Source organism: Citrobacter sp. Cf087, from assembly GCF_030334285.1.
GTDB lineage: Bacteria > Pseudomonadota > Gammaproteobacteria > Enterobacterales > Enterobacteriaceae > Citrobacter > Citrobacter freundii.
The window spans coordinates 56,846-114,516 of record NZ_JAOWED010000017.1 but is presented as its reverse complement, the minus strand read 5'-3'; the positions used below and the strand labels follow the sequence as shown (position 1 = coordinate 114,516).

Genomic DNA, 57,671 nt, shown 5'->3' with positions numbered 1-57,671 from the left:
AGTACACATCTTCGGCCTTACCGTTAACCCATTTAAATATTAATCGGTACTGCTTGTTTACTCTGATTGAAGAATATTCCTGTAATTTTCCGGTTAACTCTTCATATCTGTTACCGGGTGGCGAGCGCAAATCCCGATGCGAAACAGCCGCATTAATGATATCCAGCTTTCTGGCTAATGCAGTATGAATATCCGCTGGTATTTTTCTGTGCGATGTCGCCCGCTCAAAAAAATCTTCAAGCCATGTATCCCGAAAGCTCCTGATATTTAATGATTTAGACATTCCATTGCCGGCTCCTTTTCCATAAGCATAGAGAGATTGCAATGCCTACATGCACTGTGCTCAAGTGCATGTATTGACATAAAATGGCGAGATGTTGAGCTGACAGCGAAATCCCTTACAGGGGATAAAATATTCTTACATTTAGATAGTTACAGTTAACGATCGTAATCTTCTTCCATTCTGCGTTCTTCGTCTTCTAACTGACGCCGTTCTTGATCAAGCTGGCGCTGACGGTCATCCAGTTGGCGACGTCGATCTTCAAACTGGCGGCGGCGATTGTCATATTGCCTGCGCCGGTCGTCACTCACCTGGCGCTGCCAGCTTTCATCACGGGAATCATCATAATCCCGCCCGTTGTCCGGTTTGTATGCGTCGTTTATCGCCTGCTGAATATTACCAATGGCGTCATCGATAATATCCGCCTGCGCCGATACGGTGGTCAGCATCAGCAAACTAAAAAGAAGGAATGTCGCGGAGCGTTGCATAAAACCAGCCTCATCAAGAAACTCGCCCCACGGTAACCAAAGCGTATTTGCGCGGGTAGCGGAGGAATCTCAATTACGCGAATGCCGCAGCGCCTGCGCCAGTTCTCCCCGGGTAAAAGGCTTACGCAATAGTGCCACATCCGGCAGCGCCGGGTTATGCGCCGGGCGTAAATCCTGACCGCTCATCAGCAGGATGGACAACTGCGGATAATGTGCCTGGGCATGGTTAACCACATCCACGCCGCTTAAACCACCTGGCAGCATTAAGTCGCTGATAAAAATATCAATCTCGGATGAAGCCGCCAGCATATGCATCGCCTGTTCGCCGTTGGCGGCCTCTAACGTCAGGTAGCCCAGCAGGTGTAATTGCTCGCACAACGTCTGGCGTACATCGTCCTCATCCTCGAGCACCAACACCAGTTTTTCATCGTTGGTCGTTGTGTGTTGCGCTACCGCTTCCACTTGAGCCTGCACCGGAACAACGGCGCGAGGCAGTTGCAGCCGGACAGTCGTTCCCTGCCCGGGGGCGCTTTCAATCTCCACCCGGCCACCGGACTGGCGCACAAAACCGTAAACCATCGACAGCCCCAGCCCACTGCCGCTGCCGGTCTGTTTGGTGGTGAAAAAGGGCTCGAAGACCTGCGCTTTCACTGCCTGCGACATCCCACTTCCCTGGTCGGCTACCTCCAGCATCACCATGTCCTGCTTACGCCCATCGCTGCGCGTAACCCGTTGATTCCAGGTACGGATTTTTATCGTGCCCGCCTGCCCGTCCATGGCGTCACGGGCGTTCATCACCAGATTGATAATGGCGTTTTCCAGTTGGCTGACGTCAATCCAGGCGGGCCAGGCAGGCGACTGGGCTTCAATCTCCAGCGTCAACGTGGCCGGAAGAGAGTGGCGCATCAGTTCGCCCAGGTTTTCCAGCAGCGTTTTCAGCTCCACCGCATGAGGGTGCAATGACTGTTTGCGCGAAAAGGCCAGCAGCCGTTGGGTAAGCAGCGCCCCGCGCTCGGCGGCTTTTAGCGCCCGATTGACCCGTGGCGCATCGGGCGACTCCGGATTCACCAAATCCAGACTGCCAATAATCACTGCCAGCAGGTTATTGAAATCATGCGCTAATCCACCCGTCAGTTGCCCCACCGCCTTCAGCTTTTGGCTGTGCAACAGCGCTTCTTCCAGCCCCTGACGCTCGGTGCGATCGATTTCCATCTGGCTGGTTTTTTCTTTTAGCAGTCGGGTAGTGTGCTCCAGCGATGCCGTATTGCGGGCAAAGACGCTAAAGGCGCGAGCCAGCTCGCCCAGCTCATCGCGCCGCTGCAGGGCCGGGACACTGACGTCTGATTCACCGTGCGCCAGCCGGGTCATCGCCCGCGAAATGGCCGTTAGGTTGGAGCCGAGATTACGGTAGATATACCACCCGGCAAAACCGGTGATCACCACCGCCAGCAGCGCAAACACTAAAATAAACAACGCGCCGGATTGCAGTTCCTGATGGCTTTGCGCCACCCGTTGCTCTGAGATCAGCGCCACCTGCGAGGCATACTGGTTGATATCGCTGTTGAGGATCGCCACCAACGCTTTGATGTGGAACATATACCAATTGATGGCCAAATCGCTTTGCTCCAGCGCGGAAGAGAGCGGCTCCAGCTTATGCAGTTCCTGGTTGAAGTCGTTGAGGATACCGCTAATCAGCGGATTGGCATGCTGCAAGGGAAGAGCGGGCATCACCGCATCCAGTTGTTTCACCACCGAACGCGGCGTGGGCGTGTCGATGGCGGCAACAATTAAGCGGTCCATCTGCCCCAGCAGCACATCTTCCTGCGCGCCGGTGAGCTTTTGCAGATGACGTAAATAGCTTTGATTCTGATACAGCGAACTGAGCAGCGCGTTACGTTCCAGGTGCCGCCGCTGACCGCGCTGCAACATACCTTCCACGCTGCTTTGTAACTCCTGGCTGCGCTGGATAATTCGCTCGACCAGCACCGGCTCCTGCTGTGCCAGCGGCGCGGTAGCCAGTTGTTCCAGCGACTGCTTCAGCGCCCTTTGCGTCTCCTGCAGCCGCTCCGCTTCCCCTTTGTATTCCAGCGCCCCGACTACCTGCGACAGCCGCACCGCCGCTGTCGCGACGTTCGCCGTATCCCGTGCCAGGTTCATGCTGCCGGTCATGTCGTCAACGGTTTGCTGCTGCACCTGCTCCTGGATCTGGCTTGCGTGCTGAAACCCCAGCACCGCCACGCCGCTCACCATCAGCGTGACCGCCACCACCAGCAGATTGAAGAACAGCAATCGTCCACGCGCACTGGCGAAAAAGTGACGTCCCGGTTGCGGCATATCACGCTCCGTGAAGAAAAATCGCAATATGACAAATATGAACGGCTTCTGACATTTTGCATTTACATTCCTGTGATGGACTGCTGATATCGGCCACCCCACAGGAGATCCGCCATGAGCAGGACACCGGTTCTGGAGATGCGCAACATTGCTAAAGCGTTTGGCAAATTTTACGCGCTGAAAGGGGTCGATTTAACGGTCTGGCCGGGCGAGATTCATGCCCTGATGGGCGAGAACGGTGCGGGGAAAAGTACCCTGATGAAGATCCTCGCGGGCGCCTATACCGCCACCAGCGGTGAAATCCTGATTGACGGTCAGCCGTTTCACATTCGCGGTCCCAAAGATGCACTCAGCGCGGGCATCACGCTGATTTACCAGGAGATGCAGCTCGCGCCGAACCTGACGGTGGCAGAAAATATCTTTCTTGGCAGCGAGCTGTCGCGCGGCGGTCTGGTCCAGCGTAAAGAGATGGTCATGCAGTCACAGAAAGTCATCGATCGACTCGGCGCCCAGTTTAAGGCCAGCGACCGTGTGATGACGTTGACCATCGCCGAACAGCAGCAGGTTGAAATTGCCCGTGCCCTGCACCGTAACAGCCGCATTCTGGTGATGGATGAACCCACCGCCGCCCTCTCCTCACGTGAAACCCACCGCCTGTTTGAACTGATCATGCGCCTGCGCGATGAGGGGATGGCGATTATCTACATCAGCCACCGCATGGCGGAAGTGTACGAACTCTCCGATCGCGTCAGCGTCCTGCGCGACGGGCAATATGTTGGCAGCCTGACCCGCGACAAGCTCAACGCCTCGGAGCTGGTGCGCATGATGGTGGGCCGTCCGTTGAGCGATCTGTTCAACAAAGAGCGCGATATTCCCTTAGGTAAAGCACGCCTCAACGTCCATCACCTTACCGACGGCCATAAAGTCCAGCCGTGCAGCTTGCTGGTGCGTTCCGGGGAGATCGTCGGCCTGGCCGGGTTAGTTGGCGCCGGGCGTTCTGAACTGGCGCAGCTGATTTTTGGCGTGCGCAAAGCCATCGGCGGCATGATTGAAGTGGACGGTGAACCGGTGGTGATCCACTCCCCGCGCGAAGCAATTGACCACGGCATTGGCTTTCTGACGGAAAACCGCAAAGAGCAGGGATTATTTTTAGAGCTGGCAGCGGCAGAAAACATCACCATGGCAACGCTGGAACGTGACGCGAACTGGGGCATGCTCGATCGCAAAAAGGCGCAGGCGATTTCTGATGACGCCATCAAATTGCTCAATATTCGCGTCCCGCATGCCCAGGTCCGCGCAGGCGGCTTGTCCGGCGGCAACCAGCAAAAGCTGCTGATTTCGCGCTGGGTGGCGATCGGGCCACGCATTTTGATCCTCGATGAACCCACGCGCGGTGTGGACGTCGGCGCCAAAAGCGAGATCTACCGGATCATGAACGATATGGCGCGCAAAGGCGTGGCGATCCTAATGATCTCCAGCGAACTACCGGAAGTGGTCGGGATGAGCGACCGCGTGTACGTCATGCGCGAAGGCAGCATTGCCGGCGAGCTGAACGGACAAAGTATTACCCAGGAAAATATTATGACGCTGGCAACCGGCGTGAACGACTCCCATCATCAGGCGGTACCCCATGAATAATCCAACCACTCCCCAGCAGGTGGCGAAATCCGCCTCCGCAAAAAAAATGCTGATGAGCGATCTGATGCAAACGGTCGGTATCTTACCGATTCTCATCCTGATAGTGGCGGTGTTTGGCTTCATCGCGCCTAACTTTTTTACCGAAAGCAACCTGCTGAATATTACCCGCCAGGCGTCGATCAACATCGTGCTGGCCGCTGGCATGACCTTCATTATTTTAACCGGCGGCATCGATCTTTCGGTTGGTTCGATTCTCGGCACCACCGCAGTGGCAGCCATGGTGGTTTCGCTGATCCCGGAATTTGCCATGCTGTCGATTCCGGCAGCACTGATGCTCGGTCTGGTGCTGGGGCTGTTTAATGGCGCGCTGGTCGCTTTTGCCGGCCTGCCGCCGTTTATCGTCACGCTTGGAACCTATACGGCGCTGCGCGGCGCGGCCTATCTGCTGGCGGACGGCACGACGGTGATTAACTCCAACATCAGCTTTGAGTGGATCGGCAACAACTATCTCGGTCCGGTTCCGTGGCTGGTGGTCATTGCGCTGGCGGTGGTGGTGGTGTGCTGGTTCATTCTTAGGCGCACAACGCTCGGCGTTCATATCTATGCGGTTGGCGGCAATATGCAGGCCGCGCGCTTAACCGGGATCAAAGTGTGGCTGGTGCTGCTGTTCGTCTACGGCATGAGCGGTTTGCTCTCAGGTCTTGGCGGGGTGATGAGCGCCTCGCGGCTGTACAGCGCCAACGGCAACTTAGGTATGGGTTACGAACTGGACGCCATCGCGGCGGTGATCCTCGGCGGCACCAGCTTTGTTGGCGGGATCGGCACCATCACCGGCACGCTGGTGGGGGCGTTGATCATTGCCACGCTCAATAACGGCATGACGCTGATGGGCGTCTCCTATTTCTGGCAATTGGTGATCAAAGGGGCGGTGATCATCATAGCGGTGCTGATCGACAAATACCGTACCCGACACCATCAAAGTGCATAGACAAGCTTACTGGCCTACTCATTCGTAGGCCTGATAAGCGCAGCGCCATCAGGCGTATAACAACAATACCCTACGTGAGGAAACGAGTATGCGTTTGAAGCCATTAGTGACCGCGCTCTGTGCTGGCGCCCTGCTTGCTGCAGCTCCATTTGTGCAGGCAAAAGAACTGAAATCCATCGGCGTTACGGTGGGCGATCTGGCCAACCCGTTCTTCGTGCAGATCACCAAAGGCGCGGAGCTGGAAGCACGCAAACTGGCAGGTGATAGCGTTAAAGTAACGCTGGTTTCCAGCGGCTACGATCTGGGGCAACAGGTGTCGCAAATCGACAACTTTATTGCCGCCAAAGTCGACATGATTATCCTTAACGCCGCCGACTCCAAAGGCATCGGCCCGGCGGTTAAACGCGCGAAAGACGCCGGGATCGTGGTGGTTGCCGTTGACGTAGCGGCGGAAGGCGCAGACGCGACCATTACTTCCGATAACACTCAGGCAGGTGAAATGGCCTGTAAATACATTACCGACCGTCTGAAAGGGAAAGGCAACGTCGTGATCATCAACGGGCCGCCGGTTTCCGCCGTCCAGAACCGCGTGGAAGGCTGCCAGACGGAGTTTAAACGCCACCCGGACATCAAGGTGCTGTCGCATAACCAAAACGCCAAAGGCAGTCGCGAAGGCGGGCTGGAGATCATGACCGCGTTGCTGGCGGCGAATCCGAAGATCGACGGCGTATTCGCCATTAACGATCCCACAGCGATCGGCGCCGATCTGGCGGCAAAACAGGCGCAGCGTAGCGAATTCTTTATTGTCGGCGTAGATGGATCCCCAGACGGTGAAGAAGCGCTGAAGCGCGAAAACTCACTATTTGTGGCGACTCCGGCACAAGATCCGCAGGTGATGGCTGCCAAAGCGGTTGAAATCGGCTATGACATATTGCAGGGGAAACCCGCCCCGAAAGAACCCGTGCTGATCCCAGTGACGATGATCGATAAAAACAACGTCGGCAGTTATAAGGGTTGGACGGTTAAATAGCCCGCCACAACAACGCCGGTTGGCGGCAAAGATGCCTTATCCGGTCTACAAGATCGCTATGAATTTGTAGGCCGGATAAGCGCGGCGCCATCCGGCATTATATTAAGGAGGATTCTGCCGATGAAACGCTCCGCAATAAACGAGATCCTTGGGCACACGCGCCAGTTTTTCTCTCAGCACGACGTGCATCTCCCCCCTTTTGCCAGCTTCCCCCCGACCCAATGGCGCAAGCTTGATGCCAGTGCCTGGAGCGAAGTGTTCGACCTTAAGCTCGGTTGGGATGTCACCGCGTTTGGCGGCAATAATTTCGCCGCGCAAGGATTAACGCTGTTCACCCTGCGTAATGGTTCGCCGAAAGGCATGCCTTACGAGAAATGCTACGCCGAGAAAATCATGCATGTTCGCGATGCACAGGTCACGCCGATGCATTTTCACTGGCGCAAACGCGAAGACATTATCAATCGCGGCGGCGGCAATCTCATTGTAGAACTGTGGAATGCAGGGATCCGCGAGCAAACGGAAGACAGCGACGTTAGCGTGGTGATTGACGGCTGTCGGCAAACCCATGCCGCAGGCAGTCAACTGCGCCTGACGCCGGGTGAAAGCATCTGCCTGCCGCCGGGCCTGTATCACAGCTTCTGGGCGGAAGAAGGTTTTGGCGACGTGCTGGTTGGCGAGGTCTCTTCTGTTAATGACGACGACCACGACAACCATTTTCTGCAACCGATTTCCCGCTACAACGACATTGAAGAAGACGAACCGGCGATGCTGGTGCTGTGTAACGAATATCGCCTGTTCCGCTAACCAAGGAGCACATTATGCCGTTGATCTCACTCGCTGATGGCCTTGCCCATGCCCGCGAGCACCGCTATGCCTTAGGGGCGTTTAACGTTCTGGATTCACATTTCCTGCGCGCGTTGTTTGCCGCGGCAAAGCAGGAACGTTCGCCGTTTATTATCAACATTGCCGAGGTGCATTTTAAATATATCTCGCTAGATTCTCTGGTCGAAGCGGTCAAATTCGAAGCCGCGCGGCATGACATTCCGGTAGTGCTGAATCTTGACCACGGCCTGCACTTTGAGTCGGTGGTGCGAGCGTTACGCTTAGGTTTCAGCTCAGTGATGTTCGATGGCTCCACGCTGGAGTACGAAGAAAATATCCGTCAGACCCGCGAAGTGGTGAAGATGTGCCACGCCGTCGGCGTGTCGGTGGAAGCTGAGTTGGGCGCAGTCGGTGGCGATGAAGGCGGTGCGCTGTACGGTCATGCCGACGAATCACTGTTTACCGACCCAATGCTGGCGCGTGATTTCGTTGACAGAACCGGGATTGACGCGCTGGCGGTCGCCATTGGCAACGCCCACGGCAAATATAAAGGCGAACCGCTGCTCGACTTCCCGCGTCTGGACACCATTCGCCAGCAGGCGGCAATCCCGCTGGTACTGCACGGTGGCTCCGGCATCAGCGACGACGATTTCAAGCGCGCAATTGAACTCGGCATTCACAAAATCAACTTCTATACCGGCATGTCGCAGGCGGCGCTGTCGGCAGTGGAGACGCGGATGGCGAATCGTCAGCCCTTATACGACGAATTCGCTGAACTGCTGCTCGGCATTGAGGAAGCCATTACCGATACCGTTTCAGAACAGATGCGCATTTTTGGCAGCGCGGGACGGGTCTGATGGAACGCAAAGGCGTTATCGCCGCAGGCAACATGCTGGTCGATCATGTGCATCAAATTGTGCAGTGGCCGGAACGCGGCTGGTTGGCGGAAATCACCCGTAGCGAACGCGCCACGGGCGGTGCGCCGCTTAATGTGCTGCTAACGCTGGCAAAAATGCACACTGGGCTGCCGTTGCAGGCGGTGGGGTTAATCGGTCAGGACAGCGATGGCGACTACATCATGGCGATGCTGGAGCAGTATCACGTTAATCGCCAACACGTGCAGCGCACGACATTCGCGCCCACGTCAATGTCGCAGGTGATGACCGATCCCAGCGGTCAGCGCACCTTTTTCCACTCGCCGGGCGCCAACAGACTGCTGGATTTGCCCGCTTTTGAGCAACTGGATACCTCGATGAAAATCTTCCATCTGGGATATCTGCTGCTGCTCGACAGTCTGGACATGCCGGATGAGGAGTACGGGACGCGTAGCGCAAGGCTGCTGGCACAAATGCGCGACAACGGCTTTGAAACGTCGTTGGATCTGGTCTCACGCAAGGGCGACCCGCGCTACCAACCACTGGTGATGCCAGCCTTGCGCCATCTCGACTATCTGGTAATTAACGAGCTGGAAGCCGGAGAATTTAGCGGGCTGGAGATCCGCCAGCCCAACGGCGAGCTGCATATCCCGCATATCGCTACCGCCGCGCGCGAATTATTGGATGCAGGGGTACGCCAGCGGGTGGTTATTCACTGTCCGGAAGGTGCCTGGGGTGAAGCGCCGGATCTGCCGGGCGTCTGGATCCCGTCGCAGTACCTGGCGCAGGAAGAGATCGTTGGCAGCGTCGGGGCGGGTGATGCGTTTTGCGCCGGATTCTTGTATGGCTGTCATGAGCGCTGGTCGCTGACGGACAGCGTCAGGTTGGCACACGCCTGTGCGCGGGCAAGCTTGCTGTGCGCCAATGCGATAGACGGCGCGAAGACGCTGGCAGAGTTAAAAGCAGAAATGGTTGACGCCTGATGCGCTGCGCTTATCAGGCCTACGGGATCGTTGTCGCTTTTGTCGGCCGGATAAGACGTTTACGCCGCATCCGGCAAGTGCACACGATCACGCCGCCTTATCGTGATGCTGCACGTCGGCGGCGAATACATAGCCCAACCCGCGCAGGGTTTTGATCAACATCGGTTGATGCGGGTTAATCTCTATTTTTCGCCGCAAGCGCATGATTAACACGTCAATAGTGCGGTCAAACACCTCAACGCTGTCGCTGCGCGTCAGCTCCAGCAGTTGTTCCCGACTCAGCACCCGGCGGGCATTTTGGGCCAGCGCCAACAGCAGGTTGTATTCCCCCTGCGTCAACTCCACCTTCAACTGCTGGGGATTATGTAACTGGCAACCGGCGGTATCGAGATGCCAGCCATTGAAAGAAAGCCCCGTGGTCTGTGGGCCGCCGCTTTCTGCCGTTAACACGCCAACGCGTCTGAGCACCGCCTTTACCCGAGCCACCAGCACCCGCGCATTGAACGGTTTACCGATATAGTCGTCAGCGCCCATTTCCAGCCCGACCACCACATCCGACTCGCTACCAAGCCCGGTCAGCATCACCACCGGTAATCCGGGTCTCATCTTTTGCACCTGCTGCAGCACCATCAGACCGTTGATATCGGGCAACATCATATCCAGCAATACCAGCGCGATCTCCGGCTGAGTCTCAATGCAGCGCAACGCCTCCTGCCCGGTGTGACAAGCGGTCACCGCAAAGACGTGTTCGTTCAACACATCCTGTAAAAGCGAGCAGACTGCCACGTCATCATCCACAACCAGAACAACGGGTTTCATCATTCGACTCCGTCCACTTCGTTATCATCTTATTGTGAGTAATATCAGGCGAAGTGAAAGAGCACACATGATCTATCTGATAAAAATATAATCCTTGTCACACTATTCAGTAAACATAATAGGTTTTCCTTTGCTCAGCACTTTGGGCACAAATACCTAATAAGAATAACTACGCAGATCACACTTCCTTTCTTTAAAATAAACCATTCGAACTTATGATAATGACAAAATTAAAGCAGCGACATTTACTATTTTAATAAATTCACAGTACATATGATAAATGGAGATTCATATGAATAAATCTCAGCCGTTCCGCCTGAGCAGGATTTTTATTGCATTGGTCGCGACTACCGGAATATTAGTTAATCCTGTATTTGCCAGTGAATCATCTCAACCAGCGTCACAATATACAAAGCAACAGAATCAGCGTTATTTAACATCATTACCTTTTGCCGATCGCCAGGATTTTGACGATGCGCAGCGTGGTTTTATCGCACCACTGCCTAACCAAGGTATTCTTAAAAATGCCGACGGAAAACCCTTTTATCGCGCAGAAGATTATAAGTTTGATATCAATGCCCCTGCACCAGAAACAGTAAACCCCAGCTTATGGCGACAGTCGCAGATCAACGGTATTTCGGGCTTGTTTAAAGTCACTGAACGGATGTATCAGGTACGCGGCCAGGATATTTCCAATATCACTTTTATCGAAGGTGATACAGGTATTATCGTTATTGACCCATTGGTTACCGCTGGGGCAGCAAAAGCCAGCCTGGACCTCTACTATCAATATCGTCCGCAAAAACCGATTGTTGCCGTTATTTATACCCATAGCCATACCGATCACTATGGCGGTGTGAAAGGCATTGTCTCTGAAAATGACGTGATATCTGGCAAAGTGCAGATTCTCGCCCCGGCAGGCTTTATGGAAGAAGCCATCAGCGAAAACGTATTGCTGGGCAATATTATGAGTCGCCGTGCTCTGTTCTCCTACGGTCTGCTTCTGCCTCGTAACCCACAAGGAAATATCGGCAACGGTCTGGGCGTCACGCTGACAACAGGTCTGCCGACTATCATTGCCCCAACCCAATCAATCATCAAAACCGGTGAGAAAAAAGTCATCGACGGCCTGGAGTTCGATTTCCTGATGGCGCCAGGCAGCGAGGCGCCTTCCGAAATGCACTTATATATTCCGGCGCTCAAAGCGCTCTGTACGGCAGAAAATACGACGCACACGCTGCATAACTTCTATACGCTACGCGGTGCAAAAACACGCGATACCAGCAAATGGACCGAGTATCTGAACGAAACACTTGATATGTGGGGCAGCCAGGCAGAAGTGTTGTTTATGCCGCATACCTGGCCCGTCTGGGGTAATCAGCATATTAACGACTATATCGGTAAATATCGCGACACCATCAAGTATATCCACGATCAAACTCTGAATATGGCTAACCAGGGCTATACGATGAATGAGATTGGCAACATGATTCAACTACCACCAACGCTCGCCAATAACTGGGCCAGTCGTGGCTACTACGGTTCGGTCAGCCATGACGCGCGTGCGGTCTACAACTTTTACCTCGGCTACTTCGACGGCAACCCGGCAAATCTGGATCCTTACGGACAGACAGATATGGGTAAACGCTACGTCAAAGCGTTGGGTGGTGCAAAACAGACCATTGAGCTGGCTCAGGAAGCCTATGACAAGGGTGATTATCGCTGGACGTCAGAACTGCTCAAGCACGTGATTTCCGCTGAACCAGACAACCAGGCGGCTAAGAATCTGCAAGCGAATGCGTTTGAACAGCTGGGCTATCAGGCCGAGTCCGCCACCTGGCGCGGTTTCTACCTCACCGGCGCGAAAGAACTGCGTGAAGGCGTGCGTAAATTTACACACGGCACCACCAATTCCCCGGACACCATCAACGGAATGAGCGTAGAAATGCTGCTCGATTACATGGCCGTTCGTCTGGACAGTGAGAAAGCATCAGGTAAACACATCAGCCTGAACTTCAACCTGGACAAAGGCGAGAACCTGAATCTGACGCTCAACAACAGCGTGCTCAATCATCGTCAGACCCTGCAACCAGATGCCGACACCTCATTCTATATCAGCCGTACAGATCTGCACGACGTGCTGACAGGCCAGGTGAAAATGAGCGATCTGGTACACGCGAAGAAAGTCAAAGTGATTGGCAAAGCCGCGAAGTTGGATGAAGTGATAGCGATGCTGGATCAATTTGATTTGTGGGTTAATGTCGTTACACCCAATTAATAACAAGCCGCTTCCAGAGATATTTTCAATCTCTGGAAGCATATTTATTCACACAACAATGTGCAATCGCAAAAACAATAGAATAAATAAATGAATTATGAACTCGGTGGGCATGCAAAGATATTTTATCTCGTTAAAAAATTGCCATACTGCTGACGCTTTATATTTTTATATTCACTCATGATATTGTTCGCGATAAACAGGATGTATTTTGTTATGCAAACGGTTAACTCCAGCATTGTGATACCGCTGAGAATAATAGGCTGGTTTCTCTCGCTGCCATTATTAACAGGATGCAACTTCTCTCCCGCCATTCCGGTCATCGGTGCTTACTATCCCGACTGGCTGTTCTGCCTTATTGGCGGTGTCATCCTGACACTCATAACCCGAAAATTCATTCTGCATAAATATAGCGGATTGGCCTTTATCGGGATTATTTATACCGCCCTTTTTGCCCTCTACTCCATGCTGTTCTGGCTGGTATTTTTCTAACTTATTTTGAGACGCCCCTATGGAAAGCTCGTCGAAAAAAGCTCCGCGTAACAAACTTCCCGCGCTGATGCTGTTGGTACTTGCGCTGGTTATTTTGGTCTTCGTCATCTGGAAACTGAATAGCTCACCCGCGACCAATGACGCCTACGCCTCAGCCGACACCATTGATGTCGTGCCAGAAGTCAGTGGTCGCATTGTCGAACTGGCTGTTTCCGATAACCAGCAGGTCAAGCAAGGTGATGTGCTGTTTCGTATCGATCCCCGTATCTATGAAGCGAATCTGGCAAAAGCACAAGCATCGCTCGCCGCTCTGGATAAACAGATAATGCTGACCCAGCGCAGCGTAGATGCACAACAATATGGTGCTGACTCCGTACGGGCTACGGTAGAAAAAGCGCGAGCAGCCGCTAAGCAAGCCAGCGATACTCTGCGCCGTACCGAACCACTACTGACGGAAGGTTTTGTCTCCGCGGAAGATGTTGATCGCGCCAGAACGGCACAACGCGCCTCAGCGGCAGATCTTAATGCGGTGTTATTACAGGCGCAGCAGGCTGCCAGCGCGGTGAGTGGCGTTGATGCCCTGGTAGCTCAGCGCATCGCCGTAGAAGCCGATATCGCCCTGACCAAACTGCATCTTGAAATGGCAACAGTACGCGCACCCTTCGATGGCCGCGTGGTGGCATTAAAAACCTCCGTCGGGCAGTTTGCTTCCGCCATGCGACCCATTTTTACCCTGATTGACACCCGTCACTGGTACGTAATCGCCAATTTTCGCGAAACAGAGCTGAAAAATATCCATGCAGGCACACCAGCCAATATTCGCCTGATGAGCGACAGCGGCAAAGTGTTTGTCGGTAAAGTGGATTCAATCGGCTACGGTGTATTACCTGATGATGGCGGTATGGTGCTGGGCGGTTTGCCGCGTGTTTCCCGCTCTATCAACTGGGTTCGCGTTGCCCAACGCTTCCCGGTAAAAATCGTGGTAGATAAACCGGATGAAGAGATGTTTCGCATCGGCGCATCGGCGGTTGCTACCCTTGAGCCACAGAAATGAAAGCACTTAACTGTTTGCCTCTGCCACTGGTCAGGCTATTGGCGTTTTTTCACGAAGAATTAAGCGAACAACGTCCCGGAAGACTCCCACAAATCATGCAGCTCTGGGCGGGTTGCCTGCTGGTGGTACTGATCTCGATGACCTATGAGATCCCCTTCCTGGCGCTTTCGCTTGCCGTACTCTTTTATGGTATCCAGTCCAATGCTTTCTATACCAAATTCGTGGCGATTCTCTTCGTCGTCGCCACAGCATTAGAGATAGGTAGTTTATTTCTGATCTACAAATGGTCTTATAGCTACCCTCTGGTCCGTCTGATCATTGCCAGCCTGATCGTTCTGGCCTGCATGTTCCTGATGCGAACCCATCGTCTGGGGCTGGTTTTCTTTGCCGTGTCGATTGTTGCAATATACGGGCAATCTTTCCCCGGCATGCTCGACTACCCCGAGGTCGTCGTTCGCCTGACGTTATGGTGCATCGTCGTTGGTCTGTACCCCACGCTACTGATGACGCTGACCGCCGTTTTGTGGTTTCCCAGCCGCGCTGTCAACCAAATGCGCGAAGCCCTGCGTGCCAGGCTGGGTGATGCCCTCAATCGCCTGACGGCACCGACAACACCGCTTGCGGAAAAATACATCGAACGAGAAGTGCTGGCGCTGCAAAAGCTGAACATCTTTTGTCTGGCAGATGACGCAGACTGGCGAGAAAAAAGTGCCTGGTGGCAGGCTTGCGTTGCCACAACCACCTATCTGTACACTACTCTCAATCGCTACGATTTCACGGCACATAACCCGGCAACCCGCGATCTCCAGCAGAAACTGTGCCGTGAAATAACCGCACTGCAAGATGCGGTTGCTCGAGGTATGCCCTGGCAAAGTGAATGGGAACTCAGTCAGGCAGAAGCCGCAACGGCCCGCGAATGCGGCCTGGAACCCCTGTGCCAAACCCTGCTACAGCTTGGTCACATGGACCCTAATACGCCGCCAGCTCCTGTCGCTAAACCGCCCTCAATGGTATCTGACGCGTTCACCAACCCAGGCTATATTCGCTACGCGTTAAAAACACTGCTGGCATGTCTGATTTGCTATGTCTTTTACTCCGGTACCGACTGGGAAGGCATTCACACCTGTATGCTGACCTGCATTATTGTCGCGAACCCCAGTATCGGCTCGTCATACCAGAAGATGGCACTGCGCTTCGGCGGCGCATTTTTCGGCGCAATTCTGGCCCTGCTGATGACGATTTTTGTCATGCCCTGGCTGGACAATATCGTCGAACTTCTCCTGGTGCTGGCGCCACTTTTCCTGATGGGTGCCTGGATTGCCACCGGCTCAGAACGTTCCTCTTATATCGGAACCCAAATGGTCGTCACCTTCGCGCTGGCAACGCTTGAAAACGTCTTTGGCCCAACCTACGACCTGGTGGAAATCCGCGATCGCGCCTTCGGCATTTTGATCGGCACCCTTGTTTCCGCGGTGATCTACACCTTTGTCTGGCCGGAAAGCGAAGCCAAAGCGCTGCCACAAAAACTGGCAAGCTCGCTGGGACTGCTCAGCAAATTACTGCGGATCCCACGTCAGCAGGATGCTGTTCTCATGCGCACTTATCTTCAGATGCGTATTGGTCTCCATGCGACGTTTAACGCCTGTGATGAAATGTGCGAGAGGGTCGCGCTGGAACGCCAACTCCCCGGCGATGAACGCATGGCGCTTATTCAACGTAGTCAGCGCGTTATTCACCTGGGCCGTGACATTCTCTATGCCTGGGATACCACCCGAAATGACGCCCCGACGCTGGATAACGCGGTATTGCTGGAGAGCGCAACACACCTGGCCGATGCGCTGGAAAAATACGCAGCCGACCTGGCGACAGCATCTAGCCTTCCGCCGTCGATTGAAAACCTGTCCCCATCTCAAGACATTTTACCAACGTTACCCAAACAGGAGCGCTGCATCATACAGCAGATAACCTGTTTACCCGACTGGACTCACCCGACGCTAATACCAGCAAGCGAGCAGGAGCAAGGAACCTCCCAATAATGAACCGATCTCTCCCTCGATTACTCCTCTGCGGCATACTCAGCGGCGCAACGGTCCTTTCCGGCTGTGCACTGATCCGCAAAGATTCTGCACCACATCCGCAATTACAGCCTGAGCAGATCTCACTGGCTAAAGACATTCATCTGGCAAGCTCAGGATGGCCACAGGCACAGTGGTGGCGGCAGTTTAACGACCCACAGCTAAACTCGCTTATTGAAGCAACGCTGTCTGGCTCCCATAACCTCGCCGAAGTGAAGCTGCGTGAAGAGAAAGCGCAGTCGCAGACTGAACTGCTGGAAGGGCGTTCTCAGCTCCAGATGGCAGCGCTGGGCATGATTAACCGCCAGCGAGCGTCTGCCAACGGCTTCCTCGGCCCCTACGCGCTGGATGCGCCACGATTAGGGATGGACGGCCCCTACTACACTGAAGCGACGATTGGTCTGGTCGCCGGACTGGATCTCGACCTGTGGGGCGAGCATCGTTCCGCTGTCGCGGCAGCTATTGGCGCACAAAATGCCGCGCTTGCCGAAACAGCAGCAGTGGAACTCTCCCTGACGACCGGCGTCGCACAGCTGTATTACAGTATGCAAGCCAGTTACCAGATGCTTGATTTGTTGCAGCAGACCCACGATGTGATTGATTATGCCGTGAAGGCCCACCAGAGTAAGGTCGCTCACGGGCTGGAAGCAAAAGTCCCGTACCATGGCGCACGTGCGCAATTGCTGGCAGTGGACAAGCAAATCGTCGCGGTTGAAGGACAAATCAAAGAAACTCGGGAATCACTCCGGGCGCTGATCGGTGCCGGCGCAAAAGATCTGCCTGAAATCAAACTGGTCGCACTGCCAACTGTCGATACAGGAATACCCGCAACGCTCTCCTACGACCTGCTTGCCAGGCGTCCGGACTTGCAGGCTATGCGCTGGTATGTGCAGGCTTCGCTGAACCAGGTCGAGGCCGCTCGCGCCCTGTTTTATCCGAGCTTTGATATCAAAGTCTTCTTCGGTTTAGACGCTATCCATATCGATCAACTGTTCAAAAGCACCAGCAGGCAGATCAACTTCATCCCCGGCCTGCGTTTACCGCTGTTTGACGGGGGTCGTCTGAATGCCAATCTGGAAGGCGCCCGCGCAACCAGCAATATGATGATAGAGCGCTACAACCAGTCGGTGCTCAATGCAGTGCGCGATGTCGCGATTAACGGAACACGTCTGCAAACGCTCAATGAACAACGGGTAATGCAGATGGAACGCGTAGATGCCACGCATTACACGCAAGCAGCAGCAGACGCGGCTTACCAGCGAGGCCTGAGCAGTCGCCTGCTGGCAACAGAGGCCAAATTACCCGTGATCGCAGAAGATATGTCGCTCCTGGTCATAGATACCCAACGACTCATGCAGAATATTCAACTCATCAAAGCGCTTGGCGGAGGTTATCAAGCCCCTGCTAACAAGAAGTAGCGTTCTCCGACCTCGCCGCGTGATATCCGTCACGCGGCATTTTCTTTCGTCACGTCAAATATGACGACAGCCTGTTTTTCGTCAGGGTTTTGCGCAAAATTCGCCCGTAATATCGATGAATGCCCCTGATAAAAACATGGCATAAAAGATGCATAACTAAAGCGACAGCGCGTATGCGCGATTTGATTAACTGGAGCGAGACCGATGAAAAAAGTCGTCACGGTTTGCCCATATTGCGCATCAGGTTGCAAAATCAACCTGGTGGTCGATAACGGCAAAATCGTCCGGGCTGAAGCGGCGCAGGGGAAAACCAACCAGGGTACTCTGTGTCTGAAGGGCTACTATGGCTGGGATTTTATCAACGATACCCAGATCCTGACCCCTCGTCTGAAAACCCCAATGATCCGTCGCCAGCGTGGCGGCAAACTGGAATCTGTTTCCTGGGATGAAGCGCTTGATTACGTCGCCACTCGTCTGAGCGCCATCAAAGCGAAGTATGGCCCGGACGCTATTCAGACGACCGGTTCATCTCGCGGTACGGGTAACGAAACCAACTATGTAATGCAAAAATTCGCGCGCGCCGTTATTGGTACCAATAACGTTGACTGCTGCGCTCGCGTCTGACACGGCCCATCGGTTGCAGGTCTGCACCAATCGGTCGGTAACGGCGCAATGAGTAATGCTATCAATGAAATTGATAACACAGATTTAGTGTTCATCTTCGGGTATAACCCGGCGGATTCCCACCCGATCGTGGCGAATCACGTGATTAACGCTAAACGTAACGGGGCGAAAATCATCGTCTGCGATCCGCGCAAAATTGAAACCGCGCGTATTGCCGACATGCACATCGCGTTGAAAAACGGCTCGAACATCGCGCTGCTCAACGCCATGGGTCATGTCATCATCGAAGAAAAACTGTACGACCAGGCGTTCGTCGCCTCCCGTACGGAAGGATTCGAAGAGTACAGCAAGATTGTCGAAGGTTACACGCCGGAGTCCGTCGAAGATATCACTGGCGTTAGCGCGCAGGATATTCGTCAGGCTGCACGTATGTATGCCACGGCAAAAAGCGCGGCTATCCTGTGGGGTATGGGTGTTACCCAGTTCTATCAGGGCGTGGAAACCGTGCGTTCACTGACCAGCCTCGCAATGCTGACCGGCAACCTCGGTAAGCCAAGCGTGGGCGTTAACCCGGTTCGTGGTCAGAACAACGTTCAGGGCGCATGCGATATGGGCGCGCTGCCGGATACCTATCCGGGCTATCAGTACGTTAAGTTCCCGGAAAACCGCGAGAAATTCGCTAAAGCCTGGGGCGTGGAAAGTCTTCCTGCACATACCGGTTATCGCATCAGCGAACTGCCGCACCGTGCTGCGCATGGCGAAGTCCGCGCGGCGTACATCATGGGTGAAGATCCATTACAGACCGATGCTGAACTCTCCGCAGTGCGCAAAGGCTTTGAGGATCTGGAACTGGTCATCGTGCAGGATATCTTCATGACCAAAACCGCCGCTGCCGCAGACGTTATTTTACCGTCTACGTCATGGGGTGAGCATGAAGGCGTATTCTCCGCGGCTGACCGTGGCTTCCAGCGCTTCTTTAAAGCCGTTGAGCCGAAGTGGGATCTGAAAACGGACTGGCAGATTATCAGTGAAATCGCCACCCGTATGGGCTATCCGATGCACTACAACAACACCCAGGAAATCTGGGACGAGTTGCGTCATCTGTGCCCGGATTTCTACGGTGCCACTTACGAGAAAATGGGCGAACTGGGTTATATCCAGTGGCCTTGCCGCGACACCTCAGAAGCCGATCAGGGGACGTCTTATCTCTTTAAAGAGAAGTTCGACACCCCGAACGGCCTGGCGCAGTTCTTCACCTGCGACTGGGTAGCGCCAATCGACAAACTCACCCCAGAGTACCCAATGGTACTGTCTACGGTGCGTGAAGTCGGCCACTACTCTTGCCGTTCGATGACCGGTAACTGTGCGGCGCTGGCCGCGCTGGCGGATGAACCGGGCTATGCCCAGATCAACACCGCCGACGCAGAACGCCTGGGCATCCAGGACGAAGAACTGGTGTGGGTTAACTCGCGTAAAGGTCGGGTCATTACCCGTGCGGCAGTCAGCGATCGTCCAAACAAAGGCGCGATTTACATGACCTACCAGTGGTGGATTGGCGCATGTAATGAGCTGGTAACCGAGAACTTAAGCCCGATTACCAAAACGCCAGAGTATAAGTACTGTGCCGTTAACGTTGAACGCATTGCCGATCAGCGCGCTGCCGAGCAGTATGTTATTGATGAGTACAACAAGCTGAAAGCCAGTCTGCGCGAAAGCGCGATGGGTTAGTCCGTTTACGTACCTGTTCTGCAACAGCCTCCGCCCGGAGGCTGTTTTTTTATCCATACGATCTCTTTATACTGTTCATTCCGTACCCTAAATAAAACTCAAAATGAAACAACTCATTGCATTGATGTTCTTTATGACATTCTTTGCCCATGCCAGTGATACTGAGCCAGGAAGCCAGTACTTACAGGCCGCTGAGGCAGGGGACCGTCGCGCACAGTACTTTCTTGCCGATACCTGGTTCAGTTCGGGCGATTTGAGCAAAGCCGAGTATTGGGCGCAAAAAGCCGCCGACAATGGCGATGCCGACGCCTGCGCGCTCCTGGCGCAAATCAAAATTACGAATCCGGTCAGTCTGGATTACCCCCAAGCCAAAACGCTGGCGGAAAAGGCAGCCAAAGCGGGCAGTAAAGCGGGAGAACTGACCCTGGCGCGGATTCTGGTCAACACCCAGGCAGGACACACAGATTACCCCAAAGCCATTACCTTGCTGCAAAACGCCTCTGAAGATCTGGAAAATGACTCCGCCGTCGACGCGCAAATGCTGCTCGGGCTGATTTACGCCAACGGCGTGGGGATCCCCGCAGACGATGAAAAAGCGACATGGTATTTCAAACGCAGCTCCGCCATCTCCCGCACCGGTTATTCCGAGTACTGGGCCGGAATGATGTTCTTAAACGGCGAGCAGGGTTTTATCGTGAAGAATAAACAGAAGGCGCTACACTGGCTGAATCTGAGCTGTATGGAAGGGTTCGATACCGGCTGTGAAGAGTTTGAAAAGTTAACAAACGGGTAATGGTTTGCATTGCCGGATGGCGGCATAAACGCCTTATCCGGCCTACAGTTCACCGTCTTCCGTAGGCCGGATAAGCGCAGCGCCATCCGGCAATCTTTCATTAATTAATGATTAGCGGTCTTATCAAATTTACCCAGCATCTCGCGCTCGTAAGCCAGCGCCTTCTTGCGGTCAAATTTGTGCTCCCACTTGGCGATAACCAGCACCGCCAGCGCATTCCCCACCACATTCAGCGCGGTACGCGCCATGTCGAGGATACGGTCAACACCGGCAATAAACGCCAGGCCTTCCAGCGGGATCCCCACGCTGCCAAGCGTAGCCAGCAGTACCACGAAGGAGACGCCCGGCACGCCCGCAATCCCTTTCGAGGTCACCATCAACGTCAACACCAGCACGATTTCCTGCCACAGCGACAGGTCGATACCATACAGCTGCGCAATAAAGATCGCGGCAATACTCTGGTACAGCGTTGAACCATCAAGGTTGAATGAGTAGCCGGTCGGCACCACAAAGCTGGTGATTGAAGCCGGTGCGCCATAGGCTTCCATCTTCTCGATAATACGCGGCAGTACGCTCTCGGAACTGGCGGTAGAGTAAGCCAGAATCAGCTCATCTTTCAAAATGCGGATCAGGATCCAGATGCTCAGACCGCAGATACGCGCCACAATCCCCAGCACCACCAGCGCGAAGAACAGGATGGCAAAATGTACCAACAGCACCAGTTTCGCCAGCGGCCACAGGGAGGCAAAACCGAAGTTCGCGACGGTCACAGCAATCAGCGCAAAAACACCGACTGGCGCATAACGCATCACCATGTGGGTCACTTTAAACATGGTTTCTGAAATCGAGCGGAACACGGTCACCAGCGGCTCGCGGTGGGTTGCTGGTAGGGAAGACAAGCCTAAACCAAACAGCACCGAGAAGAAGATAATCGGCAACATATCGCCTTTCGCCATCGACGCGACGATATTAGTCGGCACCAGCGACACAATCGTGCCCATCAGGCCATGCGCGTGGCTCTGCACTTCTGCGGTCGTATTTTGATATTTCGAAATATCCACGGTCGCCAGTTGCGACATATCAATCCCGGAACCCGGCTGGAAAACATTCGCCAGCGTGATGCCAAGAATAATCGCTACGGTGGTGATCACTTCGAAATAGAGAATGGTTTTGGCGCCAATACGGCCCAGCTGTTTTGCATCACCCACCCCGGCAATACCAACCACCAGCGTGGAGATAACAATCGGCACGACGATCATTTTGATCAGATGGATAAAGATATCGCCCGCCGGAGACAGCAGGTTGACCACCAGCCATTCGCGGCTGTCGCTATGGTAATGCAGGTAACTCCCTAGCAGAATGCCCAGCACCATGGCGATTAGAATCTGCCATGCCAGGCTGACTTTCAAATTTTTCATAACAACGGACTTCCTCGATGGAGCGCTATTCCACATGCGGTGTGTGGGAATAGTACATACTGAAAGGGTATGAATTGTGTTGCGTTCGTTTATGGAGTTTTTTAACGCTTATTATCATTATCATCTGCATGGCATTCCGCGCAACCCTCTAAGAACAGGGCTTTTGGCTGAATTTATGCATAAAAATGCAATTTTATCGCGGTATTGATGAATAACTTTTTGTTATAAAAGAATTTTAATATGTTCAAAAATGAAGAAGTCATAGCGTGAGTTTTTTTCGCTCACCTGTTCGTTTGCCTGTTTTTTAAACAGGCAAAATGATACAAATCACAAATAAAACAAATTTATTTTTGCCGATTCTGCAACAACTTCGCCATATTAATAGAGTCAACGAGCTGTGCCCGGTTCACCCTCGGCGAGTTTAAATCCATAACTTTTTGCCAAACTGAAATAGCCTGGGCGTAGTCTGCCTGCATAAACGCATCTGAGGCTAACAACATCAGCGCGGTGACCTCTGCCGGGTCCAGCGCCAAGGCCTTATCAATCATCTCGCGAGTGGGCGGCGCCATATGTTGTCCGGCCTGGTAATACAATACCGTTGCCATCGCTGAATAGATCTCAGCATTTTCACCGCCGACACGCAGCGCCTGCTCGTAGGCCAGCAGCGCATTATGATACGCGTTTTGCCAAAGATAGTACTCCCCGAGTTGCGCCCATTTCACGCCGTCCCGTGGATTGGCTCGAATCTGCGATTGCAGAAAAAGCAACTGTTTTTCCTGAATATTTTCATCAGAGAAAGCATGTAAAGGGTCCGCCAGTCGCGTCTGCTCCTGACGAACCGCCTGCCATTTTGGCGTCAACAGGTAGCCTCCAATGCAGGCCACAACCATCAGTACCACCGCAGCGGTCAGCCGCTTCACGGGCATTGGGCGTAACAGCGGCTCGCACTGGCTCATTATTCACCTTCCTCCGTATGCTGACGTTTTCTCACTCGCCAGACCACGACACCTACCAGCAACAACAACAGGCACGGCAACGCCCACAGCAGCAGCGTTTGCTCATTCAGCGGCGGATTATAACGAACGAAATCACCGTAACGCTCGGTCATCCAGGTGGTTATCTCGGCTTCACTTTTCCCTTCCGCCACCATGCTGTAAACCTGATGGCGCATACTGACCGCTACCGGCGCATTGGATTCCAGCAAATTTTGGTTTTGGCACTGTGGACAACGCAGTTGGCTGGCAATAGACAGCGCTTGTTCCTGCTGCTGCGGGTTGGCAAACGTCCATGTGTCCACAACCTGGGCATGCGTAGCGAAAGTAATGAAAAACAGGACGAGCGTTAAGAGTAATAACTTTCTGCCGGATGGCGCTGCGCTTATCCGGCCTACGGTTTGCGCACCTTGTAGGCCGGATAAGGCGTTTACGCCGCCATCCGGCAACGCTGTGATTAATTTACGCATCGCGTTTCCTTCCTCGCCATCCGCTCAGCAGCGCGCCAAAGACCATTAATAGTCCCCCACCCCAAATCCAGCGCACGCCGGTCTGCACGTACAAGCGCATGGCATAACGGTCTGGTCCGGTTTTTTCACCCATTACCGCATACCAGTCATGCATCAGGTTCCAGCGGATCCCCGGCTCCATCATCTGTTGACGACGCGCGGCATAGAAGCGCCTTTCAGGTTGCAGGCTGCCAATGCGTTTCTCATTGTGCCACAGCGTGATCTGCGCTTTTTCACTGGTGTAGTTACCTTTGGCTTCCAGGTCGAGACGCTCAAAACGGAAAATGTAACCCGCCAGTTCAACCTGCTGCCCAGGGCTCAGGTTCAGGCTTATCTCCTGACGACTCCCGCTGGAAAAGACGATCCCCGCCGCAAACACCAGCACTCCGGCATGCGCCAGCAGTGCCGGAAGTTGGATGCGGAAAGACACTTTGCGGCTTCTGACCATTGCCAGCACAATAACCAGCAGCATCAGTAGGCCAAAGGGCAGCGTAGCGCGGTTAAAGTACGGTGCGCCCACGGAAAGCCGCCCCCAGCCGAACAGCCCGTAAATCATCGGGTAGAGCGTGCCAATCAGCACAATCAGCAGCACCGCACTAAAGAGCAGCAGCGCAACCAGAATCAGCATCTCGCGTGACCAACCGCCAAAACGAGCATTCTGCCGGACTTGCTGGCCCCGCCAGGCGTACAGCCCGAGCGACGCCAGACTCAACACGGTAAACAGCGCAAACAGCGGCGCGGCACGAACGTTATCCAGCGCGAAAGCATGCACCGAAACGAGAATGCCGGAACGCACAATCAGCGTCCCCAGCAGCGATAAAATCAGCGTGACGATCGCCAGCAGCAGCGACCAGTGGCGGAAGATCCCGCGCTGGCGCGTGATATACAGGCTATGTAGCAGCGCGCTGGCGGAAAGCCAGGGTAATAAGGAAGCGTTTTCTACCGGGTCCCAGAACCACCAGCCGCCCCAGCCCAGCTCGCAGTAGGCCCACCAGGAGCCGAGGATAATCCCCAGCGTCAGCGCGCACCAGCCGGGCAGCGCCCAGCGCCAGCACACCCAGGCGCTCTGCGCATTAAAGTCACCGCGCAGCAGCGAGGCCAGCGCCACGCCTGCCGCCACCATTAACCCCCCGTAACCCAGGTACAGCAGCGGTGGATGGAGGATTAACCCAAGATGTTGCAGCATCGGGTTAAGGTCGCGTCCTTCAATGGCTGGCGGAAAGATACGCACGAACGGATCGGACCATACCACCACAAACAGCAGCAGCAGGGCCGTTATCATTGAAAGGACGCAGAGCGTCAGCGGAAACAGCGCGTTGGTATTACGCCGATAGCGAAGAGCAAACAGCGCGCTCCAGGCTGAAAGAAACAGCACCCACAGCAGCAGCGATCCTTCATGACCGCCCCACACCGCCGCCAGTTTTAATCCCCACGGCAGCAGGCTGTAGCTGTGCTGGGCAACGTAGACCACCGAAAAATCGCTGGTCAAAAAGCAGAATACCAGAATGGTAAAGGCCAGTAGCAGCAGGGCAAATTGCGTCCACACGCCCACGCTTGCCAGGCGCATCACCCCTTGCCAGCGCTGCCGGACACCTACCAACACGGCAAGCGGGGTCAACACGTTGACCCCGAGGCTTAATAACAGCGCCAGAAAACCGGCTTCAGGAAGGAGAACGTCCAGATATCACCTTACGCAACGGTTAGCTGACCCGCATAGAGGATAAAAAAGCGCAGCAGCAGTACGCCGGTCAGGCTGGCGCCGCACACTGCCAGCACGCCATGAAACGTCGAACTGCGGTTGGCCCAGGGTTTTAGCAGCATCGGCAGTATCAACCCAAGCCCGGCCACGCCAAGCCAGAACCACCAGGTCCAGAATCCGCCGCCCAGTGCCGCCGCCAGCGCACGCATTTTGCCGTCATCGCCCAGCGCCAGACCAACAAAGAACGCCGCCAGCAGGAAGATCTCCAGCCATACGACCGGGACTTCCATGCGATGCACAAAGTGCGCTTCCGTACTGTGCGGATTGCTACGATGACGTAACGCCATGGCGATCAGTGCCACCGCCGCACCGGAGGAGATCCCGGAGAACAGGAACAGCACCGGCAGGATCGGGTTATTCAGGAACGGGTAGGATTTCAGCGCCGACAGCAGGAACCCGGTATACGCCCCGAGCAGAACCGCCAGCACCAGCATCAGCGTCTCAAGCGCGCGATGGAACGGCGTGATTAGCGTCAGTAGTTTTGACACAATCGTCAGTCGCGGCACGAACCGCTGTTGCAGGGCAATCACCTCTTTTTCAAAGATTTTTGCCAGCCACAGCACTAACACCACCATGTACAACTGGAACAGCATGACCCCCATCGACATCACCGAAGTGAAGCTGTAGTGGAACATCAGTTTCCAGAAAGTCCATGGACGCGTAAGGTGGAACACCAGAATCAGCAAACCGAGGATAATTGCCCCCGGCCCTAACACCAGCGTGGTGCGCAGCAGCGTGCTGTCTGAACCGCCCGCCTCCGGATGGAAGCGACGCAGCAGAATCGCCAACGTGACCAGTCCGGCAGAGATACCTATCAGGAACAGATAGATGGCAATGGGCCAGTCCCACACCAGTGATTCAAAATGAAATGCAGAAGCGGATGTCATTGGCTCACCTCCCCAAATTTAAAGGGAACGCGGTAGACCTTCGGTTTTGTACCCAACGCCAGTTTGTAACGGTAGGTAGTTTTCTGCTGCAACAAACGGGATATATCACTGTTGGGATCGTCCAGATTACCAAACGTCAGCGCCTTCGTCGGGCATGACTCAACGCAGGCGGGCTGTTTGCCCGCTTTCAGGTTGGTTTTCCGGCAGAAATCGCATTTATCCGCCGTTTTGCTCACCGGATGGATAAACCGCACGCGATAAGGACACGCGGCGATACAGTACTGGCAGCCAACGCAAAGGTCCGGGTTCACATCCACAATACCGCTGGCGGCATCGCGATACGATGCCCCCGTCGGGCAGACGTCAACGCAGGGAGCGTGGTCGCAATGCTGGCACGAGTGACGGAAGAAGCGATACTTCACATCAGGAAATGTCCCTTGCGGCTCACTGCGGATAATCGTCAGACGCGATACGCCTTCCGGCACGTTGTTAACTTCCCGACAAGCATCCATGCAGGCCGTACAGCCAATGCATAAAGACTCATCATGAACCATACCGTAACGCACACCGTTGATGTTCAGCGTCTTCGCCACAACGCGCCCCGCCGTCCCGCTCACTGCCACCAGCGCGCCGACGCCGGTGATAAACTGGCGACGAGAGCAACTCATGGATGCTCCTTAAGCAACGGAACCGACGCCGGGTTAAAGTTCGGATTGTTACGTTGATCGCTGTGGCAATCGACGCAAATCTTGATCCGTCCTTTATCGCTCAGCGTCTGCATCGTGTCTTGCTTCGGATGCAGTGAGTGACAGCTGGCACACGCCACTTTGGTTACGTGGACATCGTGCGGCCAGAACGCTTTTTGCAACTGCTCAGGCAGGTGACAGGACATACAGACACTGTTCTGCTGCTCCACGTTGTACATCGGCTCATTAAAGCGCATCACATCTTTCACCCCTTCGCGGTGGTTCGGTGACGGCTGGCCGTGACAATTGGTGCAGGTGACAGGCAGTTTGTTATTCGGGTTGATGGCTTCCGCATGCTTACCATGCATGCCTTCGGTATCCGGCTTGTGACAGTCCAGACAGGCGGCATCCGGATTACGCTGTTGGGTAACCGTCCAGCGTTGATCCGACTCCTGCGGCGTTGGCGTGGCAGTGATTCCACTCAGGCTCCATAACAAGCCTGACGCCAGCACCCCAGCAGTTAATAACGAACGTAATACGCTCATATTCACTCCGTTGAGTTATCCGCCCCTTGCGGGGCGAAATGGGGTTATTGGCTTAACAGACCGTTTTTACGCGCCTGATCTTCCCACTGCGGAATCACCGTTTTGATGAAGTCCTGCTTCTCAGCATTGATTTGCTGCATGTTCAGACCAATCGCCGCCTGGGCTTTCTCTTTGGTAGAGATATCCGGTAACGGGATTTCATGCGTGATGCCTTTGGTCGCCAGCAGACGGACCAGTTTGGTACGTGCGTCAGCGGCTTTATCCATTGCGCTACCCAGCATCCGCAGACCTTCTTCCGGGGCATGCATGTGAATACCGTGTGAGGCGATAGACAGGTCCCAACGCCATTGCGCGTGACGGATATCTTCCAGAATCGGCTTCATTTCCGCTTCGGTCGCACCCGCATCCCATGCGGCTTTCGCTTCGAAGTGCGCACGAACAAGCTGGTCTTCAACTTTGATTTTCAGGTCATGAATGGCCTGTTTACGCTCGGCGACCACTTTTTGCAGGGACGCTTTGTCCTGGGTGTGGCAGTTCGCACAGGTCTGAGCGAAGTTATCGAACGGATTACCAATCTTATGGTCGGTGTAAATCTTGCCTTCCGCGTTCTGCACTTTCGGCATGTGGCAGTCGATACAGGTCACATTGTTCTTGCCGTGAATGCCTGCGCTCCAGGTTTCATACTCCGGGTGCTGCGCTTTCAGCATCGGGGTTTTAGACAGGGAGTTGGTCCAGTCAGAGAAGGCGATGGTGTCGTAGTACTTCTCCATGTTCTCGACTTTCATGCCGTCGTCCCACGGGAACTTAACGGCTTTGTTTTTACCGTCGAAGTAGTATTCCACGTGGCACTGGCCGCAGACCATGGATTGCTGGTCAAAGCGACCGGCTTTCTCAAACGGTTTGCCGATGGTTTCCATCGCGCGCTCAGCATAAGGACGCGACAGCGTCAGTTCTGGCTTGCCTTTGGCAAAGTCTGGTGACGCGGTGTTATGGCAATCGCCACAGCCAAGATTATTAACAATTTCAGGACCGCCGCGCGCCCATTTACCGTGGAAGTAGCCATCTTCACCGTCTTTCTGGATCAGACGCGCCACATCCGGGCTTTTACAGCTCCAGCAGGCCATCGGCAACGGACCATCTTCTGCCGTTTTGGGTGCGCCGGTACGTAAGGTTTCACGAACATCGGTCACTGCATACGCGTGCCCGCGCGGTTTGTTGTAATCGCGCGAGAAGGGATATCCCGCCCACAGGATCACCAGACGAGGATCTTCTGCCAGCGCATCTTCACGGGCTGATTGCTCAGACGTGGCTTTCCAGGAGAGATATTGATCGGGATGCTGAGGGGCGAAGACTTCATTCTTCGCTTCAACGGTGACGGTTTTTGCGGGTACGGGGGTTTGTTCAGCGTGAACTGCAGAGATAAATAATAAAGGTACTAACAGGCTGAAGAAACAGCGTACGCGTGATTTTATCCTTGCCATAGGGGTCTCATCCAGATGACGCCATTATCTGCAATGGCGGTTCTTTTATTGTTTTCCATAACAGCAACCACACGAATACTGTCATGACATTGCTCCACCCTATTTGTAACAAGAAACCACACTGAAAATGTTGTCTTTAATCAATTGTAAGTGTATGTAAAATACCACTTTAGAGTTAGTAACACCCTTTGATTGCACCCTCTTTTGTCTAATTCAGAGACAGATCACCTTTTCAACAATCCTTTAGATAACCACATGTTATCGCGAGATTTAGTCAATTTTGCTAGCTCCCTTCAAAATTCAGTTTGTCGCTAATTTGCACAATTCGTTTATTGCGTGATCTGCCGCGCAAATACTAAACAAAACTCTCAAAGCCCCTACATTTAACGTTTATGAGACATATTATTAACATCCTACAAGGAGAACAAAAGCCATGAGCCAAATACATAAACACGCTATTCCCGCAAACATTGCGGATCGTTGCCTGATAAATCCGGAGCAGTACGCAGAGAAATACCAGCAATCCGTTAACGAACCCGACACATTTTGGGGCGAACAGGGAAAAATTCTTGATTGGATCAAGCCGTACAGCCAGGTGAAGAACACTTCCTTCGCACCAGGCAACGTGTCGATTAAATGGTACGAAGACGGCACTCTGAATCTGGCCGCAAACTGTCTTGACCGCCACCTGCAGGCAAACGGCGATCGTACCGCCATCATCTGGGAAGGCGATGACGCAACCCAAAGCAAAAACATTACCTATCGCGAGTTGCATCGCGATGTCTGCCGTTTCGCCAATACGCTACTGGATTTAGGCATTAAAAAAGGTGACGTGGTGGCCATTTATATGCCGATGGTGCCGGAAGCTGCGGTCGCCATGCTGGCCTGTGCCCGTATTGGCGCGGTGCATTCGGTCATCTTCGGTGGTTTCTCACCGGAAGCCGTCGCCGGACGTATTATCGACTCCAATTCACGCCTGGTGATCACCGCCGACGAAGGCGTACGCGCCGGGCGCGCTATCCCACTGAAAAAGAACGTGGATGATGCGCTGAAAAATCCAAATGTGAAAACCGTTGAACATGTGGTCGTTCTCAAACGTACCGGTGGAAAAACGGAATGGCAGGAAGGTCGTGACCTGTGGTGGTCCGATCTTATCGAGAAGGCCAGCTCAGAACACCAGCCGGAAGAGATGAACGCGGAAGATCCGCTGTTTATCCTGTATACCTCTGGCTCAACCGGTAAGCCGAAAGGCGTACTGCACACTACCGGCGGGTATCTGGTCTACGCCGCCACCACCTTTAAGTACGTGTTTGACTACCATCAGGGCGATATTTATTGGTGTACCGCTGACGTAGGCTGGGTAACCGGGCACAGCTACCTGCTGTACGGTCCGCTGGCCTGCGGCGCAACCACGCTGATGTTCGAAGGCGTGCCAAACTGGCCTACCCCGGCGCGTATGTCGCAGGTTGTGGACAAGCATCAGGTCAATATTCTGTATACCGCGCCGACCGCCATTCGCGCCCTGATGGCGGAAGGCGATAAAGCGATTGAAGGTACTGACCGTTCGTCGCTGCGTATCCTGGGTTCAGTTGGCGAGCCGATCAACCCGGAAGCATGGGAGTGGTACTGGAAGAAGATCGGCAACGAAAAATGCCCGGTCGTCGATACCTGGTGGCAGACTGAAACCGGTGGATTCATGATTACCCCGCTGCCCGGCGCCACCGAACTGAAAGCCGGTTCTGCAACCCGTCCATTCTTTGGCGTACAGCCTGCGATTGTCGATAACGAAGGTAATCCGCTGGAAGGCGCGACCGAAGGCAACCTGGTGATTACCGACTCGTGGCCGGGCCAGGCGAGAACGCTGTTTGGCGATCACGAACGCTTTGAGCAAACCTACTTCTCTACCTTCAAGAATATGTACTTCAGCGGCGACGGCGCGCGCCGTGACGAAGATGGCTACTACTGGATCACCGGACGTGTGGACGATGTGCTGAACGTCTCCGGCCACCGTCTGGGAACAGCTGAAATCGAATCGGCGCTGGTGTCGCATCCGAAGATTGCCGAAGCCGCGGTGGTAGGGATTCCGCATAATATTAAAGGCCAGGCGATCTACGCTTACGTTACGCTGAATCACGGTGAAGAGCCGTCACCTGAGTTGTACGCCGAGGTTCGCAACTGGGTGCGTAAAGAAATTGGCCCGCTGGCAACGCCAGACGTGCTGCACTGGACCGACTCACTGCCGAAAACCCGCTCCGGCAAAATTATGCGCCGTATTCTGCGTAAAATCGCGGCGGGCGATACCAGCAATCTGGGCGATACCTCGACCCTCGCCGATCCTGGCGTCGTGGAGAAACTGCTCGAAGAGAAGCAGGCCATCGCGATGCCATCATAACCATAACTGTGAAATGCCCGATGGCGCGCAGCTTATCGGGCCTACAAATCCTATCCCTACCCCTCCCCTGACCGGGAGGGAAATATAAAAACCCTCCCCCAAAGGATTTCGCGTTGCAGGAAGGCGGCAAGCGAGCACATCCCCAGGAGCATAGTTCACTATGTGACTGGGGTGGGCGAGTGCGGCCAACGCACCTGCGGCGTGAAAGACGAAGGGGGCCTCTGGAGAACTCTGTGATGAATGACCAAATTTATCAGCGGATAGAAGACAGTGCGCGTTTCAGGGAGTTAGTAGAAAAACGGCAACGGTTTGCCACCATTCTGTCCATCATCATGCTGGCAGTTTATATCAGCTTTATTTTATTGATTGCCTTTGCGCCAGGCTGGCTGGGTACTCCGCTACACGCAGGAACCAGCGTCACCCGCGGTATTCCGATTGGGGTCGGAGTGATCCTCATCTCCTTCATCCTGACCGGAATCTACATCTGGCGGGCAAACGGTGAATTCGATCGCCTGAACAATGCGGTTCTGCACGAGGTTAAAGCATCATGAAGAGAGTTCTGACGGCGCTTGCCGCCACGCTGCCCTTCGCCGCAAACGCGGCGGATGCTATTAGCGGTGCAGTCCAACGCCAGCCAACCAACTGGCAGGCGATTGTTATGTTCCTGATTTTCGTCATCTTTACGCTCGGCATTACCTACTGGGCGTCTAAGCGCGTACGTTCGCGTAATGACTACTACACCGCCGGCGGTAACATCACCGGTTTCCAGAACGGGCTGGCGATTGCGGGCGACTATATGTCGGCGGCATCGTTCCTTGGAATTTCCGCGCTGGTATTTACCTCCGGTTATGACGGGCTGATTTACTCACTCGGCTTCCTGGTCGGCTGGCCAATTATCCTGTTCCTGATTGCTGAGCGTTTGCGTAACCTCGGTCGTTACACCTTTGCTGACGTTGCTTCTTATCGTCTGAAGCAGGGTCCAATCCGTATTCTGTCGGCCTGTGGTTCCCTGGTGGTGGTCGCGCTGTATCTGATCGCCCAGATGGTCGGCGCAGGTAAACTGATTGAGCTGCTGTTTGGTCTGAACTATCACATCGCCGTCGTGCTGGTTGGCGTACTGATGATGATGTACGTTCTGTTTGGCGGCATGCTGGCAACCACCTGGGTACAGATCATTAAAGCTGTTCTGCTGCTGTTCGGCGCCAGCTTTATGGCCTTCATGGTAATGAAGCACGTCGGCTTCAGCTTCAACAACCTGTTCACCGAAGCGATGGCAGTACACCCGAAAGGCTCCGCGATTATGAGCCCGGGCGGTCTGGTAAAAGATCCGATATCCGCTCTGTCGTTAGGTCTTGGATTGATGTTCGGTACAGCAGGTTTGCCGCATATTCTGATGCGTTTCTTCACGGTCAGCGATGCCCGCGAAGCGCGTAAGAGCGTATTCTATGCCACCGGTTTTATGGGTTATTTCTACATCCTGACCTTTATCATCGGCTTTGGCGCGATCATGCTGGTAGGTGCTAATCCAGAGTACAAAGATGCTGCAGGCGCACTGATCGGTGGTAACAACATGGCGGCGGTTCACCTGGCGAATGCGGTGGGCGGTAACCTGTTCCTCGGCTTCATCTCTGCAGTGGCGTTTGCCACCATCCTGGCGGTGGTTGCCGGGCTGACGCTGGCGGGCGCTTCGGCAGTTTCTCACGACCTGTACGCCAACGTATTCCGCAAAGGCGCAACCGAACGTGAAGAGCTGAAGGTGTCAAAAATCACCGTACTGGTACTGGGTGTGATAGCCATCCTGCTCGGCGTGCTGTTTGAGAACCAGAACATCGCCTTCATGGTGGGTCTGGCGTTCGCCATCGCGGCCAGCTGCAACTTCCCGATCATCCTGCTTTCCATGTACTGGTCGCGTCTGACCACCCGTGGCGCAATGCTGGGTGGCTGGTTAGGTCTGTTAACAGCGGTAGTATTGATGATTCTCGGCCCAACCATTTGGGTCCAGATCCTCGGTCACGAAAAAGCCATTTTCCCGTATGAATATCCAGCGCTGTTCTCCATCAGCATAGCGTTCCTCGGGATCTGGTTCTTCTCTGCTACCGACAACTCAGAAGAAGGCAACCGCGAACGCGAGCAGTTCCGTGCTCAGTTCATCCGCTCCCAGACCGGGTACGGCGTAGAACAAGGTCGCGCGCACTAACCTCCCCTCTCCTCCGGCTTTCGGGCCGGAGGATTACATCCTTTCTTAGAACATCAGCCTCGCGACCAGCGGCGCCACCAATACCATCACCACACCGGAAAGCATCATCACCAGGCTGGCAACCACGCCCTCCTGCTGACCAAGCTCATAAGAGCGCGCCGTGCCTGCCCCGTGCGATGCGGCGCCAAATCCTGCGCCTTTCGCCATTCCTTCACGAATGGAAAGGCGTAAAAACAGCACATCGCCGACCGCCATGCCGAATACGCCGGTCACCACCACGAACAAGGCCACCAGGTCCGGCTGCCCGCCCAATGGCTCTGCCGCTGCCAGCGCAAATGGCGTGGTGACGGAACGCACCGCCAGACTGCGTTGGATCTCATCAGGCAACATAAACAGGCGCGCCAGCCACACGGAACTGGTGACGGCCACCAGCGTTGCCGTTACCACGCCCGCCGTCAGCGACATCCAGTGACGCTTAATCACCGCAAGGTTGTCATACACCGGAACGGCAAAGGCGATGGTCGCCGGCCCTAACAGCCACAGCAACCAGTGCGATTCACCAATATAGTTTTGCCAGGAGATATGGCCGAAGACTAGCATCAGCACCAGCAGGGCCGGGGTGAGGACTAATGGCATCAGCGGTAATTTACGAAAACGGCGATACAATCGCTTATTAGCAAAGTAGATACCCAGCGTAATCACCAGACACAGCACGCTTAGCTGAAAATTACTCACGGTTTAACCTGCTCATTTCATAGCGATACACTTTATCCACCACCCACGCCGTTGCGCCGAGCACCATCAGCGTACTGATCGCAATGACGGCAAATATACGCCAGCCATCAACCAGCAACAGCTGCGTGTAATTCACAACGGCGACCACCGCCGGGACAAAAAACAGCAGCATTTCAGCCAGTAACCAGCGAGCACCTGCGCGAATCCAGTTCAGCGGGATAACCCGGCAGACAATTAACGCCAGCATCAGCACCATCCCTACCAGGTTGGCAGGAAGCGGCAGATGCAGCCAGGAGACAAGATATTGAGCAAATACAAAGAGACCTGCGTACAACAGAACCTGAACGGGGATCTGGAGTCGATGAATAACAGCAGGCGTCACGCGGCTTATCGCCACAGCCATGAGGGTATGTCCTTAAAAAATAGAGAGCGCCAGTATAGAGAGCCCCCGTCCAGGACTGAAATGAATTAAACTCATTGCAGGCATAGTCTTAAGGAATAATCATGGATATCAGAACGCTGCGATATTTTGTTGAGGTGGTTCGTCAGCAGAGCTTTACTCGCGCAGCGGAGAAGCTTTTTGTCACCCAGCCCACCATCAGCAAGATGTTGAAGAACCTTGAAGACGAGCTTAATTGCACATTGCTCATCCGCGACGGGCGGCGGTTGTTGTTAACCGACACCGGACAGGTCGTTTTCGAACGCGGCCTGGCGATCCTCGCTGAGTTTCGCCAGCTTGAAGCTGAACTTAGCGACATTAATCACCTCAACAGGGGTGTGCTGCGCCTCGGTATCCCGCCGATGGTCGGTATGTTGATGGCCGGGCCTATCAGCCTGTTTCGCCAGCGCTATCCCGGCGTTGAGCTGAAGGTCTCTGAATTTGGCGGCTTAACCGTCCAGCAGGCGGTGATGAACGGCGATCTGGATGTCGCGATGACCGCGCTGCCGGTTGAAGAAGAGAGTGGTCTGGCGACCCTACCGCTTTTCAGTCATCCGCTCTGTGTGCTGGTCCCCCGCTCCGGTCAGTGGACAACATGCGAATCCATTTCCCCCGAGGCACTGGCGGAACATCCGCTACTGATCTACAACGAAGATTTCGCGTTGAGCCGCCAATTGCTTGAGCTGTTTAGCCAACACAACGTCAAGCCCCGCATCGCGGTGCGCAGCGGGCAGTGGGATTTTCTGGCTGCGATGGTACAAGCCGGAGTCGGGATTGCCATTTTACCGGAGCCGATTTGCCAGCGCCTGGATAAGCAAACGTTGCGCTGGATCCCTCTGGAGAGTGATTTACGCTGGCAATTGGGCATGATTTGGCGCGAAGGCGTGTATCTGTCGCACAGCGCCCAGGCGTGGCTCAAATGCTGTGAAGGGTTTTGGCTACCGCAAGCGTCGTAAAATGCCGGATGCGGCGCAAACGCCTTATCCGGCCTACATCGGTTTTGTAGGCCTGATAAGCGTAGCGCCATCAGGCACGTTCACCCATATTAAAATCCATTATTTCACCTGCCCAATTTTGTGGGAACAAACCACGCCTCACATCGCGATGAAATGTTGAAAAAGGCCATGTCTGTACCTGTTTTACCCACCCGTGCTTCACTGGGTTAATGTAAATATAATCAACATGCTGTCGATAATCGTGCTCATCGCGGATGGTATGTTCCCAAAAGCGAGGTTGCCAGATATGTCGGGCAGACAACGATCGCGTGAAATGCTTCTTAATTTCCCGCCAACGGGATGAAAAATCAGCGTCATTTTCAGGCAACGTCCAGATGCAATGCATATGCTCAGGTAATACGACCCACGCATTGATATAAAAAGGTTTCATTTTTTGTACCGCAGAAATAGCACAACGTAACCGATCAATTTTTGATATCAGAAGCTGGCTTCGACGGTCCTGCAGATTTACCGTAAAAAACCAGGTTCCTCCGTTGATGTAATTTCGTCGATAGTTGGACATGTTTCCCCCTTTCCTCAACCGTATGGAGAAAAGAGGGAACAGACAAGACAAACAGATCAGTTCAGGAAAGCGGCTCGCAAATTACACGATGAATATTTTATGTAGGCCTGATAAGCGTAGCGCCATCAGGCAGATCTTTCGCCGGATGCGGCGCAAACGCCTTATCCGGCCTACAACGTGCTACCCCGTAGGCCTGATAAGCGCAGCGCCATCAGGCTCTCTCGTTTATTGATTCTCGATCAACAGCGCTTCCAGCAAGTCCAGATCGTGCAGCAGCTTTTGCAGCGTCTCATTGCTGATTTCCCGCGTCGCGCGCAGATGATAAAGCTCCGCGCGTTCTGAACGCAACGCTGCCAGGCGGAAACGTCGCTCGAGGTTTTCTTCCTGCATCGAGCTTTCCACATCGTTGCGTCCGTCGGCGCGACGACGCAGGTTACCAATCACGCGGGAACTCACCTCGGTGAGTAACTGGTTATCGATGTTCTCTTCGGTGTCCGCGGCCAGTCGCTCCTCCATTTTCTGGATCGCGACAATCGCAACTTCTGCCGTAGCAGCGCGAGCAATACGTTCCTCTTTCTGCTGCTGCGAGTGGTCTGCCACTTCCAGATGTTGTAGCAGAATCGGCAACATCACCACGCCAACAAACAGCGAGAACAGAATCACGCCTGCGGCAAGGAAGATCAGCTCATATCGCGCCGGAAATCCGCTACCATCCGGTAACAACAGTGGAATGGAGAGCACACCGGCGAGGGTAATTGCCCCGCGCACGCCCGCAAAAGAGGCAATCAGGATTTCACGCGTTGTCCAGGAGCCGAATTCCATTGGTTTTTTCTTCAGGAAGCGCAGACTGAATTTTTTCATCGTCCACAGCCAGCCAAAACGTACCAGCATCAGCGCCACGTAAATCAGCACGATATCGGTAAACAGCATCCAGATTTCAACGTTCGGATCGACCTCGGCCGCCGCTAAGGAAGACTCCAGAATCCCCGGTAACTGTAGCCCTAACAGCAAGAAGACCATGCCGTTAAACACAAACTCCAGCATTGCCCAGGTACTGTTAGCACGTAAACGCATCGCCAGCGGTGCGCGGCGCATCACCCCGGAACGGGTGATCGTCATCCCGGCAGCGACCGCCGCGAGAATACCGGAAACGCCGATGTGTTCCGCAATCAGGTAAGACGCAAACGGCAGCAGGAACAGCAGGACGATTTGCGTTGCCGGCTCGTCACCGCCCCAGCGGCTGAGGAAGCGCAGGGAGCGCCCGTACAGCCAACTGACGACAAAACCAGCCAGGATGCCGCCAATCGCCACTTTGAAGAACTCAAGCGTTGCGCCACCAACGGTGAATACCATCGTCCCCATCGCCACGGCGACGGCAAACTTCAGAGAGACCAGACCGGAGGCGTCGTTCATCAACGCTTCGCCCTGCAGGATGCCCATGATTTTCTTCGGTATGCGCCCCTCCCCCACAATGCCGGAAAGGGCAACAGCATCGGTTGGCGAAAGGACGGCGGCCAGCGCAAAGGCTGGGATAAGTGGTATCCCCGGCACCAGCCAGTAAATCATAAATCCAATGCCGACCACCGTGACCAGCACCAGCGCCAGCGCAAGGCCGAAGATCTCTCGCCCATGCTCGAGAAACTCACGCGTTGGCGTCTTCCAGCCATCGGCAAAGAGCAGCGGCGGGATGAACAGCACCAAAAACAGCTCAGGATCGAATTCCACATGCAAACCAAACGTCGGCCACGCCAGCAAGGCGCCGATGGCGATCTGCATTAGGGGTAAAGGGAGTTGGAAGGGCAATACGCGAGTAAATACCCCCGACAGCGAGACCACAAGGGTCATGATGAGTATGGTGAAAAAGATTTCCATGCGTTCCCTGTTTGCGATGTTTCTTATGATTGGTGATGAGAGGCGTCGTGCCTCAATTCTATCTAATTGAGAGTAACGCAAAAGACAACGAGTGTGTTCTGAAAATAAAAACGGGCGGCCAAAGCCACCCGTTTTGAGGATCTTTATCGAACAAAAATCAGATAGCCCAGCCGCCCGCGTAGAAGGCCACCAGCGCGATAGCGATAACCACCGTGCCGATGTTCAGCTTGCGCCATTCGCCAGAGACAAGACGGCCAATCACCAGGGTAGCAAAGCCAATCATAATGCCGGTAACGATGTTACAGGTCAGCACGATAAATACGGCCGTTACCAGACCCGCCATTGCGTCGACAAAGTCAGCAAAGTCGATTTTCGCAACGTTGCTCAGCATCAACAGGCCCACATACATCAGTGCAGGCGCCGTTGCGTATACCGGTACAAGATACGAGAGCGGAGAGAGGAACAGGATCAGCAGGAACAGGACGCCAACGGTGATCGCCGTCAGGCCAGTTTTACCGCCTGCCGCCGTACCCGCTGCGGATTCAATGTATACCGCCGCAGGAGCAGCGCCCACCAGACCAGAGAACACGCTGCTCAGGGAGTCGGTGGTCAGCGCTTTGCCGCCGTCGATAATCTGTCCGTCTTTATCCAGCAAATTCGCCTGTCCGGCTACGGCACGAATGGTGCCGGTCGCATCGAAGACGGCGGTCATAACAAGCGCCAGCACGCTCGGCAGAACGATAGGATTCAGTGCGCCCATAATATCCAGGCTGCCGATCAGCGAGTTGCCGTTTTCGTCGCTCAGAGACGGCATGGCAAAAATACCGGAGAAATGCACGGCCGGGTCGAAAATCAGGCCAACAATGGAAATACCGATAATAGTCAGCAGGATGCCGCCCGGTACTTTCAGTTTTTCGAGGCCAATAATCACCGCCAGACCAACCAGCGACATAATCACCGGGAAGGTATCGAAGTCGCCCAGCGCAACCGGCAGACCGTCCAGCGGATTCTTAATCACCAGACCAACGCCGTTTGCCGCAATCAGCAGCAGGAACAGGCCGATACCGATTCCCGTACCGTGCGCAACGCCCTGCGGCAGATTGCGCAGGATCCAGCTACGAATACCCGTCGCGGAAATGATGGTAAACAGGACGCCCATCAGGAACACCGCGCCCAGCGCAACGGGCACGCTGATATGTTGCCCCAATACCAGGCTGAATGCGGTAAACGCCGTCAGAGAAATGGCGCAACCAATCGCCAGCGGCAGATTTGCCCACAGGCCCATGACAATAGAACCGACGCCCGCGACCAGGCAGGTTGCCACAAATACAGCGGCAGGCGGGAATCCGGCTTTACCCAGCATCCCTGGAACCACAATAACGGAGTAAACCATGGCTAGGAACGTCGTTAATCCGGCAACGACTTCCTGACGAACGGTACTGCCGCGAAGCGAAATTTTAAACCAGGCGTCGAGTGAACCGCCGGTACGCGCTGAAGGCGTAGACATAGAAAACATCCCCTGAGAGTTTATTTTTTCGTCATTATGCGTGCTGGACAATCCACTGCCTGCTAAACGTTTTCTCCATGTGCCAGGTTTGCGTCATTAGGGGTGTCGCAAAAAAGCAAACGTTTAGCTCCGCGCATAAAAAACGGGTGGTAAAAAAAAGCAAACGATTATCCAGCGATCATACGCCGGTTTTCAACTGAACTTTGCCGCTTTTTACTCATTTCTTCTTATAACGCACAATAAACAACCAGTCGATGCGCAAACGTTATCGTCAATGCGCAATCTGGTAACAAATTTCGCCAGATTGTCGCAACAATCGTTCTTATTTTTCGCGCAAACTCGCGCAAGAAAACCGGTGAAGATGCGGTAAATTTTTTGGCTAAAAAATCATCGTTTCACTGGCAAATGGAGGGAGGTAGCTTACACTTACATTATCAACACAGGCCGGAACCTCCCCTAATGTGCTCGACTGAGGGGTGTTGATGTCGGGGGAAACCCTCCCGTGAACCAGCGGGATAGAGTGAAAGACGAAGACCGGAACCAAACTAAAGCGCCCTCTGTGGCGCTTTAGTTTTATACCCGTCATATATTTAAACCAATCAATCATCTTCCAGCAGACGCGCCCCGGTTCCTTGCTCGCCCAACTGATCGCCTGGGTTACGCAACGGGCAATCGCTGCGCGACAAGCAGCCGCAACCAATACATCCATCCAGCTCATCACGTAGCGACACCAAAGTATGAATGCGTCGGTCCAGCTCTTCACGCCATTGCGAAGAGAGCTGTTTCCACTCTTTAGCGCTAAGTGAATGTCCTTCAGGTAATACGCCCAGCGCGTCGCCAATCGTTGCCAGCGGGATCCCAATACGTTGAGCAATCTTGATAATCGCCACGTAACGCAACACATCACGTTTGTAGCGACGCTGATTACCGCTGTTGCGCATGCTGCTGATTAACCCTTTGCTTTCATAGAAATGCAGGGTCGAAACTGCCACGCCGCTACGCTTTGCAACTTCACCTGGCGTGAGCAGCGCTTTTATTCGGGGTAATTTCTTTTCCATAAATCGCTTTACCTCAAGTTAACTTGAGGAATTATACTCGCCCACAGACAAAACGACGAATCGAATACTGAGAAAGAGGCAGCCCTATGTCCCATCAGCAGATTATTCAGACCCTTATTGAATGGATTGATGAACATATCGATCAGCCGCTGAACATTGAGGCGGTTGCGAAAAAATCAGGTTACTCGAAGTGGTATTTACAGAGAATGTTCCGCACGGTGACGCGCCAGACGCTGGGTGACTACATCCGCCAGCGACGACTTCTGCTGGCGGCGGTTGAACTGAGGACGACTGAGCGACCTATTTTCGATATCGCGATGGATCTTGGTTATGTATCGCAACAAACCTTCTCGCGCGTGTTTCGCCGCGAGTTTGATCGTACCCCCAGCGATTACCGCCACCGCCTGTAAGCTTATTGCCCGCTCTGCGTCAGTATGGCGGGCGACCGTTGTATCCAGTGCATGAACTCCTGCGACGGCAGCGCCTTCGCAAAATACCAGCCCTGACAATACTGTACGCCGCGTTCAAGCAGCCATTCGATTTGTTCCTTCGTTTCCACCCCTTCCGCAATCGTCTTCAGGTGTAAGCTTTGCGCCATCTCAATAATATGTTCGGCAATCAAGTGACTGGTGCTGTTAGTGGACAACGTGCTAATAAACGATTTGTCGATCTTCAGGATATCGACATTCAGCGCTGATAAATTATGCAGATTGGAATATCCCGTGCCAAAATCATCAAACGCCACTTCATAACCCGCCTTGCGGAACGCCTGGATTACTGGGGTCATTTTATGTACGTCTATGAACCCCCGCTCCGTCACTTCGACTTTAATTTGCTGGGCCGCCACGGAGTACTCACGATTTTTGTCGTTAATCAGAGCAATCAATCGGGATGAATGAAAGTCAGAAGCGGAAAGGTTAATCGAGATATAAAGCTGAGGATGCGCCGAAAGAAAATACCCCAAATCGTTGAATACCTCTTCAACGACATAATCCGTGATCCGCTCAATCATTCCCTCTTTTTCAGCCAACGGAATAAACTCCGTCGGGCTCATCACCTCACCTTTACAACCCGGCCAGCGCAGCAGAGCTTCAGCACCAACACATTGTCCATTCTTAATATCAATGATCGGCTGGTAATGCAGGCAAAGCTGACGTTTTTTGATCGCGCGTTTTAGTAAGCGCCGGGGAGATAAGTATTCCTGGCGCGTGCGCCACCACATTAGCAGTATCAGGATGCTGCAGATAATCCCGAAGGGAATGGTTAACGCCGCCTCGTGATAGAAAATCTGACTTACGCGGTTGTGTGAGGTCGACACAATGATCGCAATTGGGCGTTTTTCTGAATGCACGATGGTGTAAAAGCGATCGTCTTGTTGAAAGGTCGAGGCTTCACCGCGTACGAGAGGCGCGAATTGCGCAATATTTGCCGCTTCGCTGGCAGAGAAAAACGTATCTGTTACTGTGTCATATACGCCCCAGGACAGATCCGGATCATCTGACATGACTTCGCTGTAGGATAATGGATTTATGACTGCGACGTAGTTCCCACGTTGCATGTACGTCATTCTGTAGCCAGCGAAAAAAGGGGTATCGCGGTAGTAATAGATGGCGATATCCGGCGTACGTTTATAGTCTGCGGTCGGCATAATATAGGTAACGGGTGGCACCATCGACGTAGAGCACAAAAAATGATCGCCCTGCGCATAAATTAGCTCGCTGATATATAAACGACCGCGAATAATATTCAGCATACTTTTCTGATGTGCCGGGGTACACATCTTACCCTGATACAACTGGGCCATATCACGCGCCAAATCGGCTTGCAGGATTACCAATTCTGTTTTATTTAACACCAGTTGAGCAAATGAGCGGAGTTGATTACGGGTTTCGGACATAGCCCGAATTTGAGCAAACCATAATGCCAGCACCACGGGGAGCAATACCACCATGAATGTTCCCAGCAACTTCAGCAGCTTGCGTCGCGCACTGTGATTCATGTCAGCCTTATGTCCCTGTTTTGTCTATGCCAGTACCTGTCACGGCAGGATGCTATAAACACCAGCTAGTTAACTTGCATGAATCTATCAGTATTAGCAACAGACGTCTCTATGTAAAAGTCTGATAATAGTTGATGATGATATTATTTTTCCGTAAGGCAAACTTAAAGTTACGCTTATTTCACAACGTTATTATCCCTAAAACGTAAATTTTTTATGAGCACTATCCTGGTTGCATTTAAGAAATTCATTAAATTTTTTTAACACAAAATTTAGGATAAATTAAACCGGTGGTCTAAATGCACCTTTAAGATTGATTATTTAGTGTCAAAAGCCTTTTTGAATATAACCACACATTGAGAGTGGTTATGATCCTGTAAAAATCACGTCCAGCACTGGTGAACAAACGAGCACTTGTGATATAGTTCACAAAAATCATGTAACAGAAACAATGTTTCATTCATGTTATTGCCCGTCGATAGCCAGAGTACTACACCCTCGGTGAACACCCCCGCGCTGTCCTGGGCATCCAGACTTTCTGAGGACGTTTTTCATGGCAACGATAACAACTGGCGTGGTTCTTCTGCGGTGGCAATTACTCAGTGCAGTGCTGATGTTTTTAGCCAGTACGCTCAATATCCGTTTTCGTAAATCAGATTATATTGGCCTGGCCGTCATTAGCAGCGGTTTGGGGCTGGTTTTTGCCTGCTGGTTTGCGACTGGATTGCTCGGCATAACCCTGGTGGATATGTCTACTATCTGGAAGAACATTGAAACCGTGATGGTCGAAGTGATGAGCCACACACCGCCAGAATGGCCGATGGTGTTGAACTGATAACAACAGTGTGTCCGACCAGAATATACCCGGTCGGACACGGTTTTAAGCAATAACGATTCTACTGACGTTCCGGTAACCGTTTACCACTCCATACGGAACCCTGCGTTCACCTGCCAGTTCATATCAATGTCGCCTCCAGCCGATCTTTCCAAGTCAACATACAGTCGGGAGTTATTGTTCTGAGTGAGGTGGATATTGGTACCAATACCGTAGTTAATCCACGAGTCACTTCCTCCCTCGCGAACCGTCATGGACGCGTCTTTACCCCACACAGTGACATCACGATCGCCGGCAAACTCATGCAGCAGATCCAGCTTCACATAAATGTCGCTGTCCGGGCGTTCTTCAAATCGATAACCTCCTCGCAATCCGACACGACCGATCACGCTATCGATATCATTCTGACGAACCCGTAGTCCGCTGCTGGTGGTATAACGAGCCTCATCCAACCGGGTATACACGAGCTGCGCTTGCGGTTCGATGAAAGAGGATTCTCCCAGACTAAACTCACGACCGTATTCTGCGCTGGCGCTAATTGACCACGTACTGCTATCCGCCACCCCCATATTGCCGTACACATTTCGGTAGTTAAAATCACTCTCATGGCGGCTATATTTCAGCACCAGATCCAGGTAGTCCTGTTTCTCCGGACGGTTCCATGCAGCATAAAGTGAACCACCGTAGCTCTTGTTATCACCCGTGCCATAAGTAAAGTCAGCGTTACCTCTCATGTAATGCGCCGCAATGCCTCGCGTCCAGACTGATTGTTCACCTTCTTCTTTATTGTCATAACCAAGTTGCCAGAAGCTGTACAGGTTTTTGAAGTAGCTGCCATTATCGCTTTCCATTTCGCCGCCTTTATAGCGTATCCACAGACCATTTTGCTGTTGGTTCTGGCGTAATTCCCCTAAACGCTTATTCAGGCTGTCGATTTCGAGACGGGCGGTGGCCGCCGCGTAGTTTAACCCAGCATTGGCAATTGCGGTGTTGCTACCCGCACTGGCTTTCGTTGAAACCCCCGTGATATACCAGTTTGTGCCATACTGGCTTACCGGATCGCCTTCCCGAATATCAGAACGCAGTAGCGGTTTATAGTCGTATACATACTCGTTAGTGATATCGATTTTATCGTACGCTGCGAACGTCACATTGCTGGCGGCATCGGCAACCCAGATATCTTCTTGCAGATTGCTGAGCTTATTAATATTTAACGCCTCAATGGCATGAGTTCCCCCCGTGCTACTCTTAACGACCTCGATAAAGTCGCTCCCATTACGCCGCTGCTCATCGGTTTTATTTGTATTTACATCAATCAGGAAAATACCGTTGTTGCCTTTCAGATCGTGAATCTTCACGGTTTCGTTGATACTCTGATTGGTATGCAGGTTAAAACCATGCAGGTTTATCGTCCCGCCGTCTTGCAAGGTAATGGCGCTGATCTGAGCGTCTTTGCCATCCGGGATCCAGTAAGCATTATTCATCAGCGTCAGATTCAAATCTCCCGCCCATTTACCGCTGGCAGTTTCCAGGAAGTTCGCTTCATGCCCATGCCAGAATGACTCTGCACCATTGAGAGTAATATTCATCTGGCTGGTATTAGCATATATTTTATCGCCGAAGTCGATATTTCCTAACAAATTAACCTTGTGCTCACCTGACTGATTAATATTTACGACACCACCATCTTTAGCACTAACTGCATCACTTTTTGATGAGCCATCAGGATAACCACTATTGTTCTCCAGCAGTTCTTTGAAATTACTGGCGTATGTATTAATGTAAACATCGCCACCGTTAGCTGTAATAGTTGAACCTGCACCGCGCGCATAGACTCCATTATTTGCCAGCGTGGCGTCTTTCCCCTCGTTGCTGTGTTCAACCTCTGAACGAATGTACACATTACCGTTTACAGTGATATCCGCACCGCTTCCCGCATACAACGCAGTATTGTTATGTGTATACTTAGAGCCAATTAAGAAAGTGTTTTTCAGGCTAAAGTTATCGACGGTGACGTTGGTGTCCTGACCTTCGGCGGATAAGCCAAAAAAGGCCAGACCGGCGCGGTGTTCCTGTTGCGTAGTTCCGCTAATATTCACGTTGTAATTGCCAATTTGATAATCTCCCGCCTGGGCTTTGGTGATACTGCCAATCTTCACCTCAAGGCCATTACCTTCACCTCGCACAGGGTTATCAATATTTACCGTGATATCATAGCTTTTATCATCTGCAATCGTATCCTGAATGATGATCCCTTCCTGACCACCATTAACATCTATATAATTTAGTTCATAGTTTTTTGCACTCGCAAATCCGGCGCAAACCAACTGCGCTGCGGTAAATGATAGTGTAAAAGGTATTATTGCTTTCGGGTTTATCTTCCTGTGATACATAGTAAGCTCCATAACAAATAGTTTACCAACGCACTTATTAACACCCCACCAATAAAAAGCAGCCAATAATAAATATATTTTCATTAATGAAGAATTGATAAGCTAAAAGCATTATTTAAAGCCATGCATTAATTTGTCAATATTTACCACACAGCAAATTACATTTTTTTCTTTAAATTAATTTAATATTGCTCTCCAAAAACTATCTCAAACTGAAAAAATCAAAAGTGCAATATAAATCCATTAGTTATTATCGTCATTTTTAATGTTATCATTCGGTAATACCTACATTGATTTTCATTCCCTGTAACAATCAATAAATATTATCGAATATTAGCGTAAATCAGTTCGTATTAAATGAATAATAAAGCTGCGATGATAAACCAGAAAATACCGAATAATTAATTCTGAATAAGAGATGTAAAAAAACCCCGTCGCAACGGGGTTTTTTTACATTAGAACGTTAATGCGTTCAGCTATCTTAGAACGGAATATCGTCGTCGAAATCCATCGGAGGTTCGTTAGACGGCGCTGCCGGAGCGGACTGCTGCGGACGAGACTGCGCGCCGCCGCTGAACTGATTGCCGCCCTGCGGCTGCTGAGGCTGACCCCAACCACCCTGCTGCTGGCCACCACCTGCCGGAGCACCACCGCCCTGACGACCGCCCAGCATTTGCATGGTGCCGCCAACGTTAACAACAACCTCAGTGGTGTACTTTTCTACGCCGGACTGATCGGTCCATTTGCGGGTACGCAGCTGACCTTCGATATAGACCTGGGAACCTTTACGCAGATATTCACTGGCCACTTCCGCCAGTTTGCCAAACAGCACAACGCGGTGCCATTCAGTCTGCTCTTTCATTTCACCGGTCGCTTTATCACGCCAGGATTCGGAAGTAGCCAGCGTAATGTTGGCAACTGCGCCACCATTCGGCATATAGCGTACTTCCGGGTCCTGGCCCAGATTACCGACGAGAATCACCTTGTTTACGCCTCTGCTGGCCATGATCGTGTCTCCTGAAAAACGTTACTGAATAAGTGTAAGCGCGGGATTGTAGCATTTCCAATAGCGCTTTTACTACGTTGCGAAGTTGATTCCAGTAAACAACCCCCGCCAGACATTGTTGCACAGGAACATGCGTTTTGCATTCCAATACTGTATATCCATTCAGGTCAGGTTGTGTCATAATTAACCGTTTGTGATCGCCGGTAGCACCATGCAGCCAGGCAAAAAAGCGTTTAATCCGGGAAAGATGAATGGATAAGATCGAAGTTCGGGGCGCCCGCACCCATAATCTCAAAAACATCAACCTCGTCATCCCGCGCGACAAGCTGATTGTCGTCACCGGGCTTTCGGGCTCAGGCAAATCTTCGCTCGCTTTCGACACCTTATATGCCGAAGGGCAGCGTCGTTACGTTGAATCCCTTTCCGCGTACGCGCGTCAATTTCTGTCGCTGATGGAAAAACCGGACGTCGACCACATTGAGGGGCTCTCTCCTGCCATCTCAATTGAACAAAAATCGACGTCCCATAACCCGCGATCCACGGTAGGTACAATTACCGAAATTCACGACTATCTGCGTCTGCTGTTTGCCCGCGTTGGCGAGCCGCGCTGTCCGGATCACGACGTTCCCCTGGCAGCGCAGACCGTTAGCCAGATGGTGGACAACGTCCTGTCCCAGCCGGAAGGCAAACGTCTGATGCTGCTGGCACCGGTAATTAAGGAGCGTAAAGGCGAGCACACCAAAACGCTGGAAAACCTGGCGGGCCAGGGCTATATCCGCGCCCGTATCGACGGCGAAGTGTGTGACCTTTCCGATCCGCCCAAGCTTGAGCTGCAAAAGAAACACACTATTGAAGTGGTGATTGACCGCTTTAAGGTACGCGACGACCTCACTCAGCGACTGGCTGAATCCTTTGAAACCGCGCTGGAACTGTCCGGTGGTACGGCGGTGGTCGCCGATATGGACGACCCGAAAGCGGAAGAGCTTCTGTTCTCCGCCAACTTCGCCTGCCCTATCTGCGGCTATAGCATGCGCGAACTGGAACCCCGCCTGTTCTCGTTTAACAACCCTGCGGGCGCGTGTCCAACCTGTGACGGTCTCGGCGTGCAGCAGTATTTCGATCCTGACCGGGTGATTCAAAACCCGGAACTGTCGCTGGCCGGTGGTGCTATTCGTGGTTGGGATCGCCGTAACTTCTATTATTTCCAGATGCTTAAGTCTCTGGCTGAACACTATAAATTCGACGTTGAAGCCCCATGGGCCAGCCTGAGCCCTACCGTGCATAAAGTGGTGCTGTACGGTTCGGGTAAAGAAAATATCGAATTCAAATACATGAACGATCGCGGCGATACGTCCGTACGTCGTCACCCGTTTGAAGGTGTGCTGCACAATATGGAGCGCCGTTATAAAGAGACGGAATCCAGTGCGGTACGTGAAGAATTAGCCAAATTCATCAGTAACCGACCGTGCGCAAGCTGTGAAGGGACGCGTTTACGTCGCGAGGCCCGCCACGTATTTGTTGAAAATACGCCGCTGCCTGCAATTTCTGACATGAGCATCGGTCATGCAATGGATTTCTTCAACAATCTGAAGCTTGCGGGTCAGCGGGCGAAGATTGCTGAGAAAATTCTTAAAGAGATTGGCGATCGTCTGAAGTTCCTGGTCAACGTCGGCCTCAACTACCTGACGCTATCGCGGTCGGCGGAAACGCTATCCGGCGGTGAGGCCCAGCGTATTCGTCTGGCAAGCCAGATCGGCGCGGGTCTGGTCGGTGTAATGTACGTGCTGGATGAACCGTCTATCGGTTTGCATCAGCGCGATAACGAGCGCCTGCTGGGTACGCTTATCCACCTGCGTAATCTGGGTAATACCGTCATTGTAGTCGAGCACGATGAAGATGCGATTCGCGCCGCTGACCACGTTATCGATATCGGCCCCGGCGCGGGTGTTCACGGTGGTCAGGTCGTCGCCGAAGGGACGCTCGACGACATCATGGCAGTGCCTGAGTCGCTGACCGGCCAGTACATGAGCGGTAAGCGCAAGATTGAAGTGCCTAAACAGCGCGTGGCGGCTGACCCAGAGAAAGTGCTGAAGCTCACCGGCGCACGCGGCAACAACCTGAAAGATGTCACCCTGACGCTGCCGGTAGGTTTATTTACCTGCATTACCGGTGTTTCCGGTTCGGGTAAATCGACACTGATTAACGATACTCTGTTCCCGATTGCGCAGACGGCGCTGAACGGTGCGACGCTGGCTGAACCTGCGCCGTATCGCGACGTTCAGGGCCTGGAACATTTCGACAAAGTGATCGACATTGACCAAAGCCCGATTGGCCGTACGCCGCGTTCTAACCCGGCGACCTACACCGGCGTGTTTACGCCAGTGCGCGAACTGTTTGCCGGCGTGCCGGAGTCACGTGCACGCGGTTACACCCCGGGGCGTTTCAGCTTTAACGTCCGCGGCGGACGCTGTGAAGCCTGTCAGGGCGACGGCGTGATCAAAGTCGAAATGCACTTCCTGCCGGATATCTACGTGCCGTGCGATCAATGTAAAGGCAAGCGCTATAACCGCGAAACGCTGGAAATTAAGTACAAAGGCAAAACTATCCACGAAGTGTTGGATATGACGATTGAAGAAGCACGCGAGTTCTTCGATGCCGTTCCGGCGCTGGCGCGTAAGCTGCAAACACTAATGGACGTTGGCCTGACGTACATCCGACTGGGTCAGTCCGCTACCACACTCTCGGGCGGCGAGGCGCAGCGCGTGAAGCTGGCGCGCGAACTGTCAAAACGCGGTACCGGGCAAACGCTGTATATTCTCGATGAGCCGACCACCGGTCTGCATTTTGCGGATATTCAGCAACTGCTGGACGTGCTGCATCAGCTCCGGGATCAGGGCAACACCATCGTGGTGATTGAGCACAATCTGGACGTGATTAAGACCGCTGACTGGATTGTCGATCTCGGTCCGGAAGGCGGCAGCGGCGGCGGCGAAATTCTTGTCTCCGGCACACCAGAAACAGTCGCTGAGTGTGAAGCCTCACACACGGCACGTTTCCTCAAACCACTGTTGTAATTACGCAACACTTATCAGGCCCACAGAACAGGCGTAAAGCTTGTAGGCCTGATAAGGCGCTTGCGCCGCATCAGGCAACGGTTGTACCTGATGGCGCTACGCTTAACAAGACCGTTCAGGGCTGCGTCAGTATCCGCCGTTTATCAGCAGGCAGCGTGTTCACAGCCTGCTGATAAGAGGCGTCAACCAGATAATAAATCTGTGAATCCGGTAGCGAGCCGTCCAGATACACCGTACTCCAGTGCGCCTTATTGAGATGCCTGCTTGGCCGAACATCGCTATGCTGCTGGCGCAACAACTCTGCCAGTTCTGGGCTGGTTTTCAGAGACACCGCCGGGCGTTCTTCCACCTCTTTTACCATGGCAAAAAGCACATCTTCGACTTTGATTTGCGTGGCCTTCCAGTCACTGTGAACGCTCTGCTCCGCGCCCATTTTTGCCATGCAGTATTGCAGCAACTCCGAATTCGTCATCTTTATTCCCCTTACCAGCATATTGCCTAATGAGAACATCATTTATTCAGTGTGCAGCAAGTCCGCAAAAGGTAAAAGCCAGCAATGTAAATTTGTTTAAAAAAACAGCAACCCGCAGCCAGTGTCCTCAATATTCCGAGTTGACGATCACCTCTTCACCAAACGCACCGGCCTGTGGCAGCGGCTTATAAGTGGAGTTAGAGGCGCGCAAAATGCGAATACCACGAATGCCCACGTCGCGAGCGGCAGTGATGTCATTATCGGAGTCACCGTAAAACATGCGGATATTTTTATCCTGTAACCACTGCGTTTTGGTGTTCTGGCCCGGCTTATCGCCAGCAAAAATGACCGGATTCATATTGCCTGCCGGGATGTGAAAGTTATCAGACAACGTTTTCGACACCGTTTCAGTCTTCGTCTGGCTACGCCCGGTCACGAAAAAGATGCTGTCACCACGACGCACATGCATATCAATTAGCTGGCGCGCGACTTCTTTTGGAATACTGAACTCGTCCCAGCCGTTATTCATTTTTTCCCAGAAGGCCGGATTCTTCAGGTAATCCTCACTGTCCGGAGAATACGTTTTTTTACCGCGCCAGAAGCCTGGGCTGGAAAAGAGGACAGTGTCATCGATATCAAACCCGACCGCCATCGGCGGACGTCCGGTCAGGCTGTTTTCAATTTGTGCCACGGAGACCCAGTGAATGGGAGCCTGCTCAGCGAGCTTTGCAACATTGGTGCCTGGATTGAGCTGAGAGGGAGAAGAAACGAGTGCCTGGGCTGGCTGATTTAGCGTGAACAATAAACAAACGGCACTCAGTGCCAACGTAAACTTGCGCATATTTTTCCCTAAGTAGTCAGTTAGTTATCATTTTTTTATTAACAACTGGTCAAAAAACTATCTGACCTTACCCCTTAGGGGGAGGGAAAGGAAGGATTTTCTCTGGTTTTGCTCTGGAAAAGGAGCACGATCACACAGGAAAACGTGCCTGATGGCACGACGCTTATCAGGCCTCCAAACGAAAATCCATATACCTGTGTAGGCCGGATAAGGCATTTACGCCGCCATCCGGCAACATTCAAAGCCGGTTACATGACGGCGGCAAATGCCTTTGCCACGCGCTGCACGTTACCGTGATTCAACCCAGCTACGCACATGCGACCGCTGGCGATCAGGTACACACCGAACTCATCGCGCAGGCGATCAACCTGGGCTGCGCTAAGCCCGGTATAGCTGAACATACCGCGCTGTTGCAACAGGTAGTCAAAGTTACGGCCCGGGATCTCTGCATTCAATACGTTAACCAGCTCCTGACGCATCGCCAGAATGCGGGTACGCATCTCTTCGACTTCTGCCAGCCCGCTGGCTTTCAGCGCGTCATCACCCAGTACCGCGGCAACTACCTGCGCACCAAAGTTTGGCGGGCTGGAGTAGTTACGACGCACCGTCGCTTTTAGCTGCCCCAGAACGCGGCTGGCAGTATCACCATCTTCACATACTACAGACAGTCCGCCGACACGCTCGCCGTACAAGGAGAAAATCTTCGAGAATGAGTTACTGACCAGAGCGGGCAATCCGGCGCTGGCAATGGCGCGAATCGCATAGGCGTCGTCTTCTATTCCACCACCGAAGCCCTGGTAAGCAATGTCCAGGAACGGAATCAAATCGCGTGCTTTCAGGATCTCAATAACGCTATCCCACTGCGCAGGCGTTAAATCCGCACCCGTCGGGTTATGGCAGCACGGATGCAGCAGCACGATGCTGCGCGCCGGTAAAGTATTCAGCGTTGCCAGCAGGTCGTTGAAACGCACGCCGTTAGTCGTGTCGTCATACCATGGGTAAGTGCTTACTTCGAATCCAGCCCCCTCAAAAATCGCGATATGGTTTTCCCAGGTCGGATCGCTGACCCATACGCCAGAATCAGGGAAATAGCGTTTCAGGAAGTCTGCGCCAACCTTTAACGCACCGGAGCCGCCCAGCGTCTGAATAGTTGCGACGCGCTGCTGCTGGAGAACCGGATGATCTGCGCCAAACAGCAGCGGCGCAATAGTATGACGATACGTGTTCAGACCTTCCATCGGCAGATACAGCGAAGCACCATGCGGTTTGGCATTAAGTCGAGCTTCCGCTTCCGCCACCGCTTTAAGCTGAGGAATAATTCCGTCTTCGTTGTAATACAGGCCGATGCTGAGGTTCACTTTGTCGCTACGTGAATCTTCTTTGAAGCGCTCCATGAGCGATAAAATCGGGTCGCCGGCGTAGGCGTCAACTTTTTGAAACACGTGTGGTTCTCCAGGTTTACAGGCAAGGGTTAAGAACACAATAAACCGGAAGCGGGAGAAGATCGAGAGGATGTTGAGGGTAATATTGCCGGAAGGCGGCGTAACCGCCTGTCCAGCACATCATTCTGCTAATCGATATACTTCATCGCCACCCTTGAGGTCAGGCGCGTAATAAGTTCGTAAGCACTTACTTTCGTCATTTCAGCAATGCGTTCAACGGGCAGTCCCTCACCCCACAGAATCACCGAATCGCCGGCTTTATCCTGCGCTTCGGGGCCTAAATCGACGCAGATCATATCCATCGCAACGCGACCGACGATCGGCACTTCACGGCCATTGACCAGTACCGGCGTCCCAGACGGCGCCGCGCGCGGATAACCATCACCATAGCCCATTGCCACCACACCCAGACGCGTGTCGCGCTCGCTCAACCAGGTACCACCATAACCAACCGGCTCGCCCGCTTTGTGCTCACGCACCGCAATCAGGCTGGAGGTCAGCGACATCACCGGCTGGCAGCCAAAATCAGCACCGATGGAGTGGTTTTCCAGTGGCGACACACCATACAGAATCAGTCCCGGACGCGCCCAGTCGAAGTGAGACTGTGGCCACAGCAGAATACCGCCCGATGCGGCAATCGAACGCTGCCCAGGTTTGCCCTCGCAAAAGCTGTTGAAGATATCGAGCTGTTTTTCGGTCGCACCACATTCAGGTTCGTCTGCGCGCGCAAAATGGCTGACGATATTGACCGGCTGGCGCACATTTTCACATTGCGTTAGGCGCTGATAAAACGCCTCGGCCTGCTCAGGGCGTACGCCCAGGCGGTGCATACCTGTGTCGAGCTTCATCCAGACGGTAACGGGTTCAACCAGATTAGCTGCTTCCAGGGCTTCGAGCTGCTCCTGGTTATGGACGGCTGTATGCAGACGCTGCGCGGAAATAGTCGGCAGATCGGAGGCATCAAAAAATCCCTCCAGCAGCAGGATGGGCTGCGTGATCCCTCCCGCTCGCAACCGCAGGGCTTCTTCAAGACGAGCGACACCAAAAGCGTCCGCATCGGGGAGCGTTCGCGCGGTCTCTAACAGACCATGGCCGTAGGCGTTCGCTTTCACGACCGCAACCAGTTTACTGGCAGGGGCCAGTTCACGCAGACGTTGCAGGTTGTGTCGCAGAGCGCGGCGGTTAATGACTACAGTTGCCGCTTGCATTTGTATTCCTTAGAAATTACTCATCATCATATTGAGGACCGGCATAGTTGTCGAAGCGGGACCACTGTCCGTTAAACGTCAGGCGCACCGTACCGATCGGACCGTTACGCTGCTTACCAATAATAATTTCGGCGATGCCTTTTAAGTCACTGTTTTCGTGATAAACCTCATCACGATAGATAAACATGATTAAGTCGGCATCCTGTTCGATGGAGCCGGATTCACGCAGATCCGAGTTAACCGGACGCTTGTCGGCGCGTTGTTCCAGAGAGCGGTTAAGCTGCGACAGCGCCACCACCGGCACATGCAATTCTTTCGCTAACGCTTTCAGCGAGCGGGAGATTTCTGCAATTTCCAGCGTACGGTTGTCGGAGAGTGACGGCACGCGCATCAGCTGCAGGTAGTCGATCATGATAAGTCCGATACCACCATGTTCACGGGCAATACGACGGGCACGCGAGCGCACTTCCGTTGGCGTCAGGCCGGAGGAGTCATCAATATAGATGTTTCGTTTCTCCAGCAAAATACCCATTGTTCCGGAAATTCGTGCCCAGTCTTCATCATCCAGTTGACCGGTACGGATTTTGGTTTGGTCTACGCGTGAGAGCGAGGCCAGGGAACGCATCATGATCTGTTCCGAGGGCATTTCAAGACTAAAGATAAGAACCGGCTTATCCTGCAACATCGCCGCATTTTCGACGAGGTTCATCGCAAATGTTGTTTTACCCATCGACGGACGCGCGGCGACGATAATTAAGTCTGACGGCTGCAAACCCGCCGTCTTTTTATTGAGGTCGTCATAACCGGTGTTCACCCCGGTGACGCCGTCGTGCGGCTGCTGGAACAGTTGCTCGATACGCGCGACGGTGGCGTCGAGCACATCAGTAATATTTTTCGGCCCTTCGTCTTTATTTGCGCGGCTTTCCGCGATTTTAAAGACACGGGATTCAGCAAGGTCCAACAGATCTTCACTGGAACGGCCTTGCGGATCAAACCCGGCTTCCGCGATTTCGTTCGCAACCGAAATCATGTCACGAACAACAGCACGTTCGCGGACGATATCCGCATAAGCGCTAATATTCGCCGCACTTGGCGTATTTTTAGATAACTCAGCCAGGTAAGCGAAACCGCCGACGCTATCCAGTTGTCCCTGAACCTCCAGCGACTCTGCCAGTGTGATCAGATCGATGGGTTTCCCCATCTCCTGCAGGCGATGCATTTCCGTAAAGATATGCCGGTGCGGCCGGGTATAAAAATCTTCCGCCACCACACGCTCGGCGACATCGTCCCAGCGTTCGTTATCCAGCATTAAACCGCCCAACACCGACTGTTCCGCTTCAATCGAGTGCGGCGGTACTTTCAGCCCGGCGACTTGGGGATCGCGCTCACGAGCATCAGTCTGTTGTTTGTTGAAGGGTTTATTTCCTGCCATAGTGAATGGAGTTACCGAGATAATGATTGGGTCGAAAGATTACCACATTTCTTTTGGAGGAAGCATGGCAACACGTATTGAATTTCACAAGCATGGTGGCCCTGATGTACTCAAGGCGGTGGAGTTTACACCCGTAGACCCGGCGGAAAACGAAATCCAGGTCGAGAACAAAGCTATTGGGATCAACTATATCGACACCTACATCCGCAGTGGTCTTTATCCGCCGCCATCTCTGCCCAGCGGCCTGGGTACCGAAGCTGCCGGCGTAGTCAGCAAAGTCGGCAGCAAAGTGACACACATTAAAGCTGGCGATCGCGTGGTGTACGCCCAGTCTGCCCTTGGTGCCTACAGCTCAGTGCATAACGTTCCGGCCGATAAAGCCGCCATCCTACCCAACGCAATCTCATTTGAACAAGCCGCAGCCTCATTCCTGAAAGGGTTAACCGTTTTTTATCTGCTGCGTAAAACCTATGAAATTCAGCCTGATGAGCCGTTTTTGTTCCATGCGGCTGCGGGCGGCGTCGGGATGATTGCCTGCCAGTGGGCAAAAGCATTGGGCGCGAAGCTGATTGGTACCGTCGGCAGTGCGCAAAAAGCGCAAATTGCGCTGCAGGCCGGCGCATGGCAGGTCATTAACTATCGTGAAGAAAGCATAGTTGAGCGAGTGAAAGAGATAACCGGCGGAAAAAAAGTACGGGTGGTGTATGACTCGGTGGGGAAAGATACCTGGGAAGCCTCGCTGGATTGTTTACAGCGCCGGGGACTAATGGTCAGCTTTGGTAATGCTTCCGGGCCGGTGACTGGCGTGAACTTAGGTATTCTGAACCAGAAAGGTTCGCTGTACGTGACCCGTCCTTCACTCCAGGGGTATATCACCAATCACCGCGAATTAACCGAAGCCAGCAATGAGCTATTCTCGCTAATTGCCAGCGGAGTAATCAAAGTGGATGTCGCGCCTGGTCAGACGTTCGCACTGCACGATGCACAGCGTGCTCATGAAGTACTTGAAAGCCGGGCAACGCAGGGATCGAGTTTGCTAATCCCATAATGCTTCGACTTCCCCTAAATAATTCAAATTGCAGGAAGGCGGCAATTGAATGAATCCCCAGGAGCTTACTGGAGTAAGTGACTGGGGTGAATGAAAGCAGCCAACACACCTGCGGTTTGAATTATGACGGGGAAGTAAAGAATTAGGGCTTCCCGTGGGAAGCCCTTTCTTTTTTTAGTTCGGCTGTATGTAGGGTACAGCTCGATGAATTCGTTAACCTGGCAATAGTGACAGATTTGATAATCAATTCCTATTTGGTTCTAAAGGCAATGTTGCAGGTTGTGACGCACCGCTCAATACCTTAGTAAAATCGACGGTTATTGCGCTGATACTGTGGGACTTTTGGCGCTTTTATCGCCTTGATAACCCACACCACGGCAACAGCCAGTAGCAGCCAGGGCAACAGTTTAATCATCAAGGCAAATAGTCCGCCCAGAAACATCACTGCGGTGGCTACGACCAATGCAGCCAGAACGCCCAGCAAAGATACGCCGGTGACCATCAGCATGATAAAAAATCCAATCACAAAAAGTAGTTCCAGCATGGCTCTCTCCCGAAATGAAATTCTCTCCATTGCTTTACAAGAAACATGCCAAAAATAATGTATTGATTTATAAAGAAAACGCCCCGCGACAAAGCGCAGGGCGTGGTGAAATTAACTAACTTTTGGCGAAAACTTAACGCTTGTCAGCGACCAGCTTCAGCGCATGCTCCAGTACGTTAATATCTGCCCCGGCTTTATGCGCATTTTCGCTCAGATAGCGACGCCACTGACGAGCCCCAGGGATCCCCTGAAACAGCCCCAACATATGGCGCGTCACATGTCCCAAATAGGTCCCCTTACTCAGTTCACGCTCAATGTACGGGTACATGGCGCGCACCACGGCAACTGGATCGGCATCTTCGGTGGCAGCAGCAAAAATCTCACGGTCAACGGACGCCAGAATACCTGGGTTTTGGTAAGCTTCACGCCCCACCATCACGCCATCCATATGTTGCAGATGAATTTTTGCTTCTTCCAGCGATTTAATGCCGCCGTTGATCGACATCGTCAGATGCGGGAAATCACGCTTTAGCTGATAAACACGGTCATAATCCAGCGGTGGAATTTCGCGGTTTTCTTTCGGGCTTAACCCGGACAGCCAGGCCTTGCGGGCGTGAATGATAAACATCTCACATTCGCCGTTGCCAGATACCGTGTTGATGA

The 57,671-nt window shown here is 53.2% G+C and carries 47 protein-coding genes and 1 pseudogene (2 of these 48 running past the window's edge); 21 read left to right on the top strand and 27 right to left on the bottom strand.

Annotated features, from left to right (window positions below; translation table 11 throughout):
- From OGV57_RS00580 to OGV57_RS00570, 3 genes are all read right to left on the bottom strand, one after another.
- A protein-coding gene (locus tag OGV57_RS00580; RefSeq protein ID WP_046671374.1) for a type II toxin-antitoxin system RelE/ParE family toxin crosses the window boundary here: on the bottom strand, window positions 1-283 show its 5' portion. It extends 20 nt beyond the left edge of the window; the window shows 283 of its 303 coding nt (coding positions 1-283); the start codon lies at window positions 281-283; its stop codon lies beyond the left edge, outside the window.
- Window positions 284-438: 155 nt separating this feature from the next.
- Window positions 439-768, bottom strand: coding sequence for a DDRRRQL repeat protein YjdP (yjdP, locus tag OGV57_RS00575; RefSeq protein WP_003844759.1), 330 nt, complete (start codon window positions 766-768; stop codon window positions 439-441).
- A gap of 69 nt (window positions 769-837) precedes the next feature.
- The gene (locus tag OGV57_RS00570) at window positions 838-3,102 is read right to left on the bottom strand and encodes a hybrid sensor histidine kinase/response regulator (RefSeq protein WP_054527970.1); all 2,265 of its coding nucleotides are present in this window, start codon (window positions 3,100-3,102) and stop codon (window positions 838-840) included.
- Between the two features lie 114 nt (window positions 3,103-3,216).
- Here OGV57_RS00570 and OGV57_RS00565 point away from each other — a divergent pair, with 114 nt between their 5' ends.
- The 6 genes from OGV57_RS00565 (at window position 3,217) to OGV57_RS00540 (ending at window position 9,438) form a co-directional block, all read left to right on the top strand.
- Window positions 3,217-4,740 carry a sugar ABC transporter ATP-binding protein gene (locus OGV57_RS00565; RefSeq protein ID WP_003844755.1) on the top strand — a complete coding sequence of 508 codons (1,524 nt, stop codon included), beginning with the start codon at window positions 3,217-3,219 and terminating at the stop codon, window positions 4,738-4,740.
- Window positions 4,733-5,728: an ABC transporter permease subunit gene (locus OGV57_RS00560; protein ID WP_032948335.1), complete on the top strand. Its 996-nt coding sequence runs from the start codon at window positions 4,733-4,735 to the stop codon at window positions 5,726-5,728. Before OGV57_RS00565 ends, OGV57_RS00560 begins: the two co-directional genes overlap by 8 nt.
- A gap of 88 nt (window positions 5,729-5,816) precedes the next feature.
- A complete protein-coding gene (locus OGV57_RS00555; RefSeq protein WP_003826688.1) occupies window positions 5,817-6,758 on the top strand; it encodes an ABC transporter substrate-binding protein in 942 nt (313 codons plus the stop codon).
- Between the two features lie 120 nt (window positions 6,759-6,878).
- The gene (locus OGV57_RS00550; protein ID WP_054527969.1) at window positions 6,879-7,562 is read left to right on the top strand and encodes a D-lyxose/D-mannose isomerase; all 684 of its coding nucleotides are present in this window, start codon (window positions 6,879-6,881) and stop codon (window positions 7,560-7,562) included.
- Between the two features lie 14 nt (window positions 7,563-7,576).
- Window positions 7,577-8,437, top strand: coding sequence for a ketose 1,6-bisphosphate aldolase (locus OGV57_RS00545; RefSeq protein ID WP_016149417.1), 861 nt, complete (start codon window positions 7,577-7,579; stop codon window positions 8,435-8,437).
- A complete protein-coding gene (locus OGV57_RS00540) occupies window positions 8,434-9,438 on the top strand; it encodes a carbohydrate kinase family protein (protein ID WP_085952516.1) in 1,005 nt (334 codons plus the stop codon). Before OGV57_RS00545 ends, OGV57_RS00540 begins: the two co-directional genes overlap by 4 nt.
- Window positions 9,439-9,525: 87 nt before the next feature.
- Here the strand turns inward: OGV57_RS00540 and OGV57_RS00535 are convergent, their stop codons facing one another.
- Entirely contained in the window at window positions 9,526-10,257 is a 732-nt protein-coding gene (locus OGV57_RS00535) for a response regulator transcription factor (RefSeq protein WP_054527968.1), read from the bottom strand.
- Between the two features lie 292 nt (window positions 10,258-10,549).
- Between OGV57_RS00535 and OGV57_RS00530 the strand changes: the two genes are divergently transcribed.
- The 7 genes from OGV57_RS00530 (at window position 10,550) to yjcO (ending at window position 20,719) form a co-directional block, all read left to right on the top strand.
- Entirely contained in the window at window positions 10,550-12,535 is a 1,986-nt protein-coding gene (locus OGV57_RS00530) for an alkyl/aryl-sulfatase (protein WP_054527967.1), read from the top strand.
- Between the two features lie 216 nt (window positions 12,536-12,751).
- Entirely contained in the window at window positions 12,752-13,027 is a 276-nt protein-coding gene (locus OGV57_RS00525) for a YtcA family lipoprotein (RefSeq protein WP_003844749.1), read from the top strand.
- 19 nt (window positions 13,028-13,046) lie between these two features.
- Entirely contained in the window at window positions 13,047-14,081 is a 1,035-nt protein-coding gene (mdtN, locus tag OGV57_RS00520; RefSeq protein ID WP_054527966.1) for a multidrug transporter subunit MdtN, read from the top strand.
- Complete coding sequence (gene mdtO, locus OGV57_RS00515) at window positions 14,078-16,117, top strand: multidrug efflux transporter permease subunit MdtO (RefSeq protein ID WP_054527965.1); 2,040 nt, start codon at window positions 14,078-14,080, stop codon at window positions 16,115-16,117. Before mdtN ends, mdtO begins: the two co-directional genes overlap by 4 nt.
- Window positions 16,114-17,574, top strand: a complete 1,461-nt coding sequence (locus OGV57_RS00510) for an MdtP family multidrug efflux transporter outer membrane subunit (protein WP_054527964.1) — start codon at window positions 16,114-16,116, stop codon at window positions 17,572-17,574. The genes mdtO and OGV57_RS00510 overlap by 4 nt, the downstream gene beginning before the upstream one ends.
- Window positions 17,575-17,778: 204 nt before the next feature.
- Window positions 17,779-19,926 carry a formate dehydrogenase subunit alpha gene (gene fdhF, locus OGV57_RS00505; protein ID WP_080602221.1) on the top strand — a complete coding sequence of 716 codons (2,148 nt, stop codon included), beginning with the start codon at window positions 17,779-17,781 and terminating at the stop codon, window positions 19,924-19,926.
- A 103-nt stretch (window positions 19,927-20,029) separates the two neighbouring features.
- Window positions 20,030-20,719 (top strand): Sel1 family TPR-like repeat protein YjcO, encoded by a 690-nt coding sequence (yjcO, locus tag OGV57_RS00500; protein ID WP_003031775.1) that lies wholly within the window; start codon window positions 20,030-20,032, stop codon window positions 20,717-20,719.
- 104 nt (window positions 20,720-20,823) lie between these two features.
- Here yjcO and gltP read toward each other — a convergent pair whose 3' ends face one another.
- From gltP to nrfA, 7 genes and pseudogenes are all read right to left on the bottom strand, one after another.
- The gene (gltP, locus tag OGV57_RS00495; RefSeq protein WP_003031773.1) at window positions 20,824-22,137 is read right to left on the bottom strand and encodes a glutamate/aspartate:proton symporter GltP; all 1,314 of its coding nucleotides are present in this window, start codon (window positions 22,135-22,137) and stop codon (window positions 20,824-20,826) included.
- Between the two features lie 344 nt (window positions 22,138-22,481).
- On the bottom strand, window positions 22,482-23,093 hold the full coding sequence (gene nrfG / locus OGV57_RS00490) for a heme lyase NrfEFG subunit NrfG (RefSeq protein ID WP_016149410.1): 612 nt from the start codon (window positions 23,091-23,093) through the stop codon (window positions 22,482-22,484).
- Window positions 23,093-25,319: pseudogene (nrfF, locus tag OGV57_RS00485) on the bottom strand (heme lyase NrfEFG subunit NrfF). Before nrfF ends, nrfG begins: the two are co-directional and overlap by 1 nt.
- Window positions 25,320-25,327: 8 nt before the next feature.
- Window positions 25,328-26,284 carry a cytochrome c nitrite reductase subunit NrfD gene (nrfD, locus tag OGV57_RS00480; RefSeq protein ID WP_003031764.1) on the bottom strand — a complete coding sequence of 319 codons (957 nt, stop codon included), beginning with the start codon at window positions 26,282-26,284 and terminating at the stop codon, window positions 25,328-25,330.
- The gene (nrfC, locus tag OGV57_RS00475) at window positions 26,281-26,952 is read right to left on the bottom strand and encodes a cytochrome c nitrite reductase Fe-S protein (protein ID WP_003031761.1); all 672 of its coding nucleotides are present in this window, start codon (window positions 26,950-26,952) and stop codon (window positions 26,281-26,283) included. The genes nrfD and nrfC overlap by 4 nt, the downstream gene beginning before the upstream one ends.
- Window positions 26,949-27,515: a cytochrome c nitrite reductase pentaheme subunit gene (nrfB, locus tag OGV57_RS00470; protein ID WP_003031758.1), complete on the bottom strand. Its 567-nt coding sequence runs from the start codon at window positions 27,513-27,515 to the stop codon at window positions 26,949-26,951. Before nrfB ends, nrfC begins: the two co-directional genes overlap by 4 nt.
- Window positions 27,516-27,559: 44 nt before the next feature.
- Window positions 27,560-28,996, bottom strand: coding sequence for an ammonia-forming nitrite reductase cytochrome c552 subunit (gene nrfA / locus OGV57_RS00465; RefSeq protein ID WP_286530638.1), 1,437 nt, complete (start codon window positions 28,994-28,996; stop codon window positions 27,560-27,562).
- 433 nt (window positions 28,997-29,429) lie between these two features.
- Between nrfA and acs the strand changes: the two genes are divergently transcribed.
- The 3 genes from acs to actP all read left to right on the top strand — a co-directional run bounded on the left by acs (window position 29,430) and on the right by actP (window position 33,585).
- Window positions 29,430-31,388 (top strand): acetate--CoA ligase, encoded by a 1,959-nt coding sequence (gene acs / locus OGV57_RS00460; protein ID WP_003826645.1) that lies wholly within the window; start codon window positions 29,430-29,432, stop codon window positions 31,386-31,388.
- A 236-nt stretch (window positions 31,389-31,624) separates the two neighbouring features.
- Window positions 31,625-31,939, top strand: a complete 315-nt coding sequence (locus OGV57_RS00455; RefSeq protein WP_003031750.1) for a DUF485 domain-containing protein — start codon at window positions 31,625-31,627, stop codon at window positions 31,937-31,939.
- The gene (actP, locus tag OGV57_RS00450; protein WP_003031747.1) at window positions 31,936-33,585 is read left to right on the top strand and encodes a cation/acetate symporter ActP; all 1,650 of its coding nucleotides are present in this window, start codon (window positions 31,936-31,938) and stop codon (window positions 33,583-33,585) included. The genes OGV57_RS00455 and actP overlap by 4 nt, the downstream gene beginning before the upstream one ends.
- A 45-nt stretch (window positions 33,586-33,630) precedes the next feature.
- On the opposite strand, the gene OGV57_RS00445 is transcribed toward actP, so the two are convergent.
- Window positions 33,631-34,320 (bottom strand): LrgB family protein, encoded by a 690-nt coding sequence (locus OGV57_RS00445; protein ID WP_003031745.1) that lies wholly within the window; start codon window positions 34,318-34,320, stop codon window positions 33,631-33,633.
- On the bottom strand, window positions 34,313-34,723 hold the full coding sequence (locus tag OGV57_RS00440; protein ID WP_003031742.1) for a CidA/LrgA family protein: 411 nt from the start codon (window positions 34,721-34,723) through the stop codon (window positions 34,313-34,315). The genes OGV57_RS00445 and OGV57_RS00440 overlap by 8 nt, the downstream gene beginning before the upstream one ends.
- A gap of 101 nt (window positions 34,724-34,824) precedes the next feature.
- Here OGV57_RS00440 and OGV57_RS00435 point away from each other — a divergent pair, with 101 nt between their 5' ends.
- Complete coding sequence (locus OGV57_RS00435; RefSeq protein ID WP_003844732.1) at window positions 34,825-35,715, top strand: LysR family transcriptional regulator; 891 nt, start codon at window positions 34,825-34,827, stop codon at window positions 35,713-35,715.
- Between the two features lie 70 nt (window positions 35,716-35,785).
- On the opposite strand, the gene OGV57_RS00430 is transcribed toward OGV57_RS00435, so the two are convergent.
- From OGV57_RS00430 to soxR, 4 genes are all read right to left on the bottom strand, one after another.
- On the bottom strand, window positions 35,786-36,277 hold the full coding sequence (locus OGV57_RS00430; RefSeq protein ID WP_054527963.1) for an REP-associated tyrosine transposase: 492 nt from the start codon (window positions 36,275-36,277) through the stop codon (window positions 35,786-35,788).
- A gap of 225 nt (window positions 36,278-36,502) precedes the next feature.
- Entirely contained in the window at window positions 36,503-38,149 is a 1,647-nt protein-coding gene (locus tag OGV57_RS00425; protein ID WP_003031737.1) for a Na+/H+ antiporter, read from the bottom strand.
- A 157-nt stretch (window positions 38,150-38,306) separates the two neighbouring features.
- Window positions 38,307-39,656, bottom strand: coding sequence for a guanine/hypoxanthine transporter GhxP (gene ghxP, locus OGV57_RS00420; protein ID WP_003031735.1), 1,350 nt, complete (start codon window positions 39,654-39,656; stop codon window positions 38,307-38,309).
- Window positions 39,657-40,255: 599 nt separating this feature from the next.
- Entirely contained in the window at window positions 40,256-40,714 is a 459-nt protein-coding gene (soxR, locus tag OGV57_RS00415) for a redox-sensitive transcriptional activator SoxR (RefSeq protein ID WP_003031733.1), read from the bottom strand.
- Between the two features lie 86 nt (window positions 40,715-40,800).
- On the opposite strand from soxR, the gene soxS reads away from it, so the two are divergent.
- Window positions 40,801-41,124: a superoxide response transcriptional regulator SoxS gene (gene soxS / locus OGV57_RS00410; protein ID WP_003031731.1), complete on the top strand. Its 324-nt coding sequence runs from the start codon at window positions 40,801-40,803 to the stop codon at window positions 41,122-41,124.
- A 2-nt stretch (window positions 41,125-41,126) separates the two neighbouring features.
- Here the strand turns inward: soxS and pdeC are convergent, their stop codons facing one another.
- Window positions 41,127-42,713, bottom strand: coding sequence for a cyclic di-3',5'-guanosine monophosphate phosphodiesterase PdeC (pdeC, locus tag OGV57_RS00405; protein ID WP_054527962.1), 1,587 nt, complete (start codon window positions 42,711-42,713; stop codon window positions 41,127-41,129).
- A gap of 553 nt (window positions 42,714-43,266) precedes the next feature.
- Between pdeC and OGV57_RS00400 the strand changes: the two genes are divergently transcribed.
- On the top strand, window positions 43,267-43,548 hold the full coding sequence (locus OGV57_RS00400) for a YjcB family protein (protein ID WP_003844730.1): 282 nt from the start codon (window positions 43,267-43,269) through the stop codon (window positions 43,546-43,548).
- 83 nt (window positions 43,549-43,631) lie between these two features.
- Here the strand turns inward: OGV57_RS00400 and OGV57_RS00395 are convergent, their stop codons facing one another.
- Together OGV57_RS00395 and ssb1 are read right to left on the bottom strand one after the other, a co-directional pair.
- On the bottom strand, window positions 43,632-45,941 hold the full coding sequence (locus OGV57_RS00395; RefSeq protein ID WP_016149407.1) for an autotransporter family protein: 2,310 nt from the start codon (window positions 45,939-45,941) through the stop codon (window positions 43,632-43,634).
- Window positions 45,942-46,422: 481 nt separating this feature from the next.
- Window positions 46,423-46,947, bottom strand: a complete 525-nt coding sequence (ssb1, locus tag OGV57_RS00390) for a single-stranded DNA-binding protein SSB1 (protein ID WP_003826621.1) — start codon at window positions 46,945-46,947, stop codon at window positions 46,423-46,425.
- 251 nt (window positions 46,948-47,198) lie between these two features.
- Between ssb1 and uvrA the strand changes: the two genes are divergently transcribed.
- Window positions 47,199-50,021, top strand: a complete 2,823-nt coding sequence (gene uvrA / locus OGV57_RS00385; RefSeq protein ID WP_003031720.1) for an excinuclease ABC subunit UvrA — start codon at window positions 47,199-47,201, stop codon at window positions 50,019-50,021.
- A 115-nt stretch (window positions 50,022-50,136) separates the two neighbouring features.
- On the opposite strand, the gene OGV57_RS00380 is transcribed toward uvrA, so the two are convergent.
- From OGV57_RS00380 to dnaB, 5 genes are all read right to left on the bottom strand, one after another.
- The gene (locus OGV57_RS00380) at window positions 50,137-50,493 is read right to left on the bottom strand and encodes an MmcQ/YjbR family DNA-binding protein (RefSeq protein WP_003031719.1); all 357 of its coding nucleotides are present in this window, start codon (window positions 50,491-50,493) and stop codon (window positions 50,137-50,139) included.
- A gap of 127 nt (window positions 50,494-50,620) precedes the next feature.
- A complete protein-coding gene (gene aphA, locus OGV57_RS00375) occupies window positions 50,621-51,334 on the bottom strand; it encodes an acid phosphatase AphA (protein ID WP_003826615.1) in 714 nt (237 codons plus the stop codon).
- Window positions 51,335-51,582: 248 nt separating this feature from the next.
- Window positions 51,583-52,776, bottom strand: a complete 1,194-nt coding sequence (gene tyrB / locus OGV57_RS00370) for an aromatic amino acid transaminase (protein WP_054527961.1) — start codon at window positions 52,774-52,776, stop codon at window positions 51,583-51,585.
- A 128-nt stretch (window positions 52,777-52,904) separates the two neighbouring features.
- A complete protein-coding gene (alr, locus tag OGV57_RS00365; protein WP_003844721.1) occupies window positions 52,905-53,984 on the bottom strand; it encodes an alanine racemase in 1,080 nt (359 codons plus the stop codon).
- A 16-nt stretch (window positions 53,985-54,000) separates the two neighbouring features.
- Window positions 54,001-55,416 carry a replicative DNA helicase gene (gene dnaB, locus OGV57_RS00360; RefSeq protein ID WP_003826610.1) on the bottom strand — a complete coding sequence of 472 codons (1,416 nt, stop codon included), beginning with the start codon at window positions 55,414-55,416 and terminating at the stop codon, window positions 54,001-54,003.
- A 64-nt stretch (window positions 55,417-55,480) separates the two neighbouring features.
- Here dnaB and OGV57_RS00355 point away from each other — a divergent pair, with 64 nt between their 5' ends.
- Window positions 55,481-56,464, top strand: coding sequence for a quinone oxidoreductase (locus OGV57_RS00355; RefSeq protein WP_003841359.1), 984 nt, complete (start codon window positions 55,481-55,483; stop codon window positions 56,462-56,464).
- Between the two features lie 301 nt (window positions 56,465-56,765).
- On the opposite strand, the gene pspG is transcribed toward OGV57_RS00355, so the two are convergent.
- Window positions 56,766-57,008: an envelope stress response protein PspG gene (gene pspG, locus OGV57_RS00350; protein WP_003031713.1), complete on the bottom strand. Its 243-nt coding sequence runs from the start codon at window positions 57,006-57,008 to the stop codon at window positions 56,766-56,768.
- Between the two features lie 133 nt (window positions 57,009-57,141).
- Window positions 57,142-57,671, bottom strand: partial view of a tRNA dihydrouridine(20/20a) synthase DusA gene (gene dusA, locus OGV57_RS00345; protein WP_003841361.1) — the 3' portion only. 469 nt of this gene lie beyond the right edge of the window; the window shows 530 of its 999 coding nt (coding positions 470-999); its start codon lies beyond the right edge, outside the window; the stop codon is at window positions 57,142-57,144.

Bases quoted from the DNA above. Each gene is read 5' to 3' on its own strand.
- yjdP (WP_003844759.1), bottom strand. From the start codon at position 768: ATGCAACGCTCCGCGACATTCCTTCTTTTTAGTTTGCTGATGCTGACC.
- OGV57_RS00570 (WP_054527970.1), bottom strand. From the start codon at position 3,102: ATGCCGCAACCGGGACGTCACTTTTTCGCCAGTGCGCGTGGACGATTG.
- OGV57_RS00565 (WP_003844755.1), top strand. From the start codon at position 3,217: ATGAGCAGGACACCGGTTCTGGAGATGCGCAACATTGCTAAAGCGTTT.
- OGV57_RS00560 (WP_032948335.1), top strand. From the start codon at position 4,733: ATGAATAATCCAACCACTCCCCAGCAGGTGGCGAAATCCGCCTCCGCA.
- OGV57_RS00555 (WP_003826688.1), top strand. From the start codon at position 5,817: ATGCGTTTGAAGCCATTAGTGACCGCGCTCTGTGCTGGCGCCCTGCTT.
- OGV57_RS00550 (WP_054527969.1), top strand. From the start codon at position 6,879: ATGAAACGCTCCGCAATAAACGAGATCCTTGGGCACACGCGCCAGTTT.
- OGV57_RS00545 (WP_016149417.1), top strand. From the start codon at position 7,577: ATGCCGTTGATCTCACTCGCTGATGGCCTTGCCCATGCCCGCGAGCAC.
- OGV57_RS00535 (WP_054527968.1), bottom strand. From the start codon at position 10,257: ATGAAACCCGTTGTTCTGGTTGTGGATGATGACGTGGCAGTCTGCTCG.
- OGV57_RS00530 (WP_054527967.1), top strand. From the start codon at position 10,550: ATGAATAAATCTCAGCCGTTCCGCCTGAGCAGGATTTTTATTGCATTG.
- OGV57_RS00525 (WP_003844749.1), top strand. From the start codon at position 12,752: ATGCAAACGGTTAACTCCAGCATTGTGATACCGCTGAGAATAATAGGC.
- mdtN (WP_054527966.1), top strand. From the start codon at position 13,047: ATGGAAAGCTCGTCGAAAAAAGCTCCGCGTAACAAACTTCCCGCGCTG.
- mdtO (WP_054527965.1), top strand. From the start codon at position 14,078: ATGAAAGCACTTAACTGTTTGCCTCTGCCACTGGTCAGGCTATTGGCG.
- yjcO (WP_003031775.1), top strand. From the start codon at position 20,030: ATGAAACAACTCATTGCATTGATGTTCTTTATGACATTCTTTGCCCAT.
- gltP (WP_003031773.1), bottom strand. From the start codon at position 22,137: ATGAAAAATTTGAAAGTCAGCCTGGCATGGCAGATTCTAATCGCCATG.
- nrfG (WP_016149410.1), bottom strand. From the start codon at position 23,093: ATGAGCCAGTGCGAGCCGCTGTTACGCCCAATGCCCGTGAAGCGGCTG.
- nrfD (WP_003031764.1), bottom strand. From the start codon at position 26,284: ATGACATCCGCTTCTGCATTTCATTTTGAATCACTGGTGTGGGACTGG.
- nrfC (WP_003031761.1), bottom strand. From the start codon at position 26,952: ATGAGTTGCTCTCGTCGCCAGTTTATCACCGGCGTCGGCGCGCTGGTG.
- nrfB (WP_003031758.1), bottom strand. From the start codon at position 27,515: ATGAGCGTATTACGTTCGTTATTAACTGCTGGGGTGCTGGCGTCAGGC.
- nrfA (WP_286530638.1), bottom strand. From the start codon at position 28,996: ATGGCAAGGATAAAATCACGCGTACGCTGTTTCTTCAGCCTGTTAGTA.
- acs (WP_003826645.1), top strand. From the start codon at position 29,430: ATGAGCCAAATACATAAACACGCTATTCCCGCAAACATTGCGGATCGT.
- OGV57_RS00455 (WP_003031750.1), top strand. From the start codon at position 31,625: ATGAATGACCAAATTTATCAGCGGATAGAAGACAGTGCGCGTTTCAGG.
- actP (WP_003031747.1), top strand. From the start codon at position 31,936: ATGAAGAGAGTTCTGACGGCGCTTGCCGCCACGCTGCCCTTCGCCGCA.
- OGV57_RS00440 (WP_003031742.1), bottom strand. From the start codon at position 34,723: ATGGCTGTGGCGATAAGCCGCGTGACGCCTGCTGTTATTCATCGACTC.
- OGV57_RS00435 (WP_003844732.1), top strand. From the start codon at position 34,825: ATGGATATCAGAACGCTGCGATATTTTGTTGAGGTGGTTCGTCAGCAG.
- OGV57_RS00430 (WP_054527963.1), bottom strand. From the start codon at position 36,277: ATGTCCAACTATCGACGAAATTACATCAACGGAGGAACCTGGTTTTTT.
- OGV57_RS00425 (WP_003031737.1), bottom strand. From the start codon at position 38,149: ATGGAAATCTTTTTCACCATACTCATCATGACCCTTGTGGTCTCGCTG.
- ghxP (WP_003031735.1), bottom strand. From the start codon at position 39,656: ATGTCTACGCCTTCAGCGCGTACCGGCGGTTCACTCGACGCCTGGTTT.
- soxR (WP_003031733.1), bottom strand. From the start codon at position 40,714: ATGGAAAAGAAATTACCCCGAATAAAAGCGCTGCTCACGCCAGGTGAA.
- soxS (WP_003031731.1), top strand. From the start codon at position 40,801: ATGTCCCATCAGCAGATTATTCAGACCCTTATTGAATGGATTGATGAA.
- pdeC (WP_054527962.1), bottom strand. From the start codon at position 42,713: ATGAATCACAGTGCGCGACGCAAGCTGCTGAAGTTGCTGGGAACATTC.
- OGV57_RS00400 (WP_003844730.1), top strand. From the start codon at position 43,267: ATGGCAACGATAACAACTGGCGTGGTTCTTCTGCGGTGGCAATTACTC.
- OGV57_RS00395 (WP_016149407.1), bottom strand. From the start codon at position 45,941: ATGTATCACAGGAAGATAAACCCGAAAGCAATAATACCTTTTACACTA.
- ssb1 (WP_003826621.1), bottom strand. From the start codon at position 46,947: ATGGCCAGCAGAGGCGTAAACAAGGTGATTCTCGTCGGTAATCTGGGC.
- uvrA (WP_003031720.1), top strand. From the start codon at position 47,199: ATGGATAAGATCGAAGTTCGGGGCGCCCGCACCCATAATCTCAAAAAC.
- OGV57_RS00380 (WP_003031719.1), bottom strand. From the start codon at position 50,493: ATGACGAATTCGGAGTTGCTGCAATACTGCATGGCAAAAATGGGCGCG.
- aphA (WP_003826615.1), bottom strand. From the start codon at position 51,334: ATGCGCAAGTTTACGTTGGCACTGAGTGCCGTTTGTTTATTGTTCACG.
- alr (WP_003844721.1), bottom strand. From the start codon at position 53,984: ATGCAAGCGGCAACTGTAGTCATTAACCGCCGCGCTCTGCGACACAAC.
- dnaB (WP_003826610.1), bottom strand. From the start codon at position 55,416: ATGGCAGGAAATAAACCCTTCAACAAACAACAGACTGATGCTCGTGAG.
- OGV57_RS00355 (WP_003841359.1), top strand. From the start codon at position 55,481: ATGGCAACACGTATTGAATTTCACAAGCATGGTGGCCCTGATGTACTC.
- pspG (WP_003031713.1), bottom strand. From the start codon at position 57,008: ATGCTGGAACTACTTTTTGTGATTGGATTTTTTATCATGCTGATGGTC.